General features: G+C 70.7%; 50 protein-coding genes and 1 pseudogene (2 of these 51 only partly in view). 19 read left to right on the plus strand and 32 right to left on the minus strand.

What is annotated here, in order from left to right:
- From ACXJKQ_RS07505 to ACXJKQ_RS07520, 4 genes are all read left to right on the plus strand, one after another.
- Positions 1-393, plus strand: the 3' portion of a protein-coding gene (locus tag ACXJKQ_RS07505; protein ID WP_457105140.1) for an NADPH-dependent assimilatory sulfite reductase hemoprotein subunit. It extends 1446 nt beyond the left edge of the window; 393 of the gene's 1839 nt are visible here — the last part of the coding sequence; its start codon lies off the left edge, out of view; its stop codon occupies positions 391-393.
- 416 nt (positions 394-809) lie between these two features.
- On the plus strand, positions 810-1109 hold the full coding sequence (locus tag ACXJKQ_RS07510) for a hypothetical protein (protein WP_457105141.1): 300 nt from the start codon (positions 810-812) through the stop codon (positions 1107-1109).
- Complete coding sequence (locus ACXJKQ_RS07515) at positions 1106-1738, plus strand: TetR/AcrR family transcriptional regulator (RefSeq protein ID WP_457105142.1); 633 nt, start codon at positions 1106-1108, stop codon at positions 1736-1738. Before ACXJKQ_RS07510 ends, ACXJKQ_RS07515 begins: the two co-directional genes overlap by 4 nt.
- Positions 1739-2140: 402 nt before the next feature.
- On the plus strand, positions 2141-4318 hold the full coding sequence (locus ACXJKQ_RS07520) for a TonB-dependent siderophore receptor (RefSeq protein ID WP_457105143.1): 2178 nt from the start codon (positions 2141-2143) through the stop codon (positions 4316-4318).
- A 153-nt stretch (positions 4319-4471) separates the two neighbouring features.
- Here ACXJKQ_RS07520 and ACXJKQ_RS07525 read toward each other — a convergent pair whose 3' ends face one another.
- The 7 genes from ACXJKQ_RS07525 to ACXJKQ_RS07555 form a co-directional block, all read right to left on the minus strand.
- Positions 4472-5695, minus strand: a complete 1224-nt coding sequence (locus ACXJKQ_RS07525) for a PepSY-associated TM helix domain-containing protein (protein ID WP_457105144.1) — start codon at positions 5693-5695, stop codon at positions 4472-4474.
- 76 nt (positions 5696-5771) lie between these two features.
- Positions 5772-7367, minus strand: a complete 1596-nt coding sequence (gene garD / locus ACXJKQ_RS07530) for a galactarate dehydratase (protein WP_457105145.1) — start codon at positions 7365-7367, stop codon at positions 5772-5774.
- A gap of 44 nt (positions 7368-7411) precedes the next feature.
- Positions 7412-8299, minus strand: a complete 888-nt coding sequence (locus ACXJKQ_RS07535) for a 2-hydroxy-3-oxopropionate reductase (protein WP_457105146.1) — start codon at positions 8297-8299, stop codon at positions 7412-7414.
- Between the two features lie 24 nt (positions 8300-8323).
- On the minus strand, positions 8324-9088 hold the full coding sequence (locus ACXJKQ_RS07540) for an HpcH/HpaI aldolase family protein (RefSeq protein WP_457105147.1): 765 nt from the start codon (positions 9086-9088) through the stop codon (positions 8324-8326).
- A gap of 136 nt (positions 9089-9224) precedes the next feature.
- On the minus strand, positions 9225-10115 hold the full coding sequence (locus ACXJKQ_RS07545) for a LysR family transcriptional regulator (protein WP_457105148.1): 891 nt from the start codon (positions 10113-10115) through the stop codon (positions 9225-9227).
- A gap of 261 nt (positions 10116-10376) precedes the next feature.
- Complete coding sequence (locus tag ACXJKQ_RS07550) at positions 10377-11510, minus strand: branched-chain amino acid ABC transporter substrate-binding protein (RefSeq protein WP_457105149.1); 1134 nt, start codon at positions 11508-11510, stop codon at positions 10377-10379.
- A 130-nt stretch (positions 11511-11640) separates the two neighbouring features.
- On the minus strand, positions 11641-12774 hold the full coding sequence (locus tag ACXJKQ_RS07555) for a branched-chain amino acid ABC transporter substrate-binding protein (RefSeq protein ID WP_457105150.1): 1134 nt from the start codon (positions 12772-12774) through the stop codon (positions 11641-11643).
- Positions 12775-13201: 427 nt separating this feature from the next.
- Between ACXJKQ_RS07555 and ACXJKQ_RS07560 the strand changes: the two genes are divergently transcribed.
- Positions 13202-15874: an MGH1-like glycoside hydrolase domain-containing protein gene (locus ACXJKQ_RS07560; protein WP_457105199.1), complete on the plus strand. Its 2673-nt coding sequence runs from the start codon at positions 13202-13204 to the stop codon at positions 15872-15874.
- Positions 15875-15929: 55 nt separating this feature from the next.
- Here the strand turns inward: ACXJKQ_RS07560 and ACXJKQ_RS07565 are convergent, their stop codons facing one another.
- On the minus strand, positions 15930-16247 hold the full coding sequence (locus ACXJKQ_RS07565; RefSeq protein ID WP_457105151.1) for a hypothetical protein: 318 nt from the start codon (positions 16245-16247) through the stop codon (positions 15930-15932).
- A gap of 358 nt (positions 16248-16605) precedes the next feature.
- Positions 16606-16872, minus strand: coding sequence for a hypothetical protein (locus tag ACXJKQ_RS07570; RefSeq protein ID WP_457105152.1), 267 nt, complete (start codon positions 16870-16872; stop codon positions 16606-16608).
- Positions 16873-17579: 707 nt separating this feature from the next.
- On the opposite strand from ACXJKQ_RS07570, the gene ACXJKQ_RS07575 reads away from it, so the two are divergent.
- Entirely contained in the window at positions 17580-19241 is a 1662-nt protein-coding gene (locus ACXJKQ_RS07575) for an outer membrane beta-barrel protein (protein WP_457105153.1), read from the plus strand.
- A gap of 214 nt (positions 19242-19455) precedes the next feature.
- On the opposite strand, the gene ACXJKQ_RS07580 is transcribed toward ACXJKQ_RS07575, so the two are convergent.
- Positions 19456-20019: a sugar O-acetyltransferase gene (locus tag ACXJKQ_RS07580; protein ID WP_457105154.1), complete on the minus strand. Its 564-nt coding sequence runs from the start codon at positions 20017-20019 to the stop codon at positions 19456-19458.
- 155 nt (positions 20020-20174) lie between these two features.
- On the opposite strand from ACXJKQ_RS07580, the gene ACXJKQ_RS07585 reads away from it, so the two are divergent.
- From ACXJKQ_RS07585 to ACXJKQ_RS07620, 8 genes are all read left to right on the plus strand, one after another.
- Positions 20175-20720: a TetR/AcrR family transcriptional regulator gene (locus tag ACXJKQ_RS07585; protein WP_457105155.1), complete on the plus strand. Its 546-nt coding sequence runs from the start codon at positions 20175-20177 to the stop codon at positions 20718-20720.
- A gap of 307 nt (positions 20721-21027) precedes the next feature.
- Positions 21028-22038: a taurine ABC transporter substrate-binding protein gene (tauA, locus tag ACXJKQ_RS07590; protein ID WP_457105156.1), complete on the plus strand. Its 1011-nt coding sequence runs from the start codon at positions 21028-21030 to the stop codon at positions 22036-22038.
- A gap of 23 nt (positions 22039-22061) precedes the next feature.
- Positions 22062-22853, plus strand: coding sequence for a taurine ABC transporter ATP-binding protein (locus ACXJKQ_RS07595; RefSeq protein WP_457105157.1), 792 nt, complete (start codon positions 22062-22064; stop codon positions 22851-22853).
- Positions 22850-23698 carry an ABC transporter permease subunit gene (locus tag ACXJKQ_RS07600; RefSeq protein ID WP_457105158.1) on the plus strand — a complete coding sequence of 283 codons (849 nt, stop codon included), beginning with the start codon at positions 22850-22852 and terminating at the stop codon, positions 23696-23698. Before ACXJKQ_RS07595 ends, ACXJKQ_RS07600 begins: the two co-directional genes overlap by 4 nt.
- 242 nt (positions 23699-23940) lie before the next feature.
- On the plus strand, positions 23941-24540 hold the full coding sequence (locus ACXJKQ_RS07605; protein ID WP_457105159.1) for a PAS domain-containing protein: 600 nt from the start codon (positions 23941-23943) through the stop codon (positions 24538-24540).
- A 156-nt stretch (positions 24541-24696) separates the two neighbouring features.
- Positions 24697-25206: a ferritin-like domain-containing protein gene (locus tag ACXJKQ_RS07610; RefSeq protein WP_457105160.1), complete on the plus strand. Its 510-nt coding sequence runs from the start codon at positions 24697-24699 to the stop codon at positions 25204-25206.
- Between the two features lie 178 nt (positions 25207-25384).
- Positions 25385-25963, plus strand: coding sequence for a cysteine hydrolase family protein (locus tag ACXJKQ_RS07615; RefSeq protein ID WP_457105200.1), 579 nt, complete (start codon positions 25385-25387; stop codon positions 25961-25963).
- A gap of 192 nt (positions 25964-26155) precedes the next feature.
- Entirely contained in the window at positions 26156-26353 is a 198-nt protein-coding gene (locus tag ACXJKQ_RS07620; protein WP_161393407.1) for a hypothetical protein, read from the plus strand.
- Between the two features lie 91 nt (positions 26354-26444).
- Here the strand turns inward: ACXJKQ_RS07620 and ACXJKQ_RS07625 are convergent.
- A pseudogene (locus tag ACXJKQ_RS07625) lies at positions 26445-27216 on the minus strand (SDR family NAD(P)-dependent oxidoreductase).
- A gap of 157 nt (positions 27217-27373) precedes the next feature.
- On the opposite strand from ACXJKQ_RS07625, the gene ACXJKQ_RS07630 reads away from it, so the two are divergent.
- Positions 27374-27997: a TetR/AcrR family transcriptional regulator gene (locus ACXJKQ_RS07630; protein WP_457105161.1), complete on the plus strand. Its 624-nt coding sequence runs from the start codon at positions 27374-27376 to the stop codon at positions 27995-27997.
- A gap of 86 nt (positions 27998-28083) precedes the next feature.
- On the opposite strand, the gene ACXJKQ_RS07635 is transcribed toward ACXJKQ_RS07630, so the two are convergent.
- The 5 genes from ACXJKQ_RS07635 to ACXJKQ_RS07655 form a co-directional block, all read right to left on the minus strand.
- Complete coding sequence (locus ACXJKQ_RS07635) at positions 28084-28428, minus strand: DUF1330 domain-containing protein (RefSeq protein ID WP_457105162.1); 345 nt, start codon at positions 28426-28428, stop codon at positions 28084-28086.
- Positions 28429-28492: 64 nt separating this feature from the next.
- Positions 28493-29185: an orotidine-5'-phosphate decarboxylase gene (gene pyrF, locus ACXJKQ_RS07640; protein ID WP_457105163.1), complete on the minus strand. Its 693-nt coding sequence runs from the start codon at positions 29183-29185 to the stop codon at positions 28493-28495.
- Between the two features lie 72 nt (positions 29186-29257).
- Positions 29258-29872 (minus strand): uracil-DNA glycosylase family protein, encoded by a 615-nt coding sequence (locus tag ACXJKQ_RS07645; protein WP_457105164.1) that lies wholly within the window; start codon positions 29870-29872, stop codon positions 29258-29260.
- Between the two features lie 137 nt (positions 29873-30009).
- Complete coding sequence (locus tag ACXJKQ_RS07650; protein ID WP_457105165.1) at positions 30010-32205, minus strand: molybdopterin cofactor-binding domain-containing protein; 2196 nt, start codon at positions 32203-32205, stop codon at positions 30010-30012.
- A 50-nt stretch (positions 32206-32255) separates the two neighbouring features.
- Positions 32256-32711, minus strand: a complete 456-nt coding sequence (locus tag ACXJKQ_RS07655; RefSeq protein ID WP_457105166.1) for a (2Fe-2S)-binding protein — start codon at positions 32709-32711, stop codon at positions 32256-32258.
- A 282-nt stretch (positions 32712-32993) separates the two neighbouring features.
- Between ACXJKQ_RS07655 and ACXJKQ_RS07660 the strand changes: the two genes are divergently transcribed.
- The gene (locus ACXJKQ_RS07660; RefSeq protein WP_457105167.1) at positions 32994-34529 is read left to right on the plus strand and encodes a sensor histidine kinase; all 1536 of its coding nucleotides are present in this window, start codon (positions 32994-32996) and stop codon (positions 34527-34529) included.
- Positions 34530-34590: 61 nt separating this feature from the next.
- Here ACXJKQ_RS07660 and ACXJKQ_RS07665 read toward each other — a convergent pair whose 3' ends face one another.
- The gene (locus ACXJKQ_RS07665; protein ID WP_457105168.1) at positions 34591-35007 is read right to left on the minus strand and encodes an EVE domain-containing protein; all 417 of its coding nucleotides are present in this window, start codon (positions 35005-35007) and stop codon (positions 34591-34593) included.
- A 221-nt stretch (positions 35008-35228) separates the two neighbouring features.
- On the opposite strand from ACXJKQ_RS07665, the gene ACXJKQ_RS07670 reads away from it, so the two are divergent.
- Positions 35229-37595 (plus strand): bifunctional diguanylate cyclase/phosphodiesterase, encoded by a 2367-nt coding sequence (locus tag ACXJKQ_RS07670; RefSeq protein WP_457105169.1) that lies wholly within the window; start codon positions 35229-35231, stop codon positions 37593-37595.
- A 15-nt stretch (positions 37596-37610) separates the two neighbouring features.
- Here ACXJKQ_RS07670 and ACXJKQ_RS07675 read toward each other — a convergent pair whose 3' ends face one another.
- From ACXJKQ_RS07675 to ACXJKQ_RS07695, 5 genes are all read right to left on the minus strand, one after another.
- Positions 37611-38609 (minus strand): NAD(P)H-dependent glycerol-3-phosphate dehydrogenase, encoded by a 999-nt coding sequence (locus ACXJKQ_RS07675; protein ID WP_457105170.1) that lies wholly within the window; start codon positions 38607-38609, stop codon positions 37611-37613.
- Complete coding sequence (locus ACXJKQ_RS07680) at positions 38606-39460, minus strand: GNAT family N-acetyltransferase (protein WP_457105171.1); 855 nt, start codon at positions 39458-39460, stop codon at positions 38606-38608. Before ACXJKQ_RS07680 ends, ACXJKQ_RS07675 begins: the two co-directional genes overlap by 4 nt.
- Complete coding sequence (gene tsaD / locus ACXJKQ_RS07685) at positions 39457-40515, minus strand: tRNA (adenosine(37)-N6)-threonylcarbamoyltransferase complex transferase subunit TsaD (RefSeq protein WP_457105172.1); 1059 nt, start codon at positions 40513-40515, stop codon at positions 39457-39459. Before tsaD ends, ACXJKQ_RS07680 begins: the two co-directional genes overlap by 4 nt.
- Positions 40516-40651: 136 nt before the next feature.
- Positions 40652-40861 carry a TOBE domain-containing protein gene (locus ACXJKQ_RS07690; RefSeq protein WP_457105173.1) on the minus strand — a complete coding sequence of 70 codons (210 nt, stop codon included), beginning with the start codon at positions 40859-40861 and terminating at the stop codon, positions 40652-40654.
- A gap of 83 nt (positions 40862-40944) precedes the next feature.
- A complete protein-coding gene (locus ACXJKQ_RS07695; protein WP_457105174.1) occupies positions 40945-41295 on the minus strand; it encodes a DUF2293 domain-containing protein in 351 nt (116 codons plus the stop codon).
- A gap of 102 nt (positions 41296-41397) precedes the next feature.
- On the opposite strand from ACXJKQ_RS07695, the gene ACXJKQ_RS07700 reads away from it, so the two are divergent.
- Positions 41398-41706 (plus strand): hypothetical protein, encoded by a 309-nt coding sequence (locus tag ACXJKQ_RS07700; RefSeq protein WP_457105175.1) that lies wholly within the window; start codon positions 41398-41400, stop codon positions 41704-41706.
- Positions 41707-41853: 147 nt separating this feature from the next.
- Here the strand turns inward: ACXJKQ_RS07700 and rpsD are convergent, their stop codons facing one another.
- On the minus strand, positions 41854-42471 hold the full coding sequence (gene rpsD / locus ACXJKQ_RS07705) for a 30S ribosomal protein S4 (RefSeq protein ID WP_457105176.1): 618 nt from the start codon (positions 42469-42471) through the stop codon (positions 41854-41856).
- A 177-nt stretch (positions 42472-42648) separates the two neighbouring features.
- On the opposite strand from rpsD, the gene ACXJKQ_RS07710 reads away from it, so the two are divergent.
- Positions 42649-43140 (plus strand): GNAT family N-acetyltransferase, encoded by a 492-nt coding sequence (locus ACXJKQ_RS07710; protein WP_457105177.1) that lies wholly within the window; start codon positions 42649-42651, stop codon positions 43138-43140.
- A 156-nt stretch (positions 43141-43296) separates the two neighbouring features.
- On the opposite strand, the gene ACXJKQ_RS07715 is transcribed toward ACXJKQ_RS07710, so the two are convergent.
- The 9 genes from ACXJKQ_RS07715 to ACXJKQ_RS07755 all read right to left on the minus strand — a co-directional run.
- Positions 43297-44931: an alpha-D-glucose phosphate-specific phosphoglucomutase gene (locus tag ACXJKQ_RS07715; RefSeq protein ID WP_457105178.1), complete on the minus strand. Its 1635-nt coding sequence runs from the start codon at positions 44929-44931 to the stop codon at positions 43297-43299.
- Between the two features lie 231 nt (positions 44932-45162).
- On the minus strand, positions 45163-47328 hold the full coding sequence (gene scpA, locus ACXJKQ_RS07720; RefSeq protein WP_457105179.1) for a methylmalonyl-CoA mutase: 2166 nt from the start codon (positions 47326-47328) through the stop codon (positions 45163-45165).
- A gap of 272 nt (positions 47329-47600) precedes the next feature.
- Positions 47601-48323, minus strand: coding sequence for an SURF1 family protein (locus ACXJKQ_RS07725; protein WP_457105180.1), 723 nt, complete (start codon positions 48321-48323; stop codon positions 47601-47603).
- A gap of 68 nt (positions 48324-48391) precedes the next feature.
- Positions 48392-48796 (minus strand): cytochrome o ubiquinol oxidase subunit IV, encoded by a 405-nt coding sequence (gene cyoD / locus ACXJKQ_RS07730; RefSeq protein ID WP_457105181.1) that lies wholly within the window; start codon positions 48794-48796, stop codon positions 48392-48394.
- Complete coding sequence (gene cyoC / locus ACXJKQ_RS07735; RefSeq protein WP_457105182.1) at positions 48793-49425, minus strand: cytochrome o ubiquinol oxidase subunit III; 633 nt, start codon at positions 49423-49425, stop codon at positions 48793-48795. The genes cyoD and cyoC overlap by 4 nt, the downstream gene beginning before the upstream one ends.
- A 4-nt stretch (positions 49426-49429) precedes the next feature.
- The gene (cyoB, locus tag ACXJKQ_RS07740) at positions 49430-51430 is read right to left on the minus strand and encodes a cytochrome o ubiquinol oxidase subunit I (RefSeq protein WP_457105183.1); all 2001 of its coding nucleotides are present in this window, start codon (positions 51428-51430) and stop codon (positions 49430-49432) included.
- A 92-nt stretch (positions 51431-51522) separates the two neighbouring features.
- On the minus strand, positions 51523-52746 hold the full coding sequence (gene cyoA, locus ACXJKQ_RS07745) for a ubiquinol oxidase subunit II (protein ID WP_457105184.1): 1224 nt from the start codon (positions 52744-52746) through the stop codon (positions 51523-51525).
- 163 nt (positions 52747-52909) lie between these two features.
- Positions 52910-54247: an MFS transporter gene (locus ACXJKQ_RS07750; RefSeq protein WP_457105185.1), complete on the minus strand. Its 1338-nt coding sequence runs from the start codon at positions 54245-54247 to the stop codon at positions 52910-52912.
- A gap of 167 nt (positions 54248-54414) precedes the next feature.
- Positions 54415-56593, minus strand: the 3' portion of a protein-coding gene (locus ACXJKQ_RS07755) for a glycosyltransferase family 2 protein (protein WP_457105186.1). It continues 8 nt past the right edge of the window; 2179 of the gene's 2187 nt are visible here — the last part of the coding sequence; its start codon lies beyond the right edge, outside the window; its stop codon occupies positions 54415-54417.

Here is a 56593-nt window from a genome sequence, read left to right on the forward strand (position 1 = left end):
CTGCCGGACCTGATGACCGAGCTGGAGGAGAGCCTCGCCTCCCACGGGCTCGCCGAGGAGGAGATCACGATCCGCTCCACCGGCTGCCCGAACGGCTGCGCACGGCCGTTCATCGCCGAGATCGGCCTCGTGGGCCGCGGCCCCGAGCGCTACCACCTCTACCTGGGCGCCGCCCATGACGGCTCGCGCCTGAGCAAGCTCTACCGGGAGGACGTGGCGGCCGCCGAGATCCGCGACACCCTCGACCCGCTCTTCGCCGACTACGCCAAGGGCCGGCAGCCGGGCGAGCATTTCGGCGACTACCTGATCCGCGCCGGCCACGTGGCCAAGACCACCAACGGCCCGGACTTCCACGAGCGGACCGGCGCCCTCAAGCCGGCCGCGAACGCTTGAGAGCGCGGCCTGCGCATATCCGGGTGCCCGGATCTGCACAGGGCCCACGGCTGCGCGGGGTGGGCGCCGAGAGGGGTTGGCGCGCAATCCCCGGACGGTCCCGCAATTCGCCGGCCCGCGCCGTCCTTCCGGCGCGGCGCAGCCGCATACCGGGCGTGGGTGTCGGTTCGCGAACCTGCGGGAGGGGTCATCTCCCCCTGCGAGCGCGGCGCGTGTCGGCCGGGCCTCGGTCTGGCCGGCCCTGAGCCCGCCGGGGTGCCGCCCCCTGGCCGGAAGGCTCGGAACCTCATCCCGGTCGTACTCGATGCCCCCACCGCTCCCCCATGCCGGATCGACTCCGCGATCCGATGAGAATGAACGTTCATTGACATGAGAATGAACGTTCATTATACAGCGAGGGCAATCAGGAGCGCGCGATGGCTCTCACGTTCGAAGGCCGCTGGTCCGATCTCGATGCGGAGCGTTACGGCGCCCGCGGTCCGGGTGTCCTCGCCCACGCCCGCGCGGTCTGCACCCCCGCCAATCTGACGTTCGCGGCCGCGGTGGCGCTGGCCTGGATGGCACTGATCGGCTGGACCGGGGCGGGTCCGGAGGGCTGGCAGGCCCGGCTCTGCGCGGATCTCCATCAGGGGCCGCAGGCCTGCGCAGCCACGGCGATCGGCAAGGACCAGAGCCGCATCGCGCCCGTCGCCTTCGCGGCGCAGACCGCACGGTGACCCTCTCCGCGGCGGTCGACACGCGCGGCGGTCCGGCCGCCCGGCGCGAGCACATCCTCGACGCCGCCGAGACCTGTTTCGCGCGCAACGGATTCCATCGCACGACCATGCAGGACCTCGCCCGCGAGGCCGCGATGAGTCCGGGCAATGTCTATCGCTACTTCGACTCCAAGGAGGCCCTGGTCCTCGGGCTGGTGGAGCGGGAACGCGAGCGTGGCAGCCATCTGGTCGCCGAGATGGAGGGCAACGGCGACCGGCGCGGGGCACTGCTCAGCATCATCGCGCGCTACTTCGTGTCCATCACCCGCGAGGCCGCGATCCTCCGGGTGGAGATCTGGTCGGAATCGACGCGCAATCCCGCCATCGCCGCCATGACGGAGCGGACGGAATCCGAGACCCGTGCGTGGTTCGTCGAAACGCTGTCGGCGCTCGCCACGGCGCCGGACTGCGATCCGGAGGCGCTGTACGTCCTGCTCGCGCCGTTGATGCGCGGCATCGTCGTCGGCCGCGCCGCGCTGCCGGGTTTCGACGTGACGGCGGCCGTGGCGCAGCTTCACGCGCTGCTGGATGCGGGCCTCGACGGCCGCCTGCCGCGCCCCGGAGATGCGCGTTCGCCTGCGGCTCGCTGATCCGCGTCCGCGCCGGACGCCGTGACGGAGCATGGGAGGCCGTCGTGGCCCACAAGGCCGAGGACAGCTCCTTCCCCGATCGCGCGCCGACACCGGCGCGCGGTACACCGGCCGGTCCGCAATCCCCCCCTCATGCGGGCCGGCCGGTCGTGTCCGAGGCCGCCCGCGCCTTCAACCCGCGCGCGATTCGGGTTCGACACCGTAACCACATACACGCAAAAGTAGGTAGGCTGGAGGTGTTTTAATATATCCCTCCCCAATTCGTGCCATTTCCGCCACATTCCAACGATGGATGCGCATTCCGGCGCCCAGGATACGCATCGCCGTTGAGATGATCGGGCCGATTCATTCTAGGAGTACGTCATCGCGCTGGCGCATCACTCCTGAGAACGATTATAAACTATGCTTTCTGGGCGGATTGACGGGGTCGATGGCACGCGCCGTCTCCGCGAGTACTTGAGTTTCTCCCACACGGGACTTGCCACCACCCTTCTGCTCCTGGCCTCGGCGGCTGGTCACGCGCAGGCGCAGACCGAGGAGGTCGCCCTCTCCGAACTCAGCGTGACCGGCACCGGGCCTGCGGCGGAACGGGCCGGTGGACCGGTCGTCGGCTATCGTGCCACGCGCTCGGCTACCGCCACCCGGACCGACACGCCTCTGCGCGACACGCCGCAATCGGTGCAGGTGGTGCCGCGCGACGTCCTCGTCGACCAGCAGGACATCCGTCTGAGCGACGCGCTTCAGAACGTCAGCAGCGTCCAGCCCGGGGGCACGATCCAGGGGCGGAGCGACACCTTCATCATCCGCGGGTTCAGGACCCAGACCTACGCCATCGACGGCGTCCTCCTGAACCAGGCCGGCAACTTCTCCGCGGTGACCCGGGATCTCGCCGACGTGGAGCGGATCGAGGTGCTGAAGGGGCCGGCCTCGGTCCTGTACGGGCGCGGCGATCCGGGCGGCCTGATCAACATCGTCACCCGCCAGCCGACGCTGGCGCCGTCCGGCGACATCAACCTGCAGGCCGGCAGCTTCGGCTTCCGGCGGGTGCAGGGCTCGGTCTCGAGCGCGATCGAGGGCGTGGACGGCCTGGCCGGGCGGCTCAGCTTCGCCGCGCAGTCGGATCCGACCTTCCGCAACTTCTACGGCCGCGACAATGCCCGCAGCTTCGTGGCCCCGGCCTTCGCCTGGAACCCGACCCCGGACACGCGCGTCACGTTCCTCGGCGAATTCACCCGGGTCGACAACCAGTACGACGAGGGCCTGATCGCCCGGAACGGCCGCGTACCCCTGGACAACGTCGCGCGCTACTACGGCGAGCCGTTCTCCCGCTACAACGGCAGCGCCAATTTCGGCCTGCTCAAGGTCGAGCACGACCTCAACGCCAACATCACCCTGCGCGAGGTGCTCAACGCGCAGTGGGGCGGATTCGACTTCCTGGCGACCCGCGCCACCGGCCTCACCAACCGCAACACCCAGGTGACCCGGCGGGAGACCGCGGGCTACTCGACCTACGCGGCCGTCGACAGCCAGACCGAGATGGTGGCGAAGTTCGACCTGCTCGGATTCCGGCACACGGTGCTCACCGGGGTCGAGTACACGAACGGCTACCGGCGCGCCTACACGACGCAGAGCACGAACTTCCCGTCGGTGAGCTTCCTCGACCCGGTCCCGGGATCGCCGATCGTCGGGCTGCAGTTCCAGTCCGACCTCAAGCAGAAGAACGCGCTGACCGGCCTCTACGTGCAGGACCAGATCGATCTCGGCTTCGGCCTGCAGATGCTGGTCGGCGTCCGCTACGATACGGGCACCCAGTACTATTTCAGCCGCGTCCCGACCTCGCGCACCATCCCGCCCGACCAGCAATTGTCCGGCACCTCGCCGCGGGTCGGCCTGATCTACCGGCCGGTGGAGCCGCTGACGCTCTACGCGAGCTACGCGACCTCGTTCAAGCCGCAGACGGACAACGTCTACAACGCCGTCAACCCGCGTCCCGAGACCGGCGAGCTCTTCGAGATCGGCAGCCGCCTCGACCTCAACCCGGACCTGACCCTGTCGACGGCGGCCTTCCGCATCGTCCGCAACAACGTCTCGGCCGCCGACCCGGTCAACACAGGCTTCTCGGTGATCACCGGGCAGCAGCGCTCCGAGGGCGTGGAGGCCGACCTCGCCGGCCAGGTCCTGCCGGGCTGGAAGGTCATCGGCGGCATCAGCTTCCTCGACGCCAGGATCACCAAGGACACGACCTTCGCGGTGGGCAACCGTCTCGTCGGGGCGCCGGCCTTCAGCGGCAGCATCTGGTCGACCTACCAGTTCCAGGAGGGCCTCCTGCTCGGCTGGAACGTCGGGGCCGGGATCACCTATGTCGGGCGCCGCGCCGGCGACCTGAACAACAGCTACTCGGTGGGCGGCTACGCCCGGCTCGACGCGGCCGTGTTCTACGACTTCAGCGAGCACGCCCGGTTCTCGATCAACGCGCGCAACCTGACCGACCGGCGCTACATCGAGCAACCGTTCAACCAGTTCAACAACCTCCCCGGCGCGCCACTCTCGGTGCTGGCGACGATCACCGCCCGGCTCTGAGCCGGGCGGCCTGCCTCGCGTCAGCGGTGGGCCGCCTCGCCGTCCTGCGCGCGTGGAGCGGGGCAATCCGGGACAGGGCTTCTCCGGTCGGCCGCGCGCGGCCCGGTCCCTCGCGGGACGCCGGGCGGCCGACGGCCACGCTCTCGCACCGTCTCAGGAACTCAGCGCGCGGACGGCCACCGCGGGTGCCTCGGGCTCGGCGGCCCTGCGGCGGGCACCGGCGCGACGGCGCAGGACGTAGAGCGTCAGGCCGGTGGCCGCGAAACCCGGCATGGCCAGGGCCGCCAGGCAGAACAGCAGGGCGACGAGATCGCCGAAGAAGCGGCCGCGATGCACCTCCAGCACGTTGTCCAGGAGGCGCCGGCCCAGCGGCGCCTCCGTGGCGCGCTCGGAGGCCAGCAGGGCGCCCGTGCGGGCATCGTAGCGGTCCTCGTTGCGGGCGCTCGGCGCATCGACGCCCGTGGGCAGCCAGCGGATGCGGATCGCCTTCGCGTCGGTCCCCGGCAGGGTCAGGACCGCCGAGCCAGCCGCGCCGGCGTTCCGCGCGCGGAAATCCGCCCAGGCCGTGTCCACCGCCGCGCCACCGGCCGCCGCGTCGGCCGGCGTGCCGGAAGGCGCGGCGTCGGACATCGCCTTTCGGGCGGGGCGCAGCCTCGGCGTCGCCGCGTCCGGCGCGCCAGCGAGCAGCCGCGCGGCGCCGTCCTTGAACCACGGGTAGGACCACGTCAGGCCGCTCAGCGCGATGACCAGGTAGACGGGCAGGAGCCAGGTCCCGACCACGGCGTGCAGCGACCACCAGCGCGGCCGGCCGGGCCGCGACAGGGCGGGCCTCAGCCAGATCCGCCAGCGATGGATTTGGGGCCAGCGCAGGTAGAGGCCGGTCGCCAGGAAGGCCAGCAGCGCCAGGGTGCAGGCGCCCGTGACCGTGCGGCCCCAGCCCTTGGACCCGCCGGGGAGCAGCAGCCAGCGGTGCAGGTCCCGCACCGTGGTGAAAGTTCCCTCCAGCCGCACCGGGCCGAGCAGCGCGCCGTCGTAGGGGTCGGCGTATTCCGCGGGCGGCCGCGCCCGGGTCCCGGGATCGCGGGCGAAGCGGACATGGACGCTCGCGCGCGGGTCGTCCGACAGGGTCAGCGCGTCGGCGACGCGGCCCCCCGCCTGCGCGTCGATCCGCGCCGCCAGCGTCGCGGGGGGCAGCGCCGTCCGCCCGCCGGGCGCGACCTCCAGCCGGTCGCGGTTGGCGAAGGCGGTGACCGCCTCCTCGTAGCTCATCAGCGCCCCGGTCAGGCCCATCAGCGCGAGGACGAGGCCGGCGGTGAGGCCGAGCGCCCAGTGCAGGCGGAAGAGCAGGGTCCGGAGGGAGGGAATCGGCAGCGTCATGGCGGTGCCGGCTGCCTAGCAGAGTCCGGCCACGCTGACGACGCCGCGGGCCGCATGCCCACCCGGCCGCCCGGTCTCAGGTGATCGGCGCGGGGTTGAACAGGGTCAGGTCGTTGAACAGCCCCCACCGGTCGGACCAGGGGCGCTTGCGCCCGCTCGCCACGTCGAGGATCAGGTGGAACAGCTCCCGACCGACCTCCTCGATCGTGGCCGCGCCGGTGGCGATGCGGCCGGCGTCGAGGTCGATCAGGTCGGACCAGCGCTCGGCGAGCTCCGTGCGGGTGGCGACCTTGATCACCGGCGCCTGACTGAGCCCGTAGGGCGTGCCGCGGCCGGTGGAGAAGACCTGCAGGGTGATCCCCGAGGCGAGCTGCAGCGTGCCGCAGACGAAGTCGCTCGCCGGGGTCGCGGCGAAGATCAGCCCCTTCTCGCGGACGCGCTCGCCCGGCGCCAGGACCCCCGAGATCGCGCTCGTGCCCGACTTGGCGACCGAGCCCAGGGCCTTCTCGACGATGTTGTTGAGGCCGCCCTTCTTGTTGCCCGGCGACGGGTTGGCCCGGCGGTCGGCCTCGCCCTTGGCGAGGTAGGAATCGTACCACGCCATCTCGCGGACCAGCGCCTCGGCGACCTCCGGGGACTTGGCGCGCGGGGTGAGCAGGTGGATCGCGTCGCGCACCTCGGTCACCTCCGAGAACATCACGGTGGCGCCGCAGCGGACCAGCAGGTCGGCCGCGAAGCCCAGCGCCGGGTTGGCGGTGACGCCCGAGAAGGCGTCGCTGCCGCCGCATTGCAGGCCGACCACCAGCTCGGAGGCCGGGCAGGTCTCGCGCGTCCGGCGGTTCAGCACCGCCAGGCGGGCCTCCGCCATCGTCAGGATGCTGTCGATCATGGCCGAGAAGCCGTGGTGGCGCTCGTCCTGCAGCCGCACCACACCGTCGCCGGAAGCGCCGTTGTCGGGCAGGAGCCGTTCAGAGACGAGCTTCTCGCAGCCGAGGCCGACGACCATGACTTCGCCGCCGAAATTCGGGTTCTGCGCGAGGCTCTGGAGGGTCCGGATCGGCACCACCGCCTCGGGGGCGTTGATGGCGACGCCGCAGCCATAGGCGTGGGTCAGGCCGACCACGTCGTCGACGTTGGGGTAGCGCGGCAGCAGCTCCTGCTTGATCCGCCGGATCGCCACGTCGAGGGTGCCGGCGACGCACTGCACGCTGATCGAGATCGCCAGGATGTTCTTGGTGCCCACCGACCCGTCCGGGTTGCGGTAGCCCTCGAAGGTGTAGCCCTCGAGCGGGGGCAGGGGGGCCGGCACGCGGGTGGCCATCTCCAGGGCGTCGAGGGCGGGGGCGACCGGCGTCGCGACGCGGGATTCCTCCACCCAGGCGCCCCGCGGGATCGCCTGCGTGGCGATGCCCACCACCTCGCCGTAGCGGCGGACCTCGCCGCCCTCCGGGATGTCGGTGAGCGCCACCTTGTGGCCCTGCGGCACGAACTCGACGAGTTCCAGCCCGTCCGGGAACACGGTGCCGGCTGGCAGCCCGAAGGCGTTGACCACGATCGCGACGTTGTCGCTGTCGCTCAGGCGGATCGTGCGCGGCACGTCTCCGGCGGCCCCTCCGGCGGCCCCCGCGCCGGCCGGGTGCGGGCGGGTCGGGGCTTCGATCTCGGCCTGCATCGGATGCTCCTTCCGTCTCGCGCCCGTCCGGGCTTCTGTCGGGCTCAGGCGGCGTCGCCGACCGCGTGGTTCGCCAGGGCCTCCAGGGCCTTCACCATGGCGGAGTGGTCCCAGGCCGCGCCGCCCTGGGCCACGCAGGCCGAGAACAGCTGCTGCGCCAGCGCCGTGGCGGGCAGGCTGAGGCCCAGCGTCCGGGCGCTGTCCAGGGCGAGGTTGAGGTCCTTCTGGTGCAGGGCGATGCGGAAGCCGGGATCGAAGGTCCGCTCGATCATCCGCGCGCCGTGCAGCTCCAGGATCCGCGAGGTGGCCAGCCCGCCGGTGATCGCCTGCCGCACCTTGGCGGGGTCGGCGCCGGCCTTCGAGGCGAAGAGCAGCCCCTCGGCCACCGCCTCGATGGTCAGGGCGACGATGATCTGGTTGGCGACCTTGGCCACCTGTCCGGACCCGACCGGGCCGACATGCGTGACCGTCTTGCCCATGGCGGCGAACAGGGGCTCGGCGCGCGCGAAGGTCTCGGCCTCGCCGCCGACCATGATCGAGAGCGCGGCGTTCTTGGCCCCGACCTCGCCGCCCGAGACCGGCGCGTCGAGATAGGCGCCGCCCCGCGCGGCGACCCGGACGGCGAAATCCTTGGTGGCGAGCGGCGCGATCGAGCTCATGTCGATCACGGTCTTGCCGGGCGACAGGCCCTCGGCGACGCCCCCGGGACCGAACAGGACCTGCTCGACGTCCGGGGTGTCGGGCAGCATCAGGATGGTCGTGTCGGACCGCTTCGCGACCTCGGCGGCGGTGGCGCAGGCCGTGCCGCCCGCCGCCAGCAGTGCGTCTGGGACGCTGCGCCGGCTCTTGAGGAACAGGCTGTGGCCCGCTGCGATCAGGTGACCCGCCATGGGCGCGCCCATGATGCCGAGGCCGATGAATCCGATGTTCATGGGTTGTGATCCCGGTTGCGGAACTCAGCCACGGAAGCGGGCGGCGAGCGCCTCGGAGCTGCGGGCGAGCAGCCCCATGTCGGAGCCCACCGCGGTGAAGCGGGTGCCGGCCGCGATGTAGCGGCGGGCGAGCTCCTCGCTCGGCGTGAGGATGCCGGCCTGCTTGCCGGCCCGGACGATCCGGGCGACCGCCGCCTCGATGGTGGCGACCACCTCCGGGTGGCCCTGCTGGCCGACATAGCCGAGGCTGGTGGAGAGGTCGCCGGGCCCGATGAATACGCCGTCCACGCCCTCCACGGCGGCGATCGCGTCGAGATTGTCGAGGGCGCGCCGGGACTCGACCTGCACCGCCACGAAGATCTCGGCCTCGCAGCGGGTGTGGTAGTCCTTGATCCGGCCGAACCGGGCGGCGCGGGGCGCCTGCGAGAAGCCGCGGATGCCGCGGGGCGCGTAGCGCGTCGCCGCGACCACCCGGGCGGCCTGCCCGGCATCGTCGATGTTGGGGATCATCAGCGACTGCGCGCCGGCGTCGAGGACGCGCTTGATCGTGATCGGGTCGTCGCTCGGCACCCGCACCATCGGGTGCGTGCCGCCCTCCATCATCGCCTGGAGCTGGGCGTAGATGTCCCGGAGGTCGTTGGCCGAGTGCTCCATGTCGAGGAGCAGCCAGTCGAACCCGGCCCCGGCGACCACCTCGGTGGAGATCGGACTCGCGAGGCTGCACCACAGGCCGATCTGCTGGCGTCCCTCGGCGAGGGCCACCTTGAAGCGGTTGGTGAGGCTGTCCATCACGATCCTCCCTGGGCGCGAGCCCGTCGCGGCGTCTGCGCGCCGTCCCAGCCATCACGCGCAGCCTTCCGCCGCGAGGTCAAAGCCAAACACTGGATCGATCGATGCCGATCACGCATCGATCGGCGGTCCGCGCTCAGGCGGGCGGCATCTCCGCCAGGATCGAGACGAGCTGGGCGATGAGCGGATCGTCGGCATCGCGCCGCCAGGCGAGGAGGAGCTCCACCGGGCGCGGGGTGGGCAGGGCAAGGGGCCGGAACACTACGCCCTCGAAGCGCAGGCGTTCGGCGGCCGCCGGCACCAGGGCGATCCCGAGGGCCGCCCGGACGAGGGCCAGGATCGAATGGATCTGCGTCAGCTGCTGGACGATCCGGGGCTGGATCTCGGCCTCGGCGAGCACGCCGAGAACGAGGTCGTGGAAGTAGCGCGCCTCGTTGGGCGCGTAGCCGATGAACGGCGCGCGCCCGAGATCGCCGGGGGTCAATCCGTCGCGCAAAGCCAGGGAATTCCCGGCGGGCAGCGCGACCACGAGGGGCTCGGCGAGCGCCCGGACCGCGATCAGGTCCGGATGCGTCACCGGCGGCCGCACCAGCGCGACGTCGATGCGGCCGGCGAGCAGTTCCTCGATCTGATCCTTGCTGACCATCTCCCGCAACGCGAGCGACACGTCCGGCAGCGCCCGCCGGAACGCCGTGACGAGGCGCGGCAGGAAGTCGTAGGCCGAGGCCGCCGTGAAGCCGCACTTGAGGACGCCCGCGCGCCCCGCCGCGACCTGCCGCGTGACGAGGGTCGCGGTCTCGGCGAGCCGCAGGATGCGCTGCGCCTCGGGCAGGAAGCTGCGGCCGGCGGCGGTCAGCCGGACGGTGCGGCTGGTCCGCTCCAGGAGCTGCACGTCGAGGACGCGCTCCAGAACCTGGATCTGCCGCGACAGCGGCGGCTGCGTCATGTTCAGCCGGGCGGCCGCGCGCCCGAAATGCAGCTCCTCCGCCACGGCGGCGAAGCACCGGAGCTGGCTGAAGTCGAACATGGGCACTCCCCCGCGCGGCGATGCGGATCGGGATCATAGTGCCTCGGCGGCGTCCGCGTCCCAGCGGCCGCCCTCATCCAAAAAGGCTAAGCCCACGGGCGTTGGCGAACCACCGTGTCATCCGTCCTGCTCCCCGATGGGTCGCGGGTCCGTGTCAGGGAACCGGCGGCCGCTCGTGCGAAGCCGGCTTCGGGAGGCCGCTCGAACGCGCGCGCCCCCGGCCGGGCCGATCGCGACGCCCGCCTCCCCGGCCCCTCCGCGTCACGGTGTCAGGACATGCCCGGCATAGTCGATCCTGCCATCGACGCCCTTCGTCCAGACATGCATGATGTAATCGAGGCGGGCGGGATCGCCCTTCCTGTCGTAGGCGATCGGGCCGACCACCGTATCCACCGTCTTGCCCTGGTGCAGCCAGTCAGCCAGCGTTCGGCCGTCCACGGAGCCGGTCTCGGCTATCGCCGCGGCGAGCACCTGCACGGCCGCGTAGGCGTACAGGGTGAAGGCCTCGGGATCGATGCCCCTGGCGTTGAAGGCCGCCACGGCCGCCTGGGCGTTCGGGTTCCTGCGCGCGTCCGGCGGGAAGGTCATCAGCGTGCCCTCCGCCGCCATGCCGGCGATCTGCACGAACTCCTTGTCGGTGATCCCGTCGCCGCTCATCACCCGGGCCTTCAGGCCCTGGTCGCGCATCTGGCGCAGGATCAGTCCGGCCTCGGTGTGATAGCCGCCATAGTACACGACATCGACGCCGTTCGACTTCAGCCGGGACACCACGGCCGAGTAGTCCTTCTCGCCCGGGTTGATGCCTTCGAACAGCGCCTCCCGGCCGCCCTTAGCCTTGAACGCCTTCAAGGTCTCCTCGGCCAAGCCCTTACCGTAGGGCGTCTTATCGTGAATGAAGGCGATCTTCCCGTCTTGGAAGTGCGCGGCGAGGTAATTGCCGGCCACCACACCCTGCTGATCGTCGCGACCGCAGGTGCGGAACGTGTTCCACAGGCCCCGCTCGGTGAACGTCACGTTCGTGGAAGCGGGGGTGACCTGGACGATGCCGGCGTCAAGGAGGACGTCCGAGGCGGGGATCGACACGCCGGAATTGAAGCTGCCGACCACCATCTTCACGCCCTCGCCGGCGAATTTGTTGGCCACCGAGACGCCCTGCTTCGGGTCGGAGGCGTCGTCGCCGATGACGGCCGCCAAGGTCTGGCCCTTGATCCCGCCGGCCGCATTGAGGTCGGCGATCGCCTGGATGGCGCCGTTCCTGATCTGTGTGCCGAGCGCCGCATACGGCCCGGTCAAGGGCGCGGCGATGCCGATCTTCACGGGGCCGCGCGTCTCCTGAGCCTGCGCGGCACCCGCCGCCAGGAGCCCGAGAAGACAGGCTGCGAGGGTTACTCTCACGATCAACTCCCGGATCGAACAGGACGGCCTGAGGCCCTCCGATGCGCCGAGGGGACTCCTGCCCGGATGCGCCGCCGACCCGGATCGGGCTTCGGCGGCGCGCGGATCACGGCAAGGGTTCGCAGCGCCGTCAGGGTGCCAGTTCGTTGCCCGCATAGTCGATCCTGCCGTCGGCGCCCGTCTTCCAAGTATACATGACGTAGTCGGGCCGGGTGATGTCGCCCTTCCTGTCATAGGTGAGCGGCCCGATCACGGTATCCACGGGCTTGCCCTGGTGCAGCCAGTCGGCGAGCGTCTTGCCGTCGCTGGAACCGGTCTCGGCCATCGCCTTCGCCAGGACCTGGACGGCCGCGTAGCCATAGAGCGTGTAGGCGTCGGGATCGATCGCCCGGGCGTTGAAGGCCGCCACTACGGCCTTGGCGTTCGGGTTCCTGCGCGCGTCGGGCCCGAAGGTCATCAGCGTGCCGTCGGCGGCTGGACCTGCGATCTGGACGAACTCCTTGGGGGCGAGCCCGTCGCCGCCCGCCAGGATCGCCTTGAGGCCCTGGTCGCGCATCTGGCGCAGGATCAGGCCGGCCTCGGTGTGGTAGCCGCCGAAATAGACGACGTCGACATGGGCCGACTTCAGCTTGGAGACGAGGGCCGAGTAGTCCTTCTCGCCTGGGTTGATGCCCTCCAGAAGCACCGCGCTGCCGCCCTTGGCCCTGAGGGCCTTCAGGGTCTCCTCGGCCAAGCCTTTGCCGTAGGGAGACTTGTCGTGGATGACGGCGATCCGCCTGTCCCGGAAATGATCGGCGAGGTAGGCGCCGGCCACGGCGCCCTGCTGATCGTCGCGGCCGCAGGTGCGGAAGGTGTTCCACAGGCCCCGCTCGGTGAACGTCACGTTCGTGGAGGCGGGGGTGACCTGGATGATGCCGGCATCGAGATAAACGTCGGAGGCCGGGATCGACACGCCCGAGTTGAAGGCACCGACCACCATCTTCACACCCTCGGCGGCGAGCTTGTTGGCCACCGAGACACCCTGCTTCGGGTCGGAGGCGTCGTCGCCGATGACAGCCTCGAAGGTCCGTCCCCCGACCCCGCCGGCCCTGTTGATGTCCGCGATCGCCTGACTCGCGCCGGTCCGGATCTGAGCCCCGAAAGCCGCGTACGGCCCGGTTATGCCGACCGCGATCCCGATCTTGACCGGTCCGTCCCTCTCGTCGGCCTGCGCGGCACAGAGCATCAGCAGACCGGCGACGGCTGCAAGGCGCAGGCTTCTCATCGATCCCTCCGGCACGCGACGCCCGGCAATCCGGCCGCATCGAAAAAGACTTCATCGGGCACAGGGCGCGATTCCAGGCACCGCGAATCTCGTCTGCACAGACTTGCAAGCACAAAAAACGGCGTCAAGCTTTGTTTTGCGACCGCCGTCGGGCTTTTTAGATCGAATTTTAGATCCAATCTGAGGCGATCGACGCAATAAATACTACAAACGTATCGATCATACGCACTATCGACGACAGCGGACTGCGTTCCAAACGGCCATGTCTCCGTTCCGGAGGCGGAGGCCGCTGCCCGGGGGCGAAGTGGCGTCGATGATGCATCCGGCCGGCGACGCCACAGCAGCCCTCAAGACCGATGACCGCCGCTCACACGCCCCGCACGCGCATGCCGCGGCCCTCCCGATCGCCGTATCGGGGACGCTCCTGATGGGTCCCCAGAAGGAGGAATCCGTGGACTGGGCGGAGCGCCGCCGCATCGCCGAGCAGGGCCGCGGCGACCGGGCGTGGTCGCTCTGGGGTCCCTATCTGAGCGAGCGCCAATGGGGGACGGTGCGGGAGGATTACAGCCCCGACGGCAATGCCTGGCGCGGCCTTCCGCACGAGGAAGCCCGCTCGCGGGCCTATCGCTGGGGCGAGGACGGACTGGCCGGGATCTGCGACGCGCGCGGCAGCCTGTGCCTCGCGCTCGCCCTCTGGAACGGGCGCGACCGGATCCTGAAGGAGCGGCTGTTCGGCCTCACCAACCAGGAGGGCAACCATGGCGAGGACGTCAAGGAGGTCTACCACTACCTCGACGCCGTCCCGAGCCACGCCTACCTGAAGATGCTCTACCGCTATCCCCAGGCGGCCTTTCCCTACGAAGACCTCGTCCGCGAGAATGCCCGGCGCGGGCGGGACGAGCCCGAATTCGAGATCGAGGACACGGACCTCTTCGACGGCAACCGGTTCTTCGACGTCACGGTGGAATACGCCAAGGCGGATGCCGACGACATCCACGTGGTGGTCACCGCGCTGAACCGCGGCCCCGAGACCGCCGGGCTTCACCTCATCCCGCAGCTCTGGTTCCGCAATACGTGGTCCTGGCAGGCCGGGCAGGGGCGRCCGCGGATCGCGCGCGACCCCGCCGACGGCGGCGTGGTCTGCGCGCATCCGCGGCTCGGGCCGTACCGGCTCGCCTTCGACGGGGCGCCGGAGCTGCTGTTCTGCGAGAACGACACCAACCTGCGCCTCCACGGCGGGCAGCCGGACGCCGCCGGACCGTTCAAGGACGGGCTTCACGCGGCGATCGTCGGAGGCGACGCTTCAGCGGTGCGACGGGATGCGGGCACCAAGCTCGGCCTGCACTACGCCCTGCGCCTGGAGCCCGGGGACACCGTCCGGGTGCGCCTGCGGCTGTCGGCGGGCGCCCGCGCCCGCGCGGTCGACGGCGCGGGCGCCCTGGTCCGCCGCCGCGTCGCGGAGGCGGACGCCTTCTACGAGGAGCTTCAGGACGGGATCGGCGACGGGGATGCCCGCGCCATCTTCCGCCAGGCCGCCGCCGGCCTGATCTGGTCGAAGCAGCTCTACAGCTACGACGTGCGGCGCTGGCTGGCGGGCGACCCGCTCCAGCCGCCGCCGCCGCCGGAGCGCGACGGCGGCCGCAACAGCCAGTGGCGCCATTTCGCGGCGGCCGACGTCCTGTCGATGCCCGACACCTGGGAATATCCGTGGTTCGCCGCCTGGGACCTTGCCTTCCACTGCCTGCCGCTGGCCCTGCTGGACCCAGATTTCGCCAAGAAGCAGCTCCTGCTGCTCACCCGCGAATGGTACATGCACCCGAACGGGCAGCTCCCGGCCTACGAGTGGGAGTTCGGCGACGCCAACCCGCCGGTGCATGCCTGGGCCGCCTACCGGGTGTTCGAGATCGACCGGGACCGGCGGGGCGGGCGGGGCGACCTCGCCTTCCTGGAAGGCGTGTTCCACAAGCTCCTGATCAACTTCACCTGGTGGGTGAACCGCAAGGACGCGCAGGGGCGCAACGTCTTCCAGGGGGGCTTCCTGGGGCTCGACAATGTCGGCGTGTTCGACCGGTCGCGGCCGCCTCCGGGTTTCGGGGTGGTGCATCAGGCCGACGCCACCGCCTGGATGGCGATGTACGCGCTCAACATGATGCGCATCGCCCTGGAACTCGCCCTCCACAACGACGTCTACGAGAGCACCGCCTCGAAGTTCTTCGAGCACTTCCTGCTCATCGCCGAGGCGATGACCGACATGGGCGGTCAAACGGGCGACGCGGGCTTCGGTCTGTGGGACGAGACCGACGAATTCTACTACGACGAGGTCGACATCCCCGGCGGCGGGATGCTGCCGCTGCGGGTCCGTTCCATGGTCGGGCTGGTGCCGCTCTTCGCCGTGGAGGTGATCGAGCCCTCCGTGCTCCAGCGGCTGCCGGATTTCGCCCGCCGCCTGAACTGGGTCCTGGAGAACCGGCCCGAACTCGCCCGGCTGGTCTCCCGCTGGAACGAGGGCGGCGTGAAGGATCGCAAGCTGCTGTCGCTGCTGCGGGGCCACCGGATGAAGGCGCTGCTGCGGCGCATGCTCGACGAGGCCGAGTTTCTCTCGCCCTACGGCGTACGCTCGCTGTCGAAGGTCCACCGCGATGCGCCCTACGTGCTCAACGAGCTGGGCGCCTCCTTCACGGTCCGGTACGATCCGGCCGATTCCACCTCGAACATGTTCGGCGGCAATTCGAACTGGCGCGGCCCGGTCTGGATGCCGATGAACTTCCTCATCGTGGAGGCGCTCCGACGCTTCCACACCTATTACGGCAACGATTTCCAAGTGGAGTACCCGACGGGCTCGGGCAGGCCGATGACGCTCAGCACCATCGCGGATGCCCTCGAAGACCGTCTGATCGCCCTGTTCGCCAAGGACGGGACCGGTCGCCGGCCGGCCTTCGGGATGCGCCCGCCGATACCCCCGGCACCGGGCGCCGAGGAACCGCTTCTGTTCCACGAGTTCTTCGACGGCGACACCGGCCGGGGTCTCGGCGCCGCGCACCAGACCGGCTGGACGGCGCTGATTCTCAACCTGCTGCGCGATCGGGCGCGGTCCCGATAGGCTTGCTCGACAGGCGTGCCGGCGCCCGACCGGGTCGGGCGCCCAGCGATCCCGATCAGCAGCTCAGACGGCGACCCTCGCGACGCCCGAACACCCGGTAATGCGCGGCCCCGGATTCCATCTGGCCGTTGGCCACGGCGCGGCGGACATCCGGATTGCAGCGCAGGTATTCGCGCTCGTCGAACCCGTAATTGGCGCGGCCGCGATACTCGTCCCGATCGCGGTAGCCACGGTCGCGGGACTCGTAATCGCCACGATCCCGATAGCCGCGGCCGCCGTAATCGTCGTAGTCGGGGCGCGGCTGCGCCGAGACCGGGCCGACCACGCCCAGGATGCCGAGGCTCAAAGCGGCCGCTGCCAGAAACGCCTTCATTGTACCAATCCTCCCTTTCGGTGCCTTGAAACGCACAGCGGCACGGATGGTTCGATCGTCCCGAACGTACGGCACGCAGTGCTTTCCGCGAGGATGGCCGGGCCTGCGGACCGGGCGAGACTCCTGATCCTGTCGGGCGACGGAGTGCGGGCCGGATCGAGATCCCGGCCTCTCGACTTCGGCGGGGGCAGGGGGTCCGAGGCCCGGTTCGCCGCGAACGTCTTCGGCGTTTCGCACAGGGGACGTCCGGGGTCGGGCGCCGGTCCAGGGCCGCCCGGCTGTCGGGAGCCCGCCGCGGCAAGCTCCCGAAACCCGCGCGTCGCGCCCGGCCTTCCGCCGGACCCGACGCGGATCGCCGTCACATGCGGTGCATCATCTCACGACGCATCATGCGGTGGCGCATCTCACGGTGCATCATGTGCCGCTCCATCCGGTGCCGCATCATCCGGCGCTCCATGTGACGCCGCTCCATGCGCCGCTCCATCCGATCCATCTGGACCGTCGAAACCATGTCGGCGGGCGCCGACACGCCGGTCCCGGGGCCGATCGGCGCGGCGGAGGCCGGGAGCGCGACGACGCCGCCGAGGGCCGCCAGCAAGGCGGCGGTGATGATCGATGAACGCAAAGGAAATATCCTCTCTGCCGCCGGGGGAGGGGGCGGGCATGTCCCACGGGGCTTCGGGCGGCACAGGTCTTCCCGAAGCCCCGCCCAGGAAGGCGCCGACCGCCGGGATGGTTCCCCGGATTGAATCCGCCGCGTGCGCTCAGACCGGAAAACTCGGCTCGGCCACGTCCAGCGGAAGCGGGAACGGGCGAGCCCAAGGCGCTCTCCGGGATGGCGTATCGCGCCTGACGGGCTTCGCGGCGGGCGACAGCGGAGATCGGCGCGGCGACACGGGACAAGGGCATCTGCGAGCGGACCGCCCGCAGGTGATGCAACGATGCATCACCGAAGTCGAAAGCATGATTCCCCCGGACTCGCACAGAATCAAATTCGATCGCGTGAGCTCGAATAACGGGCGATGAAGACATATCGATTTTTAGATATATTCCATTCATTTCGACAAATATTCTGATCGAAATTAGAATTCTTGCAAGCTCAGGATTTCCATTTTTTTAAGCCGTATTTTCAGAATAGATTTATTTTGCCATAGATGTATCGTCGCAGCATGATCGAAAGCGGTACGTTGACCAACTTCAGTCTTCAACAGATCGCGAATCTGACGGCATGAAGAATTTTTATCCAGCCTTCGATCATGCGGGACCGGGGAGCTATACATGCAACAAACATTGAAATAAGGAATTTTTCTCTTACTCCTCTCGCAGACCGCGATGGCGGCGGACCTCCCACGGTCGTCCCGCCCGGCGCCGCCCGCCCCGCCCGTCTTCACCTGGACCGGAGCCCATGCCGGCCTGTTCGGCGGGTACGGCACGCTGGATCGCGCCACGCAGTTCGTCTGCACAGGTCCGGGCGGGCAGCCCGGCGCACGCTACTGCCCCGTCCTCCCGGCGAAGCAGGCCTCCGACGACGGCTTCATCGGGGGCGGTGAGCTCGGCTACGATTGGCAGGTGGGCTCCGGGCTCGTGGCCGGCGGCGCCGTCGATCACCAGTTCACCCGGCTCTGGGGTTACGATCGCTGGAAGGGCACCGTCCCAACAGAATCCGGCGGCTATTTCCGCCGCAGCGTCGCCCATTCCGGGCAGCGGCTGGACGACCTAAACACGATCCGCGGCAAGGTCGGCTTCGCCTTCGACCGGACCCTCGTCTACGCCACCGGCGGCCTCGCCTTCGGGAACGTCCGGACCGACAACAACGTGACGCTGGCAGGCTTTCCCCTCTTCGATGGCCGGCACGGCGAGATGCGTCTGGGCTACGTGGCCGGCGGCGGCATCGAGCACGCCTTCAGCGCGCATCTCTCGGCCAAGATCGAGGGCCTGTATTACGACCTCGGCAGCCGCGCAGTCCTCCCGGCCCCGAGCTATCCCGTGCTGACCGGCTACCATGCCGGCACCCGCATCGCGACGGACGGCTTCCTGACTCGGGTCGGCTTGAACTACCGGTTCGGAGCCAGCCTGCCCGACCTGCCATCGCCGTCATCGACCGGCCCGGCGACCTGGGGCCTCGAGGCCGGCCTGCGCTACCTCTTCAGTTCCGGCAGCCCGCGCGAGAAGCTTGGCGACCCCTACGCGCCCGGCCAGCTCAATTCCCGCCTGACCTACGCCAAGACCGACGCCCATGCCGGCGAGACCTTCGTCCGGCTCGATCACAACCCCACAGGCCTGTTCGCCAAGGGATTCCTCGGCTCGGGCGGAGTCACGGGCGGGCGCCTCGCCGACGAGGATTTTCCACCCGTCGAAGTCCCCTATTCGAAGACGCATTCGCCGATCAAGGACGGCGATATCGGCTACGGCGTGATCGACTTCGGCTACGACGTGTTGCGCCGGGACGGGTTCAAGCTCGGGGGTTTCCTCGGCTACCAGTACTTCTCCGAGCTGTATAACGGTTACGGCTGCCGGCAGGTGGCGCGCGGCGACATCTGCGCCAGCGATCCGCAACCGGCCAGCATCAAGACCCTCGGCGAGAACATGCAGTGGAACGCCCTGCGCGTCGGCGTCATCGACGAGGCGCGGTTCGACCGGGTCCGGCTGAGCCTGGAGGGTGCCTACCTGCCGGTCGTGTCGCTCAGTGGCGTCGACCGGCACTGGAACCGGCCGAACATCAACCCGGGGGCGGAATCGGGCCGGGGCGACGGCTACTTCCTGGAGGGCATCGCCTCCTACGACCTGACACCGTCCGTCAGCGTCGGCGTCGGCGGCCGCTACTGGCGGATGCAGACCGACAAGGCCAACACGACGGCCTTCGCGTTCTCCCCGCCCAGCCCAATGAAGTTCCAGACCGAGCGCTACGGCGGATTCGTGCAGCCCTCCTACACGCTGGCCGATTTTGGGTTCGGCGACGCAGCTGACCCGGGGGCCGTGATCCGCAAGGACTGAGCCCGCATTCGCGGCGGTCATCCGGCCGAAGCCGACCGGACCGGAGGGTGAAGAGCCGGACGGCGCCGGACCATCGGTCGGAGCCACGATGCCGGCGCTCGGCACGCGACGAGGCCCGTCGCGTGCCGGGCCGAGACCGGAGAACCGGCCCACCCTGCGCCGGGACGGCGGCACGGCGACCATCCCGGAGGCAAGCTCGGCGCGCCCGGCCCCCTCACGGCCGCAGCCGGGCCGGGTTGCCCAGGGCGGTGGCGCCGGGCGGCACGTCGCGCGTCACCACGCTGCCCGCCCCGATGATCGCATCGTCGCCGATCGTCACCCCGGGGAGGATGATGGCGCCGCTGCCGATCCAGACGTTGGCGCCGATCACGACGGGACGGCCGAATTCCAGCATCTGCCGACGCTGCGCCGGGTCGCGCGGATGATCCGGTGTCAGGATCTGCACGGCCGTGCCGATCTGGGTCATGTCGCCGATGGTGACCGACACCACGTCGAGGATGCAGCAGCCGAAGTTCAGGAACACGCCGCGGCCCAGGCTGATGTTGTAGCCGTAGTCGCATTGGAACGGCGGCCGGACGTTGCAGCCCGGGCCGACGCGCGCGAAGGCCTCCTCCAGGAGAGTCTGCCGCTCGGGCTGGCTCCGCGTCTGCGTGGCGTTGTACCGGTCCATCCATTCCGAGATGCGCCGGTTGTCGGCGGCCAGTTCCGGGTCGTCGGCGCAGTACAGCGCGCCGGCCAGCATCTTCTGCTTCTCGGTCTTCATGATCTCTGTCTTCATGGTCAGGACCTCCCTCCGCGCGGCCGCCTCCGGGCCGGCGCGGCCGCGCGGGCTGTCGGCACCGGCACCGCAGGCCCTGATCATGCGTACATATGTACATATCAAGGCCGCGCGCCATGGCCCGGCTGCCTTGAACCGGATCCGAGGAGGTCTGCTTGCCCGCCGCCCAGCGCCGTTTCGACCCGGATCGCCGGGCGCGCATCATCCAGGCGACTCTCGACGTCGTCGCCCAGCACGGCGTCGCCGGCACGACCCATCGCCGCGTCGCGGTGGCGGCCGACGTGCCGCTCGGCTCCATGACCTACCATTTCGACAGCCTCGACGCGCTGCTGACGGAGGCGTTCACGGGGCTCGCCGACACGGTCTCGGCGCGGTTCGCCGACCGGCTCGCCGCGGCCGCGACTGTCGACGACGCCTGCGAGGCTGTGGTCGACCTGGTCGTGAGCGACCTCTGGGCGAGCCCGCGCACGATGCTGCTGAGCTACGAACTCTACGCCTTCGCGGCCCGGAACCCGCCGCTGCGCCGGGTCATGCAGGACTGGATGGCCAAGAGCCGCGCCGCCCTGGAGCGGCACTTCGCGCCGGAGACCGCCAAGGCGCTCGACGCGATGATCGAGGGCCTGACGATCCATCGCTCGGTCGACCCGCACCCCGCCGACCGGGCACAGGTGCGGGCTATCGTCGAGCGGCTGGTTCGCTAGGGCATCGATCCGAACGAAAGCGTCAGCGACGTTTGGATCGGTGCCTCAACTGACGCCGGGGGCTTGCGCAGGATTGACGCGACGGCGTCCGAGCACTCGGTGCTCCGGCTGGGGCCGGTCGGCGCGACGCCGCAGGGTGGCCGGCCCACGCGCGATCGGGCCGCCTCCGAGGGCAGCAGCGCAAGACGCCGCGGCTGGGGGCCTTCGGCCGCAAACGCCCTTGCCTTCGAAGCCAAGCCTGTCCGACCCTGCCCTCGTCCGGACGACCCGTGTCGTGAGTCGGCCGGCCGGAGGGGGACTCCACGTCATGACATCCGTCGGTCCGCACCGCCCCGTCGCGCTGGCGACCCTGGCGTCGCTGGTTCTCGGCCTCCTGGTGCCCGGATTCGCCCGGGCCGCCGACAAGGAGGTCACCTTCGCCCACCAGGACATGGTGGTGCCGTTCCGGGCGCTGATGGACTCGAGCGCCCTTGAGACGGCGACCGGCTACACGGTGCACTGGCGCAGGTTCGGCGGCGGCGGCGACGTGATCCGCGCCATGGCCTCGGGCAGCGTCCAGATCGGGGAGGCCGGGTCGAGCCCGATCGCGGCGGCCGCCTCCCAGGGCCTCGACATCCAGCTGTTCTGGATCCTCGACGAGATCGCCGATGCCGAGCAGCTCGTGGCACGCAGCGGCAGCGGCGTGACGCGCGTGGCCGACCTGCGCGGCAAGACCATCGCGGTGCCATTCGTGTCGACGTCGCACTACCAGCTGATCGCCGCGCTGGCGGAGGCCGGGCTCTCCCAGACGGATGTCCGGATCCTGAACATGCGCCCGCCCGAGATCGCCGCCGCCTGGGAACGCGGCGACATCGACGCGACCTTCATCTGGGACCCGGTGCTCGCCGGGGTGAAGAAGTCCGGCACCGTGGTGGCCTCGGCGGGGGACCTCGCCCGCCGGGGCAAGGCGACCTTCGACGGCCTCGTGGTCGACCGGGCCTGGGCGGCGCGGAACCGGGACTTCCTGGTGACCCTCGTCAAGCTGATCGCCGCCCAGGACGCGGCCTACCGGGCCAAGCCCTGGGGCGCCGACGCCCAGGAGGTGAAGGCCGTGGCCCGGATCACCGGCTCGACTCAGGCGGAGGTGCCGGCGAGCCTCGCGGCCTACCGGTTCCCGACCCTGGAGGCGCAGGCCTCCCCGGCCTGGCTCGGCGGCGCCGCCGCCAGGGCGCTGACCGAGACCGCGGAGTTCCTGAAGGCGCAGGGCCGCGTCCAGACCCTGGCCCCCGATTACGGCCGGTTCGTCACGGGGGACTACGTGGAGGCGGCCCGGAAATAGCCTGTTCCCGGACCGGAGGCCGCATGATCGAGATCCGCAACCTGACCGTCCGCTACGGCGCGGGCGTCGACGCGGTCGCCGCGCTGTCGCGGGTCGACCTGACCATCGCCCCCGGGGAGTTCGTGGTGGCGCTCGGCGCCTCGGGCTGCGGCAAGACCACCCTGCTCTCGGCGATCGCGGGCTTCCTCGAACCCACCGAGGGCCGCATCCTCCTCGACGGCGTCCCGGTCCGGGGGCCGGGGGCCGACCGGGGCGTGGTGTTCCAGCGCCACGCCCTGATGCCCTGGCTGGATGTCGCCGGGAACGTGGCCTTCGGGCCGAAGATGCGGGGCGTCCCCCGGCCGGAACGCCGCCGGGTCGCCCTGGCGATGCTCGACCTCGTGGGTCTCGCGGGCTTTGCCGACCGCAAGGTCTACGAACTCTCGGGCGGCATGCAGCAGCGGGTCGGCCTCGCCCGGGCGCTCGCCGGCGACCCGCGCGCCCTGCTGATGGACGAACCGCTGGGCGCCCTGGACGCCTTCACCCGCGAGCAGATCCAGGAGCTGATCCTCCGGATCTGGCACAGGACCGGCAAGATGGCCTTCTTCATCACCCACGACGTCGAGGAGGCGGTGTTCCTGGCGACCCGCCTGGTGATCATGAGCCCGCGGCCCGGCCGCATCGTCGAGACGCTGGAGCTGCCCTTCTCCCGGGCGGCGCTCGGGGGCCGCGACACCCGGGCCGTGAAATCGGATCCCGCCTTCATCGCCGTGCGCGAGCGCGTCCTAGACCGCATCCGCCAGGGGGGCGAAGCACCCGCCGGGATCCTCCGATGAGCGGGCGGCCCCTCGACCCGCCGGCCACCCTGTCGGACCCCGCCGCGGATCCGCCGGCGCGGCCCGGACCGCGCCGCAGCGGGGCGCTCGTCCCGGCGGTCAGCGCCGCCTCCGTGTTGGCGGCCCTCGGCCTCTGGGTCCTGGCCACCCGCGCCGGCTGGATGAAGCCGCTGTTCCTGCCGCCGCCGAAGGCGGTCCTCACGGCCTTCGGGCAGGCGTGGCGCGGGGAAATCGACGGCGTCCCGCTCGGTCTCCATGTCCGCGACAGCCTCCTGCGGATTCTCGGCGCCTTCGGGCTCGCGGTCCTGGTGGGAATCCCCGCCGGGCTCGCCATGGGGACGAGCCGGATCGCCCGCGGCGTCCTCGACCCGCCGATCGAGTTCTACCGGCCGCTGCCGCCGCTGGCCTACCTGCCGCTGATGATCATCTGGTTCGGGATCGGCGAGCTGTCGAAGGTTCTGCTGATCTTCCTCGCCTGCTTCGCGCCGGTGGCGCTCGCCGCGCGGGCCGGCGTGCGCTCCGCCGCGACCGACCAAATCAACGCCGCGCGCGCACTGGGGGCGGGCCGCTGGCAGGTCCTGCGCCACGTGGTGTTCCCGGCGGCGCTGCCGGAGATCCTGGTCGGCCTGCGGATCGGCATGGGCGTGGGCTGGACCACCCTGGTGGCCGCCGAGATGGTGGCGGCCCAGGCCGGCCTCGGCCAGCTCGTGCTCAACGCCTCCAACTTCCTGCGCACCGACGTGGTGCTGATGGGAATCCTGGTGATCGGCCTGTTCGCCGCCCTGTTCGAGTTGGGGATGCGCCTGCTGGAGCGCGCGCTGGTGCCATGGAAGGCCAAGGCCTGAGTGGCGGCACGCGGAACCGGCCGGGCCGGAAAGCCTTTCGCCCCCCGATCCGCCATCATCGTGGTTCACGCAGACACCCGGTCCGGGAAGGTCGAGCAGATCGTCTCAAGACAAAATACAGCATCTGTATATTTGCAGACAAAATCATTTCGATCGCCGATCTGAAATCGAGGCGGCATATGTAGGATCACAAGCGGCGCGTCGAAGGACCCGTGCCTGCGATGGGATCGGGGATGTTTCGGATGCTCCAGACGGACGACGTTGTGTCCGAGGCGGCGCTCGTCGCGGCGCTCGAAGCCTCCGGTGGCGTCGGCTTCTGGATGTGGGACATCCTCCGGGACGAGGCACGGGCCGATCCGGTCAGCGCCCTGCTGTTCAACATCAGCCCGGCCCGGTCGCAGGCGGGCGTCAGCCTCTCCGAGATCCTGAAGGCCGTCCACCCGGACGACCAGCCGCATATCTCGCAGGTCATCCTGGACTGTGTCCGGACCGGCGGTTCCTACACGGCCGAGTACCGGGTCTGCTCGCCGGCGGGCAGGCTGCGGTGGCTGTTCACCCGGGGGCACTTCTACCTGGACCAGAATGGCCGACCGACCACCGGTCGGGGGGTGATCGTGGAGATCTCCGACAGCAAACCTGCCGGCCCGGCCTTCGCGGAGCGCGACGGCACCACGATCGACGATCCGCTCAGCCTGACCGCCGACCTGTGCCTCTCGCTGCACAACACGGTCTCGCAGCTCGGCGACGCGGCCCTCGTGGCGCTGACGGAGACCCTCCTCCTCGAGATCGGCAAGCGCCTGGCGGATCGCGAGCGGGCCGAGCGGATCAGCGGCCTGCATTGAGCGCGGTGGCCGCGCCCGTTCGGCGCGGTGATCCCGTCGCGCGGGACAATGGATGGACGGCTCCGCCGGCTTCCGCCGTCCGGAACTTGGCCGCGCGCCACCCTGGTTTCCCGGTGGAGTGAGCCTCGAGGCTCGCAACCGGAAAGAGGTGATGCCATGGCCACGGACGCCCGCGAGATCTACGTCACGGCCCTGAAGAATACCCACGCCGTCGAGATGCAGGCCCTGCAGATCATGGAGCGGCAGGTCGAGCGCCTGGAGCGTTATCCGGAGATGGAGCAGGCCCTGCGCCGCCACATCGAAGAGACCCACGGCCAGCGCCACCGCCTGGAGGAGGCCCTGCAGAGCCTCTCCGAGAGCCCCTCCACGCTCAAGGAGGGCTTCCTGGGCTTCGTCGGCAACATGATGGCCTTGGGCCATACCCCGGCCCAGGACGAGATCCTGAAGAACACCTACGCCAACCACGCCTTCGAGAACTTCGAGATCGCGGCCTACGAATCGCTGCTCACCATCGGCGAAGCTGCCGGCCAGCAGGCCCACCGGACGGCCCTCGAGCAGTCGCTGAGGGAGGAGCAGGCCATGGCGGAGGCGGTGCGCAAGCTGATCCGGCCGACCACGGAACGCTACCTGTCGCTGACCCTCGCCGGCGAGAAGGCCGACCGTTAGGACCATCCGCCGGAGGGGACACGGCCTTGAGGCCGGCCCTGTCCCTGCGCCGCCGCCCCGCCCAGCCCGTCTCATCGCAGGAGCCCCGCCGCCCGTGTCCGGATCTCCCCCTTTGGAAACGCGACCCGGTCGCGGAACGGACCGCTCCGGGCAGGACGGCCCGGCCGCCTCCGGGCCGCTGGGGACGGGATGCGTCCACCTGTGCGTGGACATGCAGCGCATGTTCGCCGAGTCCACCGACTGGCAGACCCCGTGGATGGGCCGGGTGCTGCCGCAGGTGTGCCGCCTCGCGGCGGCGCATCCGGAGCGGACCATCTTCACCCGCTTCATCCCGGCCGCCCGACCGGGCGACGGCCGCGGCACCTGGGCGACCTACTCGAAGCGGTGGGCCACCATGACACGGGAGCGCCTCGCCCCGGGCCTGATCGACCTCGTCCCCGACCTCGCACGGCTCGTCCCGCCCGCTTCTGTCATCGACAAGGGCGTCTACTCCCCCTGGCTCGACACTGGCCTCGATGCCCACCTGCGGGCGCGGGGGGTCGATACCCTGATCATCACCGGTGCCGAGACGGATGTCTGCGTGCTGGCCGCGGTGCTCGGCGGCGTCGATCTCGGCTACCGGATCGTGCTGGCCACCGACGCCCTGTGCAGCTCCTGCGATGCGGCGCACGACGCCCTGCTGCTGATGTACCGGATGCGCTACGGCCATCAGGTCGAGACGATGACGACCGCCGAGGTTCTCGATCGCTGGTCCTGAGCCACCTGGGGCCGTGCCGAACATTCGACCTGTAATAGCCAAGCTCAGGTGAGGTCTGTCCGAACCGTCCGTGCCCATCTCGTAGCGTGATCACTCGATCCGCGTGCATCCGCACGCGAAAAACAGTCGCGCGGCGCGAACCGCCGGCCAGCATGACCGTTATGTCTCCGAACATGGTTCCGGAGGAAGGTTATGGCCAAGCACGAGATCCTCGGCTACTTCGAGCACCGCCGCGACGGGGCCTGGGTCTGCGTCCGTCCCTTCACCCTGACCACGCGGGATGCCAGCATCGACATCCGGCAGGGCATGCGCTTCGACTACGGCAAGCGCGTCGGGGGCGTCGATCTGGCCGAGTACCTCGAGCGGCTGGGCTCGCAGTTCGGATCCTGAGGCGGGCGCCCGCCCCCAAAGATTCCGCCCTGAACGATCGAGACACGCCCCGAGCGGCACCGGACGCGCGTCCGGTACCGCTCTGCGTCGTTCAGGCGCCGCCCCACTGCATCGTCAGGCCGCCATCGACCACCAGGGTGTGGCCGGTCACGTAATCGGCCGCGTCCGAGGCGAGGTAGAGAATGGCCCGGGCGATCTCCTCCGGCTGGCCGGCGCGGTGCCACGGGATGCGTTCCAGCGACTGTTCGAGAGCCGCCGGATTCTCGAAGCGGTCCGATGTCATCGGGGTCTCGATCAGCCCCGGGGCGACCGTTGTTGACGTTGATCCGGTCCTCGGCGAGTTCCCGCGACAGGGAGCGGCAGAGGGACCCGAGGCCGGCCTTCGACATGCCGTAGGGCGCGCTCTCCGGAGTCGGCAGGTGCTGGGCCACGGAGGAGACGAACACGATCTTGCCCCGGCCACCCTGAGCCTTGCGCATCTTGATGAACGGCCGAGCGCAGAACAGCGGACCCATCAGGTTCACCCGGAGAATCCGCTCCAGCACCGCATCGTCCATCTCGGCGACCGGGACCCCGCTCATGGCTTGGCCGGCATTAGCCACCAGGATGTCGAGGGTGCCGAACTCGCTGCCGATCCGGTCGAAGGCGGCGTTGACGGCGGCCGGATCGCCGGCATCGAGCTGGAGCACCAGTGCCCGGCGCCCCGCGGCCTCGACTCGGGCGGCGGTCTCGCGGATGCCGGCTTCGTCAGTGTGATAGGTGATCGCCACGTCGGCGCCCCCGCGGGCCAGCAGGTCCGCGGTCGCCTGACCGATGCCGGAATCGGCCCCGGTCACCAAGGCACGAGTATCGGTGAAGGTCATACGGGCTGATCTCGTTCAGGATTGCCGCTCGCACGGCCGGATGCCGGGGCAATGGATGCCGCCGGGGCCGGTTCCGGACGCGCGCACCGGCCGCAGGGGAACCCGATCCGAGCCGGCGTCTTTGACGCTCCGCGGCTGCATGGCCTAGTGAGGACGCATGTCGCTGGATGATACGACCCACCCGATCGCCGAGGAGTGCGCGCCCGACACGCGCAGCCGCATCCTCGCGACGGCGGACGCGTATTTCCGCGAGATCGGCTACCAGAAGACGACCGTGGCCGACATCGCCCGGACCCTGAAGATGAGCCCGGCCAACGTCTATCGCTTCTTCGACTCGAAGAAGGCGATCAACGAAGCGGTGCTGGAGCGGCTGATCGGGGAGAGTGAGGCGGTGATTTCGTGCATCGCCGACCGGCCGGGCCTCGACGCCACCGGGCGCCTGGTGGCGGCGATCGAGACCCTGCATCGCGACTGCACCCGGCGCTGCGAGACCTTTCCCCGCCTGCACGAGATGATCGAGGCGGCGATGTCCGAGAGCTGGGACGTCTGCCGCCATCACGTGGCCCGGATCACCGCCGGGTTCGAGCGGATCATCCGCGACGGGGTGGCCCGGGGCGAGTTCGAGGCCGCCGATCCGGCCGAAGCGGCCGCCTGCATCCACGTCGCCATCGCGCGGTACACCCACCCGCTGCTGGTGGGCAGCGCCAGCCTCCAGCCGGTTCCGCCCGTGGAAGCCATGGCGGCGTTCCTGCTGCGGAGCTTGGCGCCACGGGGAGTCTAAGGAACAACCCGCTTCGCAGGATGCGGCACGCGCAGCGGGCGCGCGCGCCGATGCAGGGCGAGGCCGGGGAGCGACGCTCCGCCCGCCTATTCGGAGGCCGCCCCGGCCTCGGGCGCCGGCTCGGAGGCGCTGGGTTGCGGGCCGTCATAGCCCTCGATCACCAGGACCTCCGCTTCGACGCCACCGCGCTGCTTGGCTTTGGCGGCCTGGTAGAGGTCGGAGTTCCAACAGGCGAGGGCGTCGGCGTAGCTCGGGAACTCGATCACCACGTTGCGGGACCGGGCCGGCCCCATCACCGCCTCGTAGGCACCGCCGCGCACCAGGAAGCGGCCGCCATACCGGGCGAAGGCGGCGCCGTTGGCGGCCACGTAATCCTTGTAGGCCTCCGCGTCGCGGACATCGACCCGCGCGATCCAGTAGCCCTTCGCCATGCCGCAACTCCTCCGTTGGGAGGCGAAGTGGGTCCGATCCGCGCGAAGGCAATCCCGGTCCGGGTCAGGCGAGATCCGCCACGATCGCCTGCGCCACGGCGCGCGGGTCGGCGGCGCCGGTGATCGGCCGTCCGACGACCACGTTGTCGATCCCGACCGCTCGGGCCTCGCCGGGCGTCATGACCCGCTTCTGGTCGCCGGCCGCTGCGCCCGCCGGACGGATGCCCGGGGTGACGATCAGCCGGTCGGGTCCGACGATGCCCCGGACCGCCGCGGCCTCGGCAGCGGAGCAGACGAGGCCGTCGATGCCGATCTCGGCGGCCTGGGCGGCGCGCTGGGCCACCAGTTCGGCCACCGGCAGGGCGTAGCCGGCCTCCGCGGCATCCGCGTCGTCGTACGAGGTGAGCACCGTCACGGCGAGGATCTTCAGGCCCGGGCCGCGCCCGCGCAGAGCCGCCCGCATGGTCTGCGGGTAGGCGTGGACGGTGAGGAAGGTGGCGCCGGAGCCGGAGACCGAGCGGACGCCCTCCTCGACGGTGTTGCCGATGTCGTGGAGCTTCAGGTCGAGGAAGACCTTGAGGCCGCGGTTCGCCAGCCGCTCGGCCAGGGCGAGGCCGCCCGCATAACCCAGCTGGTAGCCGATCTTGTAGAAGGTCGCGGCATCACCGATCCGGTCGATCAGCGCCTCGGCCGCCTGCACGCTCGGCAGGTCGAGGGCCACGATCAGGCGGTCGCGGGGGTCTGCGGTCTCGGTCATCGGCGCGTCCTTCGGGGTCGCGGCAGCGATCCCGCGGAACGCCCGCGAGGTCAATGCCGGCCCCATCGCGCCTCACCCCGCCATCACCCGCGCCACCTCGGCCCGCAGCACCGGCAGCAGCTCCGCCGCGAACCACGGCTCGCGCTTGAGCCAGCCGTTGTTGCGCCAGGACGGGTGGGGCAGGGGCAGCACCCGCGGGCGGCGCGGCTCGGACAGGATCTCCCGCCAGCGCCGCACCGTGCCGGTCAGCCCGCCTTCGAGTGTTCCCAGGTGCCAGCCCTGCGCGTACTGGCCGATCACCAGGATCAGATCGAGGTGCGGCAGGCCGGCGAACAGCTCCGCCCGCCAGTTTTCCGCGCATTCCCGGCGCGGCGGCCGGTCGCCGCCCTTGGCGTCGAGGCCGGGAAAGCACGCACCCATCGGCACGATGGCGACCCGGGTGGCGTCGTAGAATTGCGCCGCGTCGAGGCCGAGCCAGGACCGCAGCCGCACGCCCGAGGGATCGGTGAACGGCTGCCCCGTCCGGTGCGCGCGGGTGCCGGGGGCCTGGCTGGCGATGCAGAGACGGGCCGTGGCCGAGCCCTGCACGATCGGCCGGGGTTCCTGGGGCAGGGGCGGGCCGTAGAGCGGGGCGTCCCGGCAGAGGCGGCAGGCGCGCAGGCGCGCGGCGGTGTCGTCGAAGGGCATGGCCCGGAGATGGAGTCGCGGCGCGCAAAAAAGAAACGGCGCGGTGTCGCGCCGCGCCGTCGTCAGTCGGGTCTCTTGCCTTGGGGGGAAGGCCCGTTCGTCTTACGCCGATGCAGGCCGGCGGAAGGTGCGTTTCCTCACGCGCCCTTCACCCCCGAGAGGTCGAGCGGCAGCGAGCGCAGGCGCCGGCCGGTGGCGGCGAAGACCGCGTTGGCGATCGCCGGACCCAGGACGGGCACCCCCGGCTCGCCGATCCCGGTGGGCGCCACCTGGCTCGGCACGATGTGCACCTCCACCGTCGGCATCTCGCTCATCCGGGTCGGCGCGTAGGCGTCGAAATTCTGCTCTTGCACGTGGCCCTCCTTGAGGGTGATGCGGTTGCGGAGCACCGCCGACAGGGCAAAGCCTACCGCGCCCTCGACCTGCGCGCGGATCACGTCGGGGTTGACCGGCACGCCGACATCCACCGCCGCCACGATCCGGTTCACCCGGATGCCCGCATCCTGCGCGGTGACGTCGGCCACCATGGCGACGTAGGAGCCGAAGGATTCGTGGACCGCCACCCCGAGGCCGCGGCCCTGCTCCTGCGGCTTGGCGCTCCAGCCGGCCTTGTCGGCGGCGAGGGTGAGCACGCCGGACAGCCGCGGCGCCTGGGTCAGGAGGGAGAGCCGGTAGGCCACCGGATCGACGTTCGCGGCGTGGGCCAGCTCGTCGATCATCACCTCCATCACATGGGCCGTGTGGGTGTGGCCGACCGAGCGCCACCACAGGACCGGCACGCCCTCGCGGCCGTTATGGACGCCGAACCGGTAGGCCGGCAGGGCGTAGGGCGTGTCGGAGGCGCCCTCCACGGTGGTCGCGTCGATGCCGTTCTTGACGATCATCGCCTCGAAGGGCGAGCCGATCATGATCGACTTGCCGACCATGACGTGGTCCCAGCCGACCACCGCGCCCTTGCCGTCGATGCCGGCCCGGACCTTGTGCACCACGGTCGGGCGGTAATAGCCGCCGGCCATGTCGTCCTCGCGGGTCCAGACGAGGTGCACGGGGGCCTTCTCGCCCGACGCCTTCAGGACGGTCGCGGCCTCCGCGAGGTAGTCGGCGGTGGGGGTCGCCCGGCGGCCGAAGGAGCCGCCCGCCCAGTTGCTGTGCAGCCGCACCCGGTCCGGCGTCACCCCGAGGATCGCCGCCATCGTCGCCTGCTCGACGGTCTGGAACTGGAAGCCCGCATAGACGTCGTAGCCGCCGTCGGCCGCCCGCTCGATCGTGGCGTTGAGCGGCTCCATCGCCGCGTGGGCGAGGTAGGGGAAGGTGAACTCGGCCTCGATCACCTGGGCGGCGCCCTTCAGCGCCGCCTGCGGGTCGCCGCGCTCCGAGGCCGTGAGGCCGGGGCTCTTGGCCCGCTCCCGGTACTCGGCGAGGATCGCGTCCGACGAGCGGGTCTCGGCGGTGCTGTCGTCCCAGGCGACGGCAAGCGCCGCGCGGCCCTTCATGGCGGACCACGTGTCGCGGGCGATCACCGCCACGCCGGTCGGCACCTGCACGACGTCAAGGACGCCCGCGACCTTGCGGGCGGCGGCGGGGTCGAAGCGCGTCACGGTGGCGCCGAAGCGGGGCGCCCGGGCCACCACGGCCGTGACTTGGTTCGGGCGGCGGATGTCGAGGGAGTAGACCGCCGTGCCGTTGGTCTTGGCCACGGAATCGAGGCGCGGGATCCGCTGGCCGATCAGCCGCCACTCGCTCGGGTCCTTGAGCCGCGGCTCGGAGGGCACCGGCAGCGAGGCCGCCGAGGCCGCGAGCTCACCGAACCGGGCCTGCCGGCCGGACGGGGCGTGGCGCACGAGATTGTCGGCGACCGTGATCTCCGAGACCGGCACCTTCCAGCGGAAGGCGGCCTCGGCCATCAGCATCTCGCGGGCGGCGGCGCCGGCCTTGCGCAGCTGGAACCAGGAATTGGCCACCGCGGTGGAGCCGCCGGTCCCCTGGATCGGACCCATCAGGCTGTTGTTGTAGAGCGTCGCGTCGGCGGGCGCGAACTCGGTGCGGACGGTCTTCCAGTCGGCGCCGAGTTCGTCGGCCAGGATGGTAGCGAGGCCGGTCGTGTTCCCCTGGCCCATGTCGAGGTGTTTGATCACCACCGTGACGGTGTCGTCCGCGCCGATGCGCACGAAGGCATTGGGCTGCGCCTTGACGTCGGCGAGGTTCGGGCCGGCGGCCGCGCGGGCGGATTTCGGGTCGAGCCGGAAGGCGACCACGAGGGCGCCGGCGCCGGCGAGCAGGCCGCGGCGGCTGGGTCGGGCGGGGAGGGCAGTCGGTCGACGGGCGTTCAGCATGGCGGCGAGGCTCCGGTCAGGACCGCGGGGAAGATGAAGCCTGGGGCGGATCAGGCGAGGCTGCGCGCGGCTTCGTGAATCGCGGCGCGGATGCGCTGGTAGGTGCCGCAGCGGCAGATGTTGCCGTCCATGGCGCCGTCGATGTCGGCGTCGCTCGGCTTGGCGTTGCCCGAGAGCAGGCCGATCGCCGACATGATCTGGCCGGACTGGCAGTAGCCGCACTGGACGACGTCGAGCTTGCGCCACGCCGCCTGGACGGCCTCGGCCACCCGGCCCGACACGCCCTCGATGGTGGTCACCTGGGCAGCGCCGACATCGCCCAGCCGGGTCTGGCAGGACCGGACCGGCTGGCCGTCGAGGTGGACCGTGCAGGCGCCGCACTGCGCGATGCCGCAGCCATACTTGGTCCCGGTGGCGTCGAGCCGGTCGCGCAGCACCCAGAGCAGGGGCATGTCCGGGTCGGCGTCGATGGCGTGCGTGACGCCGTTCACGGTGAGATTCGGCATGGTCGGCGACCCTCTCTCGACGCGTGCGTCCGGCCCCCGAGCGCGGCCCGACGCCCCGTCCGGAGGCACCACCGCCCCCGTGGACCTTAGCGATCGCGTGCCCGGACACGATGTGCGGCAGCGCACTTCAATCCGGCGGCAGGCCAGTCTCGATACAGCCCGCGATGCTTAAGATTGAAGGGATACCGGCAGCCGCTTCTTAACACATCCGCCTCATCCTCGCGCAGTGCTTCCCAGCCATCTTCGCCCGCCCGCGCATTCGAGCCGAGTTTCAAGACGCGCATGCCCGATCTCACCGTCGAGATGGTCCAGCGCGGTCGCGGTCCCTCGACGGAGGAGGCGGCGCGCCGCCGCGGAGTCGCCCGCGAGATCCGCTCGGCCCGCGAGAAGTTGACCTCGCAGACCGGGCTGGAGCGGGCCTTCGACTTCGAGTTGCTGCGTCACTACGCCCATTACCGGGCCGGGGCGGGGATCCCGCTGGTGGGGTTCGCGGCGGCGCTCGCCACGGCCGCGACCTTCTGGATCGCGCCGGCTGTGGCGGCGGCCTGGGCGCTCGTCGTGTTCCTGATGATCACGCTCAACACCACGTTGAGCCGGCGCTTCCTCCGCACCGATCCGGCGACGATCCCCCTCGCCCGCTGGCGCCGCCGCTTCCTGATCGGCGAGGTGCTGCAGAGCCTCTCGTGGTCGGCGATGATCGGGCTCGGCACCACCGGCGGCTGGACCTTCGCACTGTTCGGCCTCGTCATCGCGGCCGCCGTCACCACCATGTTGGCCGCGACGGTGCCGCTGGCGGCCATCGCCGCCCTGGTGCCGCTGGCGGTCGCCACCGCCTCGCTCGCCGCCTTCTCCCAGGGGATGGACCTTCTGATGCTCGTGGTGATGGCCGGGGGGGCGCAGATCTTCTTCCTCGGCCTCTCGCGGCGCCTCTACACCTCGACGGTGGGGGCCCTGCGCTCCCGCGCCGAGAAGGACGCGGTGTTCGGCGAGCTGGAGCAGGCCAAGGCCAATTCGGACGAGGCCCGCCGCCGGGCCGAGGAGGCCAACCTCGCCAAGTCGCGCTTCCTTGCCACCATGAGCCACGAGCTGCGCACGCCGCTCAACGCCATCCTGGGTTTCTCGGAGGTGATGAAGAACGAGGTGTTCGGCGTCCACACGGCGCCGTCCTACCGCGAATACTCGCACGACATCCATGACAGCGGGATGCATCTCCTGAACCTGATCAACGAGATCCTCGACCTGTCGCGGATCGAGGCGGGGCGCTACGAACTCAACGAAGAGGCGGTGCAGCTCGCCCACGTGGTGGAGGAGTGCCGCCACATGATGGGCCTGCGCGCGAAGGCGAAGAACCAGACCTTCCACGACCTTGTCGACAGCGCGCTGCCGCGGCTTTGGGCGGACGAGCGGGCGCTACGCCAGATCGTGCTGAATCTGCTGTCGAACGCCGTGAAGTTCACGCCCCCCGGCGGCGCGATCTGGCTGAAGGTCGGCTGGACCGCCTCGGGAGGCCAGTACGTCTCGGTGAAGGACAGCGGCCCGGGCATCCCCGAGGACGAACTCGGCACGGTCCTGTCCTCGTTCGGGCGCGGCTCCCTGGCGATCAAGACCGCCGAGCAGGGCTCGGGGCTGGGCCTCCCGATCGTGAAGGGGCTGGTGGAGCTGCATGGCGGGCAGTTCCAGCTGTCCTCGAAGCCTCGCGAGGGCACCGAGGTGGTGGTGACCCTGCCGGCCTCCCGGGTGATGGACACGCTGTCGGCCGTCGATGTCGATCCGGAGACCGTGGCACCCGCGCGCAGCCCGCTCAACCGCGCGGCGTGACTCGCCCGCCCGGGCCTTCTCGGTCGAAGCGGGGGGATGGGCGGGGCATCCCGCTTCGCACTCAGTCGAGGCCGCCGAGGGTGCGGATCCGGGTCCATTCCGAGTCGGTCACCGGTTGAACCGACAGGCGGGAATTGTTGACCAGCACCATGTCGGCCAGCGCCGGGTCGGCCTTGATCGCCTCGAGCGTCACCGGGCGCGGCAGCGCCTGCACGGCCTTCACGTCCACCATGCCGAAGCGGCCGGTCTCGTCGGTGTGGTCGGGATAGTAGGGCCGGATCACCGCCACGATGCCGACCACGGCCTTGCCCTCGTTCGAGTGGTAGAAGAAGCCCTGCTCGCCGACCTGCATGGCCATCAGCTGCTTCTTGGCGAGGTGGTTGYGCACGCCGTTCCAGTACGTGCCGGCCTCCCCGGCCGCGACCTGCTGCGCCCACGACCAGGTCGCGGGCTCGGATTTGAACAGCCAGTACGCCATCGCTGAAGTCCCCGAGGACCGCCCGGCCGGGCGGCACGCCCCGCCATAGCCCAGCTTCCCCCCGCGCGCACGGACCGCCCGCGGCTCGCAAGGCCGGCGCCCGCGGGCGAAGATGTGCCCCTGTTGAGATCGGGATATTCCGCGCGCAGGCCGGTCAAATTTTAAATTTTGCATGCCAAAAGATCAGGAGGGTCCTCACCAGCCACCTCTTGGTTGCCTGCATGCTGTCCGTGATCGGTTGTTTTATTGGTGAACACAACCTGTGGCTAGTCGCATTGGCAGCGCTGATCTGCGCGCTGGCCAGCACGACCGCCATGGAGCTTCTCATCCATGTCGGCCGGGCCAGGGGTCACAGCCGCTACGCGTGGCTCGCCGTCGCGGCCGCCGCCGGGGGCTCCGGAATCTGGGCGACCCATTTCCTGGCGATGCTCGCCTTCGAGCCGGGTCTGCCGTCGGGCTACGGCATCGGGCTGACGATCCTCTCCTACGCCGATGCCGTCGCCATCACCGGGCTCGGCTTCGCCCTGGCCGTGTCCGGCCGGACGGTGCAGGCGGGGCTCGGCGGCGGCGTGGTGGGCGGCGGCATCGCGGCGATGCACTACACCGGCATGGCCGCCTATCAGGTGCCGGGACACCTCGTCTGGAGCCCGGCCCTGGTAGTCGCCTCGATCGGGATCGGCGCGGTGCTCGGGGCCGCGTCCCTGAGCGTCGGCCTGTCGGCACCCACGATCCGGCGTCGATACGGCGGCGCCGCGCTGCTGATCCTGGCGATCTGCGGTCACCACTTCACCGGCATGGGGGCGGTGTCCATCCTGCCCGATCCCCTGGTGGAGATCCCTTCGAGCGCGATCCGGACGACGTGGCTCGCCGGGGCCGTGGCGCTGGCGAGCTGCCTGATCCTGCTGCTCGCCGGGGCGGCGCTGCTGCTCGACCTGCGGGAGCGCCGCCGCGCCGAATCCGAGCGCGAGCGCCTGCGCAGCCTCGCCAATGCGGCCGTGGAGGGGCTCGTCGTGTGCCGCGGCGGCCAGATCGTCAGCGCCAACGAGGCCTTCGCCCGCCTCGCGGGTCTCGAGGCGGCGGCCCTGGTGGGCACCAGCCTGGCCACGTACCTGCCGGGCCTCGCGCCCGCGGGCGGAACGGCGGACCAGCCCCTGGAGGCGGATCTCATCCCGGCCGGCGGCGGCCCCATCCCGGTGGAGGTGATCATGCGCCCGGTGGCCGATTACGGCCGCCAGCCGCACCACGCCGTGGCGGTGCGCGACCTGCGCGCCCGGCGCCGGGCGGAGAGCCAGATCCACTACCTCGCTCATCACGACGCGCTCACGGGGCTCGCCAACCGCACGAGCTTCCACACCCGGCTCGAGCGGGAGATGCGCGCGGCGGACAACCAGGGCGCCCGGCTCGCCGTGCTGTGCCTCGACCTCGACCGCTTCAAGGAGGTCAACGACCTGTTCGGGCACGCGGCCGGCGACGCGATGCTGCGCGAGTTCGCGCTCCGGGTCGGCGGGCTGCTCGATCCCAAGCAGTTGATGGCGCGGCTCGGCGGCGACGAGTTCGCCATCCTGACGCCGCAGGGGGAGGGCTCGGCCGAGCGGCTGGCCGAGCGGATCCTGGCCACCCTGGCGGCGGTGCCGGCGGCCTCCGGCCCGGTGATCGCCTCCAGCATCGGCATCGCGGTCTATCCCGACGACGCCGCGGACCAGCGCGCGCTCCTGAGCCACGCCGACGCGGCCCTCTACCGGGCCAAGAACGAGGGCCGGGGCACCTGCCGCCGCTACGATGCCAGCATGGGCGCGCAGATCCGGGACCGGCGGCAGCTGGAACACGATCTGCGCCACGCGGTGGTCCGGGGCGAGCTGGCCCTCGTCTACCAGCCGCAGAGCCGGATCGAGACCGGCGTGGTGACGGGCTTCGAGGCGCTGCTGCGCTGGCACCATCCCGACCGGGGCACCATCTCGCCGGCCGTGTTCGTGCCGATCGCCGAGGAAACCGGGGCAATCCTGGAGATCGGCGCCTGGGTGCTGCGGGAGGCCTGCCGGACGGCCGCCGGCTGGCCGAACCCGCTGGCGATCGCCGTCAACGTCTCGGCGGTGCAGCTCCATAACCCGCACTTCGTCCAGTTCGTCCACGGTACCCTGTTCGCGTGCGGCCTGAAGGCGGAGCGCCTGGAGATCGAGATCACAGAAACCGCCCTGATCCGGGATCCGGCCCGGGCGCTGCTCACCCTGCGCCAGCTCAAGGCCCTGGGCGTCCAGATCGCCATGGACGATTTCGGCACCGGCTACTCCTCGCTCTCGAACCTGCGCTCCTTCCCGTTCGACCGGATCAAGATCGACGGCTCGTTCATCAAGGCAGTCCACAGCAACCCGCAGGGGGCCGCGATCGTGCGCTCCGTGCTGGGGCTGGGGCGGGGCCTGGGGCTCGCCGTGGTGGCGGAGGGGGTGGAGACGGACGAGGAGCTGTCCTTCCTGGCCGCGGAGCACTGCACCATCGCCCAGGGCTACCTGCTGGGCCGGCCCGCGCCGATCGCGCGCTTCGCCGACCACACCCACGGGACCGCACCGGGGCCGGCGGCCGCCGTGGCGTGAGCCGGCGCCGCGGGCTCAGTCGGTCTCACCGCGCAGCGGCCGGGCCAGCAACCCCGCGATCACGTCGTCGACGCTGGCCCGGCCCGCCACGATGGCGGCGACGGCCTCCGCCACCGGCATCTCGATTCCCTTAGCGGCGGCGAGGCCGGTGAGCGCCGCCGCGGTGAACGCCCCCTCGGCGAGCCTGCCGCCCGCGGCCTCGGCGGGGCTCGCCCCGGCGCCGAGCCGCTGGCCGAAGGCGAAGTTGCGCGATTGCGGCGAGGAGGCGGTGAGCACGAGGTCGCCGAGGCCCGAGAGACCCATCAGCGTCTCCGGCCGCCCCCCGAAGGCGCGGGCGAAGCGCATCAGCTCGGCGAAGGCGCGGGCGATCAGCGCCGCCCGGGCGCTCTCGCCGAGCCCGCGCCCCGCCACGATCCCGCAGGCGATGGCCAGGACGTTCTTGCCGGCGCCGCCGACCTCGACGCCGCGCACGTCGTCGGTGTGGTAGAGCCGGAAGCTCGGCCCCGAGAGCAGCGCGCACAAGGCCGCCGCGAGGCCGGGATCGGCCGCCGCCAGGGTCACGGCGGTGGGCAGGCCCCGGGCGACGTCGGCCGCGAAGCTCGGCCCCGACAGGACCGCCACCGGCGTCCCCGGCCGCAGCACCTGCCCCGCCACCGCGCTCATGAAACTGTCGCTGCCGCGCTCGATCCCCTTGGCGCAGAGGACCACCGGTCCCGCCGTGGCCAGGGGCGCGCGCAGGGTCTCCAGCACGCCGCGCACGGTCTGGGCCGGCACGACCAGCAGGGTCGCCCGCGCGCCAGCGAGGTCCTCCGCCTCCGCGGTCGCCCGGATGCCCGGATGGAGCGGCACGCCCGGCAGGTAGCGCGGGTTCTCCCGGCTCGCCTGGAGGGCGGCGGCGGCCTCCCGGTCGCGCAGCCACAGGGTCACGGGATGGCCGGTCCCGGCGGCGGCATTGGCGAGGGCCGTCCCCCAGGCGCCGCCGCCGACGACGTTGATCGCGGTCTCGGCCCTCATGCCGCAGCCTCCCTGTCGACGCCATCCAGCCGGTACAGGACGTGCGCGCGCAGCGGCCCCTCGGGAACCGCCGGATGCGGGAACGTCCCGGCCGCAACCATTCCGAGGCGCCCCATGACCGCCTGGGAGCGCAGGTTGCCCGCCGCCGTGTAGGCCACGACTGCGCGGATGCCGCAGCGTCCGGCGAGGTCGGCGAGGGCCAGCCGCGCGGCGCGCGTGGCCAAGCCCCGGCCCCAAAAATCCCGCGCCAGGCGCCAGGCCAACTCGACCGTGCTCCCCGGCCGGTCGCCGCCCGGGAAGGGCAGGGGCCTGATGATCCGCATCGCGCCGGCGAAACCGATGAACCGGCCCGCATGCTCCAGAGCCCAGGGGCCGAACCCGTCCGCCACGAAGCGGCGATCGCAGAGGCCGGCCTCGGCGGCGCTCTCCGCCCCGGTCCGGGGCCGGGGGAAATGGGCCATCACCGCCGGATCGGCGTTGAGCGCCGCGAAGGGCGCCGTGTCCGCCGGGCGCCAGCGCCGCAGGAGCAGGTCGCCGTCCCGAACGGCGCCCGGCACCGGAGCGGTGGCAATCTTGCCGCGCCATGCGAGCGACCGGCGGTTGAGCAGGGCGAGATCCGCCCAGCCCGCGAGCACCGCCTCGCCCAGCGCGATCGCAACCTCGAGCCGATCCATGGGCATGGTGGCGTGGGCGGGCGGGCGGACATGGTCGCGCCAGGGGCCGCCGCAGGCGTTGTCGAGGAGGATGCGGGCGAAGCAATGGTCGAGGCGCACCGGCCAGTCCGGCCGGGCGGCAGCGGGCAGGCGGCGCCCCACCAGATCCCGCCAGTCCGCGCGCCGGGCCGCGCTCATCCGGCCGCCGCCCGGCCGGGATCGGCCGCCAGGGGCCAGCGGGGCCGGGCCGGGGCGGTGAGGTCGTCGACCAGACCGAGGCGCAGGCGCTCCAGCCCGGCCCAGGCGATCATGGCGCCGTTGTCGCCGCAGAGCGGCAGGGGCGGCGCCACGAAGCTGAGACCCGCCTCGCCGGCGAGGGCGGCGAGGGCGCGCCGGACGGCGCCGTTGGCCGCAACGCCCCCCGCCGCCACCAGGGCGGTGGGCCGGCCGGCCACGCCCGAGAAGGCGCGCAGGGCGACCCGGGCGCGGTCCACGATCACGTCGACCACGGCCGCCTGGAAGCCCGCGCAGAGGTCGGCCACGTCGCGCTCGGCGAGCGGCGCGATCCGCTCGGCCTCGATCCGAAGCGCGGTCTTGAGGCCGGAGAGGGAAAAGTCGGCCTCGCGCCGGCCCAGCATCGGCCGGGGCAGGGCGAAGCGCTCGGGATCCCCGGTCTCGGCCATGCGCTCGACCTCGGGGCCGCCCGGGTAGCCGAGGCCGAGGAGCTTGGCGGCCTTGTCGAAGGCCTCCCCGATGGCGTCGTCGATGGTGGATCCGAGCCGCACGTAATCGCCGACTCCGCGCACGGCCACGAGCTGGGTATGGCCGCCAGAGACCAGCAGCAGCAGGTAGGGGAACGCGATCCCGTCGGTGAGCCGCGCGGTGAGGGCGTGGGCCTCCAGGTGGTTCACGGCGAGCAGCGGCTTGCGGGTCACCAGCGCCAGGGTCTTGGCGGTCACGAGGCCGACCAGGACGCCGCCGATCAGCCCGGGTCCGGCCGCCACTGCGATTCCATCGAGATCGGGGAAGCCGATCCCGGCCCGGTCGAGGGCGCGGGCGATCAGCCGGTCGAGCACCTCGACATGGGCGCGGGCGGCGATCTCCGGCACGACGCCGCCATAGGCCGCGTGCTCGGCGATCTGGCTCAGCACCTCGTTGGCGCGGATGTGACCGACGCCCTCCTCGTCGACCGAGACCACCGCGGCGGCGGTCTCGTCGCAGGTGGTCTCGATGCCGAGCACGGTCTTCTGCACGCGTGGAACTCCTCCGGTCCGAACCCGCTGCCGCCTCGCGCCGGGTCCTGCCGCTCAGGATGTCATAGCGGCATCCGGGGCCGCAGCGTTAGCGGGGGTTCGCGCCCCGGCGGGGCCGGCGCGCTACCCGTGCGCCTCAGTCGACCGCCACCATCACGTCGGAGGCCTTGATCACCGCGTAGGCGGATCCGCCCGCGACGAGCTTGAGGGCATCGACGGCTTCGTTGGTGATCGAGGCGGTGACCACTTGGCCGGGGCTGATCTCGATCCTGACGTGGGAGGTGGTCGCCCCCTTGTCCACCGAGACGACGGTCCCCTTGAGGACGTTGCGCGCACTGATCTTCATCGTGTGGCTGCCCGATTCTGAGAGCCGCGCCGGGCGGGCTCGGGCGGCTCTCCTACAGCAAGGCGGCGCACCGCGCGACCACCTCAGCGCGGATCGCCCTCCGGCTCGCCGGACTCCGCCGCCGCCGCTTCGGGGATCGGCGCGGCGCCCCAGGCGACGAGCGCGGCGTTGAGGTCGTCGAGGACGAAGTGCCGGGCGCTGTCCCGGTCGTAGCCGTCGGCCAGCAGGTCGTCGTACTCGGTGAAGACGTGGCGCGCGTACGTCACCAGGGCGAGGCGCGCCGCGGTCTCGGGGGCGGCGCGGCGCAGGCCTGGACTGGCCAGCGCCCGGTCGAGGACGGCCTCGGCTTCGAAATCCGGCAGGCGCGGGGCGAGCCGGGCCAGCGCGGCGGCGACGGCGTCCCGGCGGTTCGGAGGCGGTGGTGCGGCGCTCATCGGGGGCCTGCCAACGGCATGATTTTAACGGCGTGATCGGATAGGATCGCTGCCGGATGAGGCGGGGCCTGCACGGGATCCTCCGCCGGGGAGATCAGGTCCATGGCAATTCTTCGTCCCGCGGTGCTGCTCGGCCTCCTGCTCGGGGCGGCACCGGCGCTGGCCCAGAGCCCGATGTCGGGCGCGAACCCGGGCTCGGCCGCGTCCCCGGCTCCGGCCGGTACCGCGCCCGCCCGCCGCATCACGGCCACCGGCCAGACCAAGCCCCCGGGCGGCACCGCGGCCACCGGGATGCCGCAGCCCGTGAACCAGGCCGAGATGATCAGGGCTCAGAAGGCGGCCGAGGCCCGCTCGAAGGCATGGGACAGCAAGATGCGCCACACGATGGGCTCGATCTGCCACGGCTGCTGAGGCCGCGGCGCCTCGGCCCGGACGGCGGAACCGGGACGCGGCTCCGGTTCCCGAAGACCGGAAGCCCACCTCGGACGGAGGCTCCGGAAAACGCGAAGGGGCCGCCCGCACGGGCAGCCCCTCCATCGGTCGCGCGCTGCGACAGGATCAGCGGGAGTAGAACTCGATGACGAGGTTCGGCTCCATCTGCACCGGGTAGGGCACCTCGGACAGGCTGGGGATGCGGGTGACGCGGGCGGTCATCTTGGCGTGGTCGGCCTCGATGTAGTCCGGCACGTCGCGCTCGGGGAGCTGGGTCGCCACGATGACGATCTCGAGCTGACGGGACGACTCCTTGACCTCGACGAGGTCGCCGGCCTTCACCTGATAGCTCGGGATGTTGACGCGGACGCCGTTCACCTTGACGTGCCCGTGGTTGACGAACTGGCGCGCAGCGAACGGGGTCGCGACGAACTTCGCCCGGTAGACCACGGCGTCGAGGCGGCGCTCGAGGAGGCCGACGAGGTTCTCGCCGGAATCGCCGCGCAGGCGGATCGCCTCGGCGTAGTAGCGGCGGAACTGCTTCTCGGTGATGTTGCCGTAATAGCCCTTGAGCTTCTGCTTGGCGCGCAGCTGCGTGCCGAAGTCGCTCATCTTGCCCTTGCGGCGCTGGCCGTGCTGGCCGGGGCCGTACTCGCGGCGGTTGACGGGGCTCTTCGGGCGGCCCCAGATGTTCTGGCCCATGCGGCGGTCGAGCTTGTGCTTGGCCTGAATCCGCTTCGACATGTTTCGCGTCCTCTCGTGACGAGAATGAGGAACGCGCCCTCCTTTTCCCGGACAGGATGTCCGGGACGACAGGGCAGGAGGATCCCGCCCACGGGTGCGCGTGAAAACGCGAGGGGGCTCCGCCCGGAGCCCCCTCGACGGGCGGGTCTTTAGGGGACGGGGGCGCTGCGGTCAACCATGGACAGTCGGATCGACGAGGCAGTGACAGTCCGGCGCGGTGGGTCCGCGGACGTGGCGGCGATCCGGACGCTGGTGAGGGCGGCCTACACCAAGTGGATCCCGGTGATCGGCCGCCTGCCGATTCCCATGCAGGCGGATTACGCGCAGGCGGTGCGGGACCACCGCTTCGACCTGCTGCTGGCCGACACGGTCCTCGCCGGCCTGATCGAGACGAAGGCCGAGGTCGACCACCTGCTGGTCGTCAACGTGGCGGTTCATCCGGCCTTCCAGGGCCAGGGCTTCGGCAGCCGGCTGATGGGACGGGCCGACGCCGTCGCGGCCGAGGCCGGGCTGGCGCGGCTGCGCCTCTACACCAACAGGAAGTACACGGCGAACCTGCGCCTCTACGGCGCGCTCGGTTACCGGGTGGAGCGGGAGGCGCCCTATGACGGACCGGGCCGGACCCGCGACGACGACGTCACCGTGCACATGGTGAAGGACTTAGTTTGAGAAATCGGCGCCGGCCCTGCCGTCATCGCGAGCGCAGCGAAGCGACCCAGGGTGGCGCGCCGCCGTAGAGCGTGGCGCCTCTGGATTGCTTCGCTGCGCTCGCAAAGACGGCCTGTCGCCCCGGCGCGGACCGGAGGCCCGGTCTCCCGGCCCCCCTCAGGTCACCACGCTCGGCTCAGGCCTTCCGGTGCGGGGCTCGATCTCGGCGATCGCGCCGGCGGCCGCCGCCACCGGGGCCAGCACCTCGGCCACCGGCAGGTCGAGCCGGTCCGGCGCGTTCTCGTAGCGCTCCAGATAGACCCGCAGCGTCGCCCCGGCGGTGCCGGTGCCCGACAGCCGGAACACCGCCCGCGCGTCCTCGGCGAAGCCGATCCGGATGCCCTGGCGCTCGGTGAGCGAGCCGTCAACCGGGTCGCGATAGGCGAACTCGTCGGCCGTCGACACCGTGAGGTCGCCGATCCGGGTGCCCGGCAGCCCGGCGAGCTTGTCACGGAGCGCGTCCATCAGGCCGTTGGCGGCGTCCGAATCCACCTCCTCGTAATCGTGGCGGGCGTAGTAGTCGCGCCCGTAGGTCCGCCAATGTGCCCGCACCAGCGCGTCGGCACGCTCGCCGGTGGCCGCCAGGATGTTGAGCCAGAGCAGCACCGCCCAGAGGCCGTCCTTCTCGCGGACGTGGTTCGAGCCGGTGCCGGCGCTCTCCTCGCCGCACAGGGTGATCAGCCCGGCATCGAGAAGATTCCCGAAGAACTTCCAGCCGGTGGGGGTCTCGTAGGCCGCGATGCCGAGGGCGGCCGCGACCCGGTCGGCGGCGCGGCTCGTGGGCATGGAGCGCGCGACCCCCGCGAGACCGCCCGCGTAGCCGGGCGCCCGGTGGGCGTGGGCGGCGAGCAGCGCGAGGCTGTCGCTCGGCGTCACGAACAGGCCCGGGGCCACGATCATGTTGCGGTCGCCGTCGCCGTCGGACGCCGCGCCGAAATCCGGCGCGGCGGGGCCCTGCATCAGGTCGAACAGGTCGTGGCAGTGGACCGGGTTGGGATCGGGGTGGTGGCCGCCGAAATCCTCCTTCGGCACGGCGTTGACCACCGTGCCGGCGGGGGCGCCGAGCATCCCCTCGAGGATCGCCGTCGCGTACGGCCCCGTCACCGCGCTCATGGCGTCGAAGCGCATGCGGAAGCCGGAGGCGAACAGGCGCGACACCGCGTCGAAGTCGATGAGCGTGCGCATCAGCTCGGCGTAGTCGGCCACCGGGTCGATCACCGTGACCGTCATGGCGCCGAGCCGGGTCTCGCCCAGCGTGTCGAGGTCGAGGTCGGGGGCCTCAACGAGGCGGTATTCCGTGATCGCCTTGGCGCGCGCGAAGATCGCGTCGGTGAGGGATTCCGGCGCCGGGCCGCCGTTGGCGGCGTTGAACTTGATGCCGAAATCGCCGTCCGGCCCGCCCGGGTTGTGGCTCGCCGACAGGATGATGCCGCCGAGCGCCTTGGCCTTCCGGATGACGCAGGAGGCGGCCGGCGTCGAGAGCAGGCCGCCGCGCCCGACCAGGACCCGGCCGAAGCCGTTGCCGGCGGCGAGGCGCAGGGTCTTCTGCACGACCTCGCGGTTGAGGAAGCGGCCGTCGCCGCCGAGCACCAGGGTGGCCCCAGCCTTGTCGGGCAGGGTGTCGAAGATCGCCTGGACGAAGTTCTCGACGTAGTTCGGCTGCCGGAACACCGGCACCTTCTTGCGCAGGCCGGAGGTGCCCGGCTTCTGGTCGGGGAAGGGCGTGGTGGCGACGGTCGTCGGGGTCGTCATAAGCGGGCGTCTCCCGGGCTCTCCCGCCTCAATGCCCGCGCGGAGGCGCGGCGTCACCAGCCCCGGCGACAGGGGCGGACTTTTTTTACGGCGTTTCGGGGGATCAGACGACGGAACCGTCTTTGCGAGCGGAGCGAAGCAATCCAGCGGCGCCGCGCTCACCGGGGTCGCGCGGCCCTGGGTCGCTTCGCTACGCTCGCGATGACGGCAGGATCGAAGCGTACCGCACCGCTACTCCGCCGCCTGCCGGGCCGCGTAGCCCAGCCGCTCGTTCAGCGCGCGGATCAGCTTGGCGGCTGCCTCCGCGATCACCGTGCCGGGCGGGAAGATCGCCGCCGCGCCCGCCGCCGTCAGCGCCGCGTAGTCGCCCGGCGGGATCACGCCGCCGATGGCGATCATCACGTCGTCCCGGCCCTGCTCGGTCAGCGCCGCCTTCAGCTCCGGCACCAGGGTCAGGTGGCCGGCGGCGAGCGACGAGACGCCGACGATGTGCACGTCGTTCTCCACCGCCTGGCGGGCGGCCTCCGCCGGCGTGGCGAAGAGCGGCCCGATATCCACGTCGAAGCCGAGATCCGCGAAGGCCGAGGCGATCACCTTCTGGCCGCGATCGTGCCCGTCCTGGCCCATCTTGGCGACCAGGATGCGCGGCCGGCGGCCGTCATTCTCCTCGAACGCCTCGACCAGCGCCCGGACTTCCTCGACCACTGGCGACATGCCCCCCACCTCGCGCTTGTAGACGCCGGAGATCGAGCGGATCTCGGCGCGGTGCCGGCCCCAGGCCTTCTCCAGGGCCTCGGAAATCTCGCCCACCGTCGCCTTGGCGCGGGCCGCCTCGACGGCGAGTTCCAGCAGGTTGCCGGCGCCGTCGGCGGCCTTCGTGAGCGCGTCGAGCCGGGCCGACACCGCGGCCTCGTCGCGCTCGGCGCGCAGGCGCTTGAGCTTGTCGATCTGGAGCCGGCGGACGTTGCCGTTGTCGACCCGCAGCAGCTCGATCGCCATCTCGTCGTCGGCGCGGAACTTGTTGATGCCCACAATGGTCTGACGGCCGGAATCGATCCGCGCCTGGGCGCGGGCGGCGGCCTCCTCGATGCGGAGCTTCGGGATGCCGGCCTCGATCGCCTTGGCCATGCCGCCGAGCCCGTCGACCTCGCGGATGTGCTCCCAGGCGCGCGCCACCATGTCGGCGGTGAGCTTCTCCACGTAGTAGGAGCCGCCCCAGGGATCGACGATCCGGGTGGTGCCGCTCTCCTGCTGGAGGAACAGCTGGGTGTTGCGGGCGATCCGGGCCGAGAAGTCGGTGGGGAGCGCCAGGGCCTCGTCCAGCGCGTTGGTGTGGAGCGACTGCGTGCCCCCTTGAGTCGCCGCCATCGCCTCGATGTTGGTGCGGGTGACGTTGTTGAACACGTCCTGCGCGGTGAGCGACCAGCCCGAGGTCTGCGAGTGGGTGCGCAGGGCCAGGGACTTCTCGGACTTCGGATCGAACCCCTTCACGAGCTTCGCCCAGATCAGGCGCGCGGCCCGCATCTTGGCGACCTCCATGAAGAAGTTGGTCGAGATCGCCCAGAAGAACGACAGGCGCGGGGCGAACTGGTCGATGGTCAGCCCGGCCGCCAGCCCCGCCTTGATGTACTCGACGCCGTCGGCCAGCGTGTAGGCGAGTTCCAGGTCGTTCGTCGCCCCGGCCTCCTGCATGTGGTAGCCGGAGATCGAGATCGAGTTGAACTTCGGCATGTTCTTCGACGTGTAGGCGAAGATGTCCGAGATGATCCGCATCGATCCCTTGGGGGGATAGATGTAGGTGTTGCGGACCATGAACTCCTTGAGGATGTCGTTCTGGATCGTGCCGGCGAGCTTCTGCGGCGGCACGCCCTGCTCCTCGGCGGCGACGATGTAGAGGGCGAGGATCGGCAGCACGGCGCCGTTCATCGTCATCGACACGGTCATCTCGTCGAGGGGAATCCCTGAGAACAGCGTGCGCATGTCGTAGATCGAGTCGATCGCCACGCCCGCCATGCCGACATCGCCCGAGACGCGGGGATGGTCGGAATCGTAGCCGCGGTGGGTGGCGAGGTCGAAGGCCACCGACAGGCCCTTCTGCCCGGCCGCGAGGTTGCGGCGGTAGAAGGCGTTCGAATCCTCGGCCGTGGAGAAGCCGGCATATTGCCGGATCGTCCAGGGCTGGGTGACGTACATGGTCGGGTAGGGGCCGCGCAGGAACGGCGCGATCCCCGGATAGGTGTCGAGGAACTCGATGCCCGCCCGGTCCTCCGGCCCGTAATGGCCCTTCACCGGGATGCCCTCCGGGGTCATCCAGGGCTCGGCCAGCGCCGGAGCCGCGACCGCGAGGGATTCGCCGGAGAACGGGATTTCGGCGAAGTTCGGGATGCGGGAGGTCATGGCGCTGACTCGTTGTGGCGTTTGTCACGCCATTATAGAGACGCGCTCGGAGCGGGCTACTCCCCCTGTGGTCGAGCCTTCGACGGGTGCTATCCGCCGCGCCCTTTCCCGGACAGGTGGAGCGAAGCGGAACCTGATCCGGGATCCAGCAGGGGAAGCGCCGCGAAGCGGCACTGAATGATGACGCTTCGCGATGTCTTGCGCTCGATCCCGGGTCGCATTCCGCTGGCGCTCCATGCGCCCGGGAAAAGGGCTGCGTGAAACGATATCCCTCAGCGCCCTTCCGCAACCCCGTCCTTCCTGCGCCCGCCCCGCAGCAGGTAGACCACCGCCCCCGCCAGCATCAGCGCCATCCCGTACCACGTGAGTGCGTAGACGAGGTGGTTGTTGGGGAAGGCGACCACCGTGAGGCCGCCCACCGGCAGGCCGCCGGGATTGGGCGTCGCGTCGGCATCGACGAAGTAGGGGGCGACGTCAGCGAGGCCCCGCGCCGCCGCGATCCCCGCGACGTCGCGGGAATACCAGCGGTCGTCCTTCGGGTCATTGGAGCGCAGGAAGGCGCCCTTCGGCTCGGTCAGCCGAAGGAGGCCGGTGACCGTCGCTTCGCCCGCGACCTGCCCGTCCCCCCGGGTCGCCGGATCCCGCCGGGCGCCGGGCACGAAGCCGCGGTTGACCAGCACGAGGGACCCGTCGGGACGGCGCAGGGGCGTCAGCACCCAGAAGCCGCCGCCCAGCTCGGTGACGGCCTGAACCAGGGTCTCGCGATCGTGCAGGAAGGTGCCCGCGAGCCGGACGTGCCGGTAGGCGTCGTCGGGGCCGACGCGCGCCCACGCGGCGGGACCGGGGGCCGGCACGGGCGGGGCGTGGACCCGGGCCTCGACCCGGGCGATCAGGTCGAGCTTCCAGGCCCGCCGCTCCACCTGCCAAGTTCCGAGCCCCAGGAGCACGACGAAGACCAGGCCCGCGCCGACGCCGAACACGGCGCGCCGCAGCAACGAGAGCGGGGCCGGGGAGGGGCTCAGGCCCCCCGCCGACCCCGCGGGCCTCGTCTCCGGACGCGCGCTCAGCGGGCGTTGTTCATGACGTCGTGGGCATCCATCGGCATCATGTTGTGGTTGAGGTGGTACATGACCCACACCGAGCCGGCGAGCATGATCACCACCAGCGTGATGGTGAAGATCAGCGCCATGAAGGTCCAGCCGCCCTCCGACTTCGTGCTCATGTGCAGGAAGTAGATGACGTGCACGACCATCTGGACGCCGCCGAGCGCCAGGATGACCAGGGTGGTGACGAGGCTGTTGTCGAGGACGTTGCCCATCACCAGCCAGAACGGGATCACCGTCAGGATCACCGACAGGACGAAGCCCGTCATGTAGCTCTGGAAGCTGCCGTGCCCGCCCTCGCTGTGGGCGTGGGCGTCGTGCGTGTCCTGACCGTGGCCGGTGAGGTGGCGTGCGTCGGCGCTCATTCGAGCACTCCCATCAGGTAGACGACGGTGAAGACGCCGATCCAGATCAGGTCGAGGAAGTGCCAGAACATCGACAGGCACATCAGCCGGCGCTTGTTCTCGACGATCAGGCCGCGCTTGCTGACCTGCACCATCAGCACGACGAGCCACAGGATGCCCATGGAGACGTGCAGTCCGTGGGTTCCGACCAGGGTGTAGAACGAGGACAGGAACGCGCTGCGCCAGGGCGGCGCGCCCTCGTGGAACAGGTGGACGAACTCCCGGATCTCCAGGGCCACGAAGGCGACGCCGAACAGGCCGGTGATGGCGAGCCAGATCTGCGTCTGCCTCACCCGGTCCCGGTCCATCTCCAGCATCGCGAAGCCGTAGGTGATGGACGAGAACAGCAGCATGGCGGTGTTCACCGCGATGCCCGGCAGGTCGAACAGCTCCTTCGGGGTGGGGCCGGCCGCGTAGCTGCGCCCGAGCACCCCGTAGGTCGCGAACAGGGTCGCGAAGATGAGGCAGTCGCTCATCAGGTAGAGCCAGAACCCGAGCATGGTCGAGCCCTCGGAATGATGGCCCTCCTCGTCGGTCTGGTAGAAGACCGGCGCCGCGGCGCCGGGGGGTGCAGTCTCCGCGTGCATCATCGGATCACGCCATCTCCAGTTCGCGCGTCCGCTGACCTTCCGTCCGACTGACGACGTCGGCGGGAATGTAGTAGTCGCGATTGTAATTAAAGGTGTGGGCGATCGCCACGACGAAGATCGCCACGAAGCTGAGGATCGCCAGCCACCAGACGTACCAGATCATGGCGATGCCGAAGGCGAAGTTCAGGCCCGCCAGGATCGCGCCGGTCGCGGTGTTCTTGGGCATGTGGATCGGCTTGTAGCCCTTGAGCGGGCGGTCGAAGCCACGGTTCTTCATGTCCCACCACGCGTCGGAATCGTGGACCACCGGCGTGAAGGCGAAGTTGTAGTCCGGCGGCGGCGAGGAGGTGGACCACTCGAGGGTCCGGCCGCCCCACGGGTCGCCGCTGAGGTCGCGCAGCTTGTCGCGGTTCCGGATCGAGACCACGAACATGATGATCTGCGAGGCGATGCCGCAGGCGATGAGCGCCGCGCCGATGGCCGCGATCACGAACCAGATCTGCAGCGACGGGTCGTCGAAATGCTGCATGCGCCGGGTCACGCCCATCAGGCCGAGCACGTAGAGCGGCATGAAGGCGACGTAGAACCCGGTGACCCAGAACACGAGGGCGACCTTCCCCCAGAACTCGTCGAGCTTGAAGCCGAAGGCCTTCGGGAACCAGAAGGTCACGCCGGCGAACATGCCGAACAGCACGCCGCCGATGATTACGTTGTGGAAGTGCGCGATCAGGAACAGCGAGTTGTGCAGCACGAAGTCGGCCGGAGGCACGGCCAAGAGGACGCCGGTCATGCCGCCGATCACGAAGGTGACGATGAACGCCACCACCCAGAGCATCGGCACCTCGAACCGGATCCGGCCGCGGTACATGGTGAACATCCAGTTGAAGATCTTCGCGCCCGTCGGGATCGAGATGATCATGGTCGTGATCCCGAAGAACGAGTTCACGTCCGCACCCGAGCCCATCGTGAAGAAGTGGTGCAGCCACACGAGGTAGGCGAGGATGGTGATGACCACCAGTGCGTAGACCATCGAGGTGTAGCCGAACAGGCGCTTGCCGCAGAAGGTCGAAGTGATCTCCGAGAACACGCCGAAGGCCGGCAGGATCAGGATGTAGACCTCCGGGTGACCCCAGATCCAGATCAGGTTGAAGTACAGCATGGCGTTGCCGCCGAGGTCGTTCGTGAAGAAATGCGTGCCGACGTAGCGGTCGAGCGACAGCATCGCGAGAACGGCCGTGAGGATCGGGAAGGCGGCCACGATCAGGATGTTGGTGCACAGCGACGACCAGACGAAGATCGGCAGCTTCATCATGGTCATGCCGGGCGCCCGCATCTTCACGATGGTGGCGATCAGGTTGATGCCCGAGAGCAGCGTCCCGATGCCGGCGATCTGCAGCGCCCAGATGTAGTAGTCGACGCCGACGCCGGGGCTCATGGAGGCCTCCGAGAGCGGCGGGTAGGCGAGCCAGGTGGCGCGGGAGAACTCGCCGACGAACAGCGAGACCATCACCAGCATGCCGCCGGCCACCGTCATCCAGAAGCTGAAGTTGTTCAGGAACGGGAAGGCGACGTCGCGGGCGCCGATCTGCAGCGGCACGGCGAAGTTCATGAGCCCCGTGACGAACGGCATCGCCACGAAGAAGATCATGATCATGCCGTGGGCGGTGAAGATCTGGTCGTAGTGGTGCGGCGGCAGGAAGCCCTGTTCCGAGCCGAACGCCACGGCCTGCTGCGAGCGCATCAGGATCGCGTCGGCGAAGCCGCGCAGCAGCATCACGCCCGCGAAGATGCAGTACATGATGCCGATCTTCTTGTGGTCGATCGACGTGATCCAGTCACGCCACATCGTCCCCCAGAAACGGTAGTAGGTGATGACGCCGAGCACGGCGAGGCCGACCACGGCGACCCCGGCGAACGTCGCCTGCAGGATCGGCTCATGGTAGGGGATCTGCTCGATCGTAAATCGACCGAAGAGCAGTTGCTGGAGGTCCAGGTTTGCGAACATGGGATCGGCCCGTTCAGTGGGTTCGACGGCGACCGCCGGTCTCGTGCGTGGGTTCCGCTCTCACGGCGAGCGGCTTGCGTGGTTGAATGGCGTCATTGGTTCAGTTGCTTGGGAGCGATCTGGTCGCCCTCGCTCCGGCCCTGGCCGGAGCCCGCGCCCTCGGGCGATGTCCGCCCCCGGACGTCGGGGTTGCCCATGTCGGGCCGCGGCTTCATGCCCTGCGGCTGCGTTTGGCCGTGCGGTCCCGTCCCCGAGGCCGGGACCGTCGCGCCGGGTCCCTCGACGCCGCGGTCGGCGAGCCGGTTGTCGTATTGCAGCCGCCGGTAGTTCTCGGCAGCCTCCGCGCCGGAGGCGCCGCCCTGCGCGTCGATCTTGGCCATCTCGCCGACGCACATCTGGTCCGGCCGCGGGCACATGCCGATGATCCGGTCGAAGAGCCCCTTCATGTAGGCCTTGTAGAGCCGCGCCGGCTCGGCCTCGCTCGGCTCCTCGAGCTTCAGGTAGGCCTCCTGGCTCAGCTCGCCGCCCTCGGCCTTGGCCTTGGCGATCCACTGGTCGAACTTGTCGTTGGTCAGGCCGTGGAACTTGAAGAACATGTTGGAGAAGCCGGCGCCGCTGTAATGGGCCGAGCGGCCCTCGTAGGCGCCCTCGCGGTTGATCACCGCGTGGAGCTGCGTCTGCATGCCCGGCATCGCGTAGACCATGCCGGCGAGGGTCGGCACGTAGAACGTGTTCATCACGTCGGTGGCGGTGATCTTGAAGCGGATCGGCCGGTCCACCGGCGCGGCCAGCTCGTTGACCGTGGCGATCCCGTATTGCGGGTAGAGGAACAGCCACTTCCAATCCATGGCCACCGCCTCGACCTCCAGCGGCACCGTGCCCGCCGGGACGTCGCGCTTGGGGTCGATCTTGCTGAGCGGCCGGAACGGATCTAGGGTGTGGGTCCCGATCCAGGTGAGGGCGCCCAGCGCGATGATGATCATCAGCGGCGCCGTCCAGATCAGCACCTCGAGTTGCGTCGAGTGGTGCCATTCCGGATCGTAGACCGCATCCTGGTTGCCGGCGCGGTAGCGCCACGCGAAGATCAGCGTGAAGGCGATCACCGGGACGATGATCAGAAGCATCAGCCCGGTGGCCGCCAGCACGAGGTTGCGCTGCTGCTCGGCCACGTAACCGGCCGGGTGCAGGACGACGAAGTTGCAGCCGCCCAGCAGCGTCAGGAGCGGCAGGGCGAGGAGCGGCAGGAGGCGGCGTCCGCTTGCGCCCCGAGGGCGCGCGGTCTCGGTCCTGTCGGGTCGATCGGTCGTGGAGGTCACAGCACGCGTCTCGTCATCCCACGCCGCTCGCGCGGCACTTTTGCCAGGCCGCTCGCGCGGCACTTTTGCCAAGCCGCTGCCGCGGCGCTTCTGCCGTGCCGCACGAGGCGGCGACCCTGTCAGCCAAGGGTGGGCGGCCAGCCTGCGCCGCCCGCCACAGCCGTCACATCTGACGCATTTCCGAGCGGTCGGTGAACAGGGCCACGAGGCTGCAGACCGCGCCGGACAGGAGATAGACCCCGATCATCGCCAACCCGTAGCGCTGCGACAGGAACAGCGCGACGAGCGGGGCGAACCCGGCCCCGAGCAGCCATGCGAAGTCCGAGGTCAGCGCCGCGCCGGTGTAGCGGTAGCGGTTGCCGAGGCGGGCGCTCACCGCACCCGCGGTCTGGCCGTAGGCGAGGCCGAGCAGCATGAAGCCGATCGTGACGTAGATCGTCTGGCCGATGGCGCTCTCGCCGAACAGGAGCGGCGCGATGATGCTGCCGACGGCGAAGAAGCCGATCAGCGAGCTGCTCATGATCAAGGAGTTGCGGCGGCCGATCTGGTCGGCGATCAGGCCGGAGGCCGCCACCGCGCCGGCGCACACGATGGCGCCCGAGAACTGGACGATCAGGAACTCGCCCGGCGAGCGGGTGGTGGTGTTGAGCGCCAGCCACGCGATCGGGAAGATCGTCACGAGATGGAACAGCGCGAAGGCGGCGAGCGGCACGAAGGCGCCGCGGATCACGTCGCCGGCGTGGTGGCGGAACAGCTCCAGGGCCGGGACCGGGCGCAGCCGGTCGAGGTCCATCATCCGGGCGAACTCGTCGGTGGCGACGAGGCGCAGCCGGGCGAACAGGGCGACCACGTTGATGGTGAAGGCGCAGTAGAACGGGAAGCGCCAGCCCCAGTCGATGAAGTCGGCCTCGTCGAGGTTGACGATGAAGAAGGCGAACAGGGCGCTGGCTACCATGAAGCCCAGCGGCGCGCCGAGCTGCGGGATCATCGCGTACCAGCCGCGCCGCTCCCGCGGGGCGTTCATGGCGAGGAGCGAGGCGAGGCCGTCCCAGGCGCCGCCCAGCGCGAGGCCCTGCAGGATCCGCAGGCCGGCGAGGATGTAGACCGCCGAGATGCCGATGCTGTCGTAGCGCGGCAGGAAGCTCACCGCCGCCGTCGACCCGCCGAGCAGGAACAGCGCCGTGGTCAGCTTGACGCTGCGCCCGTGGCGGCGGTCGATCGCCATGAACAGCACGGTGCCGACCGGCCGGGCGATGAAGGCGAGGGCGAAGATCGCGAAGGCGTAGAGCGTGCCCTTCAGGGGGTCGACGAAGGGGAAGAACACCTTCGGGAAGACGAGCACGCAGGCGATGCCGAACACGAAGAAGTCGAAGTATTCGGACGCGCGTCCGATCACCACGCCGATGGCGATCTCGTTGGGATGAACCTTGTGGTCCCCCATCGCCTGCTGGGCGTCGCGCTCCAGGGTCGTGGCCGAGGCCATGGGTGTGTTCGAACTCATTGTTGGCTGCCGCCCTCGCCGCGCGTCCCTTGGGTCGCCTTGGCCGGAACCGCCTCATGCGGCATGTCCAGAGGTATCGCAACCGGCTCCGGACGCAAGTTCACCCACTGACGCATGCATAGCAACACGGGGTCGCGGACCGTGGGCGACGGAGCGGCGCGCGCCGCTCACACCCGGTAATGCGCGGAATTCCGTGACAGGTTGATGTTGTAATAGGGATCGGCGCGCAGCTCCGGCCCCCAGCGGTCCAGCATGGTCAGGACCTCGCCCTCGAAGCGCTTCTGCTTCTCCGGGGTGTCCTCCGCCCCGCGGCTCTTCGACTCGTGGTGGATCAGCGTGGCGAAGGGCGTCCAGATGATACGATAGCCGGCCCGGCGGACCTTCAGGCACAGGTCGACGTCGTTGAAGGCGACCTTCAGGGCCTGCGCGTCGAACCCGCCGACCTCCGTGAAAACCTGCGCGCGCATCGCCAGGCACGCCCCGGTGACCGCCGAGACCTCGTGGGCGATGACCATGCGGCAGAAATAGCCGGGATCGGTGTCCGCGGCACCGAGATGGCTGTGGCCGGCCACGCCCCCGATCCCCAGCACGATTCCGCCGTGCTGGATCGTCCGGTCAGGGTAGAGCAGCTTCGCCCCCACGGCGCCGATTTCCGGCCGCACCGCGTGGCGGACCAGCTCGGCGAGCCAGCCGGGCTCGAGCACCTCGATGTCGTTGTTGAGGAACAGGAGCACCGCGCCGGTGGCCGCGGCGGCGCCGCGGTTCGACAGGTCCGAGAAGTTGAAGGCGCCGGGCACCGGCACGACGCGCACCCGCGGATCGTCCCGGTAGCGGGCGAACAGGGCCGCGGTCTCGGGCTCGCAGCTGTCGTTGTCGACGATGATCACCTCGATGTCGGGGTAGTCGGTCGAGCCGAGCAGCCCGTCGAGGGTCACCGCCAGGATCTCGGCCCGGTCCCGGGTCGGGATGATCGCGGAGACCCGCGGCGGCGGCGCCGGCAGCGGCCGGATCAGGCGGTTGAAGCCGCCGGGACCGCGCTCCGCCCGGCCGCCAAAGGGGGCCACGACCTCCTCCAGGGCGCGCAGGCGCGCGGCCTCCGCCCGGGCGAGGGACCGGTCCGAGAAGGTACCGGAGCCCTGCGCGGCGCGCCAGTGATAGAGCACCCGCGGGATGTGGCGGATGCGGCCGGGGTCGAGCCCGTCGGTCAGCCGCAGCAGCAGGTCGTGGTCCTGGCTGCCCTCGAAGCCCGGGCGCAGGCCTCCGACGGCGCGAAGGGCCTCGGTGCGCACGACCGTGAGATGATTGATGTAGTTCTGCGCGTAGAGAAGCTCGCGGTCGAAGCACGCCTTGAAGTGCGGGTCGAACCGGCGGCCGCGCCCGTCGATCTTGTCCTCGTCGCTGTAGATCAGCACGAGGTCCGGATCGCGGCGCAGCGCCCGGGCGACCTCGTAGAGGGCGTCGTCGGTGAGGGCGTCGTCGTGGTCCATGAAGGCGCAGACCGCGCCCCGGGCCATGCCTAGCGCGTCGTTGGTCGCCCGGGCGATGTGGCCGTTCTCCGCCCGGGTGAGGATGCGGATCCGCGGGTCGGCCTCGGCGGCGCGGGCCAGGATCCGCGGGATTTCGGGGCGCGTCGAGGCGTCGTCGACGGCGCACAATTCCCAGTGGGGATAGAGCTGCCCGCGCAGCGACGCGAGGGCCGCCCGCAGCACCTTCGGGTCGGGATCGTGGACCGGCATCAGCACGGAGATCAGGGGCGGATCGGTCCAGGCGGCGATCTCGGCGGCGATCCCGTCCCGCTCGGCGCGACGCAGGGCGTGGGTGCCGAGCCAGGCCTCGTAGCCGCTCACGCGCCGGTGGCGCAGCGCCCGGCCGAGGTAGCCCCGCGCGCGCACCTTCTTGCCGAGGAGCCGCCAGTACAGGGCCTGCACGGTCAGGCCGGGATCGCGCAGGAGGCCGCGTGCGGCCAGGATCGGCCGGGCGAGCCTGCGCACGGCGATCCGGCGCAGCCGGACCGGGACCCGCCCGGCCGGGTCGGCCACGCGCAGCTCGACGACGTCCTCGGGCAGGCAGCCGATCCACGCGAAGGCGCCCCCACCGCGGGGCTCCTGGGGCAGCAGCGAGCCCGGACGCCCGTCGGCGCCGACGAAGCTGAGATCCGGGACGGTGTCGCGGCCCTCGGCGGGGTCATTGGACAGGACGATCTCGACCCAGCGGCCCGCGAGTTCCGGAAGCGGGACGCGCAGCCCGTCGGAGCCCGCCCGGGCCGTCAGGGCGCGCCCCTTGCGCCAGAGCCCCGTGAGCTGCGTCGGCGGAAGGCGGGGTTCGGACACGGCCGGCCCGGTCGAA

Source organism: Methylobacterium sp. P5_C11 (assembly GCF_054049775.1).

Excerpts from the sequence above, each read along its gene's own strand:
- ACXJKQ_RS07510 (WP_457105141.1), top strand. The coding sequence starts at position 810 with ATGGCTCTCACGTTCGAAGGCCGCTGGTCCGATCTCGATGCGGAGCGT.
- ACXJKQ_RS07520 (WP_457105143.1), top strand. The coding sequence starts at position 2,141 with ATGCTTTCTGGGCGGATTGACGGGGTCGATGGCACGCGCCGTCTCCGC.
- ACXJKQ_RS07525 (WP_457105144.1), bottom strand. The coding sequence starts at position 5,695 with ATGACGCTGCCGATTCCCTCCCTCCGGACCCTGCTCTTCCGCCTGCAC.
- garD (WP_457105145.1), bottom strand. The coding sequence starts at position 7,367 with ATGCAGGCCGAGATCGAAGCCCCGACCCGCCCGCACCCGGCCGGCGCG.
- ACXJKQ_RS07535 (WP_457105146.1), bottom strand. The coding sequence starts at position 8,299 with ATGAACATCGGATTCATCGGCCTCGGCATCATGGGCGCGCCCATGGCG.
- ACXJKQ_RS07540 (WP_457105147.1), bottom strand. The coding sequence starts at position 9,088 with ATGGACAGCCTCACCAACCGCTTCAAGGTGGCCCTCGCCGAGGGACGC.
- ACXJKQ_RS07545 (WP_457105148.1), bottom strand. The coding sequence starts at position 10,115 with ATGTTCGACTTCAGCCAGCTCCGGTGCTTCGCCGCCGTGGCGGAGGAG.
- ACXJKQ_RS07555 (WP_457105150.1), bottom strand. The coding sequence starts at position 12,774 with ATGAGAAGCCTGCGCCTTGCAGCCGTCGCCGGTCTGCTGATGCTCTGT.
- ACXJKQ_RS07565 (WP_457105151.1), bottom strand. The coding sequence starts at position 16,247 with ATGAAGGCGTTTCTGGCAGCGGCCGCTTTGAGCCTCGGCATCCTGGGC.
- ACXJKQ_RS07575 (WP_457105153.1), top strand. The coding sequence starts at position 17,580 with ATGGCGGCGGACCTCCCACGGTCGTCCCGCCCGGCGCCGCCCGCCCCG.
- ACXJKQ_RS07580 (WP_457105154.1), bottom strand. The coding sequence starts at position 20,019 with ATGAAGACAGAGATCATGAAGACCGAGAAGCAGAAGATGCTGGCCGGC.
- tauA (WP_457105156.1), top strand. The coding sequence starts at position 21,028 with ATGACATCCGTCGGTCCGCACCGCCCCGTCGCGCTGGCGACCCTGGCG.
- ACXJKQ_RS07595 (WP_457105157.1), top strand. The coding sequence starts at position 22,062 with ATGATCGAGATCCGCAACCTGACCGTCCGCTACGGCGCGGGCGTCGAC.
- ACXJKQ_RS07600 (WP_457105158.1), top strand. The coding sequence starts at position 22,850 with ATGAGCGGGCGGCCCCTCGACCCGCCGGCCACCCTGTCGGACCCCGCC.
- ACXJKQ_RS07605 (WP_457105159.1), top strand. The coding sequence starts at position 23,941 with ATGCTCCAGACGGACGACGTTGTGTCCGAGGCGGCGCTCGTCGCGGCG.
- ACXJKQ_RS07610 (WP_457105160.1), top strand. The coding sequence starts at position 24,697 with ATGGCCACGGACGCCCGCGAGATCTACGTCACGGCCCTGAAGAATACC.
- ACXJKQ_RS07620 (WP_161393407.1), top strand. The coding sequence starts at position 26,156 with ATGGCCAAGCACGAGATCCTCGGCTACTTCGAGCACCGCCGCGACGGG.
- ACXJKQ_RS07630 (WP_457105161.1), top strand. The coding sequence starts at position 27,374 with ATGTCGCTGGATGATACGACCCACCCGATCGCCGAGGAGTGCGCGCCC.
- ACXJKQ_RS07635 (WP_457105162.1), bottom strand. The coding sequence starts at position 28,428 with ATGGCGAAGGGCTACTGGATCGCGCGGGTCGATGTCCGCGACGCGGAG.
- pyrF (WP_457105163.1), bottom strand. The coding sequence starts at position 29,185 with ATGACCGAGACCGCAGACCCCCGCGACCGCCTGATCGTGGCCCTCGAC.
- ACXJKQ_RS07645 (WP_457105164.1), bottom strand. The coding sequence starts at position 29,872 with ATGCCCTTCGACGACACCGCCGCGCGCCTGCGCGCCTGCCGCCTCTGC.
- ACXJKQ_RS07650 (WP_457105165.1), bottom strand. The coding sequence starts at position 32,205 with ATGCTGAACGCCCGTCGACCGACTGCCCTCCCCGCCCGACCCAGCCGC.
- ACXJKQ_RS07655 (WP_457105166.1), bottom strand. The coding sequence starts at position 32,711 with ATGCCGAATCTCACCGTGAACGGCGTCACGCACGCCATCGACGCCGAC.
- ACXJKQ_RS07660 (WP_457105167.1), top strand. The coding sequence starts at position 32,994 with ATGCCCGATCTCACCGTCGAGATGGTCCAGCGCGGTCGCGGTCCCTCG.
- ACXJKQ_RS07670 (WP_457105169.1), top strand. The coding sequence starts at position 35,229 with ATGCTGTCCGTGATCGGTTGTTTTATTGGTGAACACAACCTGTGGCTA.
- ACXJKQ_RS07675 (WP_457105170.1), bottom strand. The coding sequence starts at position 38,609 with ATGAGGGCCGAGACCGCGATCAACGTCGTCGGCGGCGGCGCCTGGGGG.
- ACXJKQ_RS07680 (WP_457105171.1), bottom strand. The coding sequence starts at position 39,460 with ATGAGCGCGGCCCGGCGCGCGGACTGGCGGGATCTGGTGGGGCGCCGC.
- ACXJKQ_RS07690 (WP_457105173.1), bottom strand. The coding sequence starts at position 40,861 with ATGAAGATCAGTGCGCGCAACGTCCTCAAGGGGACCGTCGTCTCGGTG.
- ACXJKQ_RS07695 (WP_457105174.1), bottom strand. The coding sequence starts at position 41,295 with ATGAGCGCCGCACCACCGCCTCCGAACCGCCGGGACGCCGTCGCCGCC.
- ACXJKQ_RS07700 (WP_457105175.1), top strand. The coding sequence starts at position 41,398 with ATGGCAATTCTTCGTCCCGCGGTGCTGCTCGGCCTCCTGCTCGGGGCG.
- rpsD (WP_457105176.1), bottom strand. The coding sequence starts at position 42,471 with ATGTCGAAGCGGATTCAGGCCAAGCACAAGCTCGACCGCCGCATGGGC.
- ACXJKQ_RS07710 (WP_457105177.1), top strand. The coding sequence starts at position 42,649 with ATGGACAGTCGGATCGACGAGGCAGTGACAGTCCGGCGCGGTGGGTCC.
- ACXJKQ_RS07715 (WP_457105178.1), bottom strand. The coding sequence starts at position 44,931 with ATGACGACCCCGACGACCGTCGCCACCACGCCCTTCCCCGACCAGAAG.
- scpA (WP_457105179.1), bottom strand. The coding sequence starts at position 47,328 with ATGACCTCCCGCATCCCGAACTTCGCCGAAATCCCGTTCTCCGGCGAA.
- cyoD (WP_457105181.1), bottom strand. The coding sequence starts at position 48,796 with ATGAGCGCCGACGCACGCCACCTCACCGGCCACGGTCAGGACACGCAC.
- cyoC (WP_457105182.1), bottom strand. The coding sequence starts at position 49,425 with ATGATGCACGCGGAGACTGCACCCCCCGGCGCCGCGGCGCCGGTCTTC.
- cyoB (WP_457105183.1), bottom strand. The coding sequence starts at position 51,430 with ATGTTCGCAAACCTGGACCTCCAGCAACTGCTCTTCGGTCGATTTACG.
- ACXJKQ_RS07750 (WP_457105185.1), bottom strand. The coding sequence starts at position 54,247 with ATGAGTTCGAACACACCCATGGCCTCGGCCACGACCCTGGAGCGCGAC.